Annotated in this window: 47 protein-coding genes and 1 tRNA gene (2 of these 48 cut by a window edge); 28 read left to right on the forward strand and 20 right to left on the reverse strand. The window is 34.9% G+C overall.

The window, feature by feature from the left end:
• Positions 1–720 carry the 5' portion of a hypothetical protein gene (locus CG11_RS10390; protein WP_156039735.1) on the reverse strand. 48 nt of this gene lie to the left of the window's left edge, so only the first 720 of its 768 coding nucleotides appear in the window; it begins with the start codon at positions 718–720; the stop codon falls past the left edge of the window.
• Between the two features lie 312 nt (positions 721–1032).
• Between CG11_RS10390 and CG11_RS10395 the strand changes: the two genes are divergently transcribed.
• The 3 genes from CG11_RS10395 to CG11_RS10405 all read left to right on the forward strand — a co-directional run bounded on the left by CG11_RS10395 (position 1033) and on the right by CG11_RS10405 (position 4686).
• Entirely contained in the window at positions 1033–2307 is a 1275-nt protein-coding gene (locus tag CG11_RS10395) for a sensor histidine kinase KdpD (RefSeq protein ID WP_052595855.1), read from the forward strand.
• A 6-nt stretch (positions 2308–2313) separates the two neighbouring features.
• Positions 2314–3009 (forward strand): response regulator transcription factor, encoded by a 696-nt coding sequence (locus CG11_RS10400; RefSeq protein WP_052595857.1) that lies wholly within the window; start codon positions 2314–2316, stop codon positions 3007–3009.
• An 84-nt stretch (positions 3010–3093) separates the two neighbouring features.
• The gene (locus CG11_RS10405) at positions 3094–4686 is read left to right on the forward strand and encodes a S8 family serine peptidase (RefSeq protein ID WP_052595859.1); all 1593 of its coding nucleotides are present in this window, start codon (positions 3094–3096) and stop codon (positions 4684–4686) included.
• Here the strand turns inward: CG11_RS10405 and CG11_RS10410 are convergent.
• A complete protein-coding gene (locus CG11_RS10410; RefSeq protein WP_052595861.1) occupies positions 4683–5387 on the reverse strand; it encodes a hypothetical protein in 705 nt (234 codons plus the stop codon). The genes CG11_RS10405 and CG11_RS10410 overlap by 4 nt on opposite strands.
• Before the next feature lie 159 nt (positions 5388–5546).
• On the opposite strand from CG11_RS10410, the gene CG11_RS10415 reads away from it, so the two are divergent.
• The 13 genes from CG11_RS10415 (at position 5547) to CG11_RS10475 (ending at position 22389) form a co-directional block, all read left to right on the forward strand.
• The gene (locus CG11_RS10415; RefSeq protein WP_052595863.1) at positions 5547–6488 is read left to right on the forward strand and encodes a TerC/Alx family metal homeostasis membrane protein; all 942 of its coding nucleotides are present in this window, start codon (positions 5547–5549) and stop codon (positions 6486–6488) included.
• Positions 6489–7342: 854 nt separating this feature from the next.
• Positions 7343–9685, forward strand: a complete 2343-nt coding sequence (locus CG11_RS10420; RefSeq protein ID WP_052595865.1) for an ATP-binding protein — start codon at positions 7343–7345, stop codon at positions 9683–9685.
• Between the two features lie 2 nt (positions 9686–9687).
• A complete protein-coding gene (locus CG11_RS10425; RefSeq protein ID WP_052595867.1) occupies positions 9688–10413 on the forward strand; it encodes a hypothetical protein in 726 nt (241 codons plus the stop codon).
• Between the two features lie 65 nt (positions 10414–10478).
• Complete coding sequence (locus CG11_RS10430; RefSeq protein WP_052595869.1) at positions 10479–11759, forward strand: cation:proton antiporter; 1281 nt, start codon at positions 10479–10481, stop codon at positions 11757–11759.
• Between the two features lie 625 nt (positions 11760–12384).
• Entirely contained in the window at positions 12385–13560 is a 1176-nt protein-coding gene (locus CG11_RS10435) for a hypothetical protein (protein ID WP_052595871.1), read from the forward strand.
• A 91-nt stretch (positions 13561–13651) separates the two neighbouring features.
• Entirely contained in the window at positions 13652–16327 is a 2676-nt protein-coding gene (locus CG11_RS10440) for a DUF6089 family protein (protein ID WP_052595873.1), read from the forward strand.
• Between the two features lie 317 nt (positions 16328–16644).
• Positions 16645–18261, forward strand: coding sequence for a SulP family inorganic anion transporter (locus CG11_RS10445; protein ID WP_052595875.1), 1617 nt, complete (start codon positions 16645–16647; stop codon positions 18259–18261).
• Between the two features lie 172 nt (positions 18262–18433).
• The gene (locus CG11_RS10450) at positions 18434–19843 is read left to right on the forward strand and encodes a rhodanese-like domain-containing protein (RefSeq protein ID WP_052595877.1); all 1410 of its coding nucleotides are present in this window, start codon (positions 18434–18436) and stop codon (positions 19841–19843) included.
• A 60-nt stretch (positions 19844–19903) separates the two neighbouring features.
• Positions 19904–20206 carry a rhodanese-like domain-containing protein gene (locus CG11_RS10455; RefSeq protein ID WP_052595879.1) on the forward strand — a complete coding sequence of 101 codons (303 nt, stop codon included), beginning with the start codon at positions 19904–19906 and terminating at the stop codon, positions 20204–20206.
• A gap of 109 nt (positions 20207–20315) precedes the next feature.
• A complete protein-coding gene (locus CG11_RS10460) occupies positions 20316–20897 on the forward strand; it encodes a YeeE/YedE family protein (protein ID WP_052595881.1) in 582 nt (193 codons plus the stop codon).
• 5 nt (positions 20898–20902) lie between these two features.
• Positions 20903–21316: a DUF6691 family protein gene (locus CG11_RS10465; RefSeq protein WP_052595883.1), complete on the forward strand. Its 414-nt coding sequence runs from the start codon at positions 20903–20905 to the stop codon at positions 21314–21316.
• Positions 21317–21318: 2 nt separating this feature from the next.
• Positions 21319–21975, forward strand: coding sequence for a Crp/Fnr family transcriptional regulator (locus CG11_RS10470; protein ID WP_052595885.1), 657 nt, complete (start codon positions 21319–21321; stop codon positions 21973–21975).
• A gap of 33 nt (positions 21976–22008) precedes the next feature.
• Complete coding sequence (locus tag CG11_RS10475) at positions 22009–22389, forward strand: DUF983 domain-containing protein (RefSeq protein ID WP_052595886.1); 381 nt, start codon at positions 22009–22011, stop codon at positions 22387–22389.
• 240 nt (positions 22390–22629) lie between these two features.
• Here CG11_RS10475 and CG11_RS10480 read toward each other — a convergent pair whose 3' ends face one another.
• The gene (locus CG11_RS10480) at positions 22630–23499 is read right to left on the reverse strand and encodes a hypothetical protein (RefSeq protein ID WP_052595889.1); all 870 of its coding nucleotides are present in this window, start codon (positions 23497–23499) and stop codon (positions 22630–22632) included.
• Positions 23500–23749: 250 nt separating this feature from the next.
• On the opposite strand from CG11_RS10480, the gene CG11_RS10485 reads away from it, so the two are divergent.
• Positions 23750–24184 (forward strand): hypothetical protein, encoded by a 435-nt coding sequence (locus CG11_RS10485; protein WP_052595891.1) that lies wholly within the window; start codon positions 23750–23752, stop codon positions 24182–24184.
• A 203-nt stretch (positions 24185–24387) separates the two neighbouring features.
• A complete protein-coding gene (locus tag CG11_RS10490) occupies positions 24388–25104 on the forward strand; it encodes a 3-ketoacyl-ACP reductase (RefSeq protein WP_052595892.1) in 717 nt (238 codons plus the stop codon).
• Between the two features lie 98 nt (positions 25105–25202).
• Here the strand turns inward: CG11_RS10490 and CG11_RS10495 are convergent, their stop codons facing one another.
• The 3 genes from CG11_RS10495 to CG11_RS10505 form a co-directional block, all read right to left on the reverse strand.
• Positions 25203–26243, reverse strand: coding sequence for a VWA domain-containing protein (locus tag CG11_RS10495; RefSeq protein ID WP_052595894.1), 1041 nt, complete (start codon positions 26241–26243; stop codon positions 25203–25205).
• 304 nt (positions 26244–26547) lie between these two features.
• A complete protein-coding gene (locus CG11_RS30370; protein WP_052595896.1) occupies positions 26548–26991 on the reverse strand; it encodes a hypothetical protein in 444 nt (147 codons plus the stop codon).
• Positions 26988–27371, reverse strand: coding sequence for a hypothetical protein (locus CG11_RS10505; protein WP_156039736.1), 384 nt, complete (start codon positions 27369–27371; stop codon positions 26988–26990). Before CG11_RS10505 ends, CG11_RS30370 begins: the two co-directional genes overlap by 4 nt.
• Before the next feature lie 130 nt (positions 27372–27501).
• On the opposite strand from CG11_RS10505, the gene CG11_RS10510 reads away from it, so the two are divergent.
• From CG11_RS10510 to CG11_RS10520, 3 genes are all read left to right on the forward strand, one after another.
• A complete protein-coding gene (locus tag CG11_RS10510; protein ID WP_052595900.1) occupies positions 27502–27969 on the forward strand; it encodes a hypothetical protein in 468 nt (155 codons plus the stop codon).
• Positions 27970–28044: 75 nt separating this feature from the next.
• On the forward strand, positions 28045–29031 hold the full coding sequence (locus CG11_RS10515; protein WP_052595903.1) for a DUF3137 domain-containing protein: 987 nt from the start codon (positions 28045–28047) through the stop codon (positions 29029–29031).
• A gap of 152 nt (positions 29032–29183) precedes the next feature.
• Positions 29184–30044, forward strand: coding sequence for a YARHG domain-containing protein (locus CG11_RS10520; protein WP_052595905.1), 861 nt, complete (start codon positions 29184–29186; stop codon positions 30042–30044).
• Positions 30045–30221: 177 nt separating this feature from the next.
• On the opposite strand, the gene CG11_RS10525 is transcribed toward CG11_RS10520, so the two are convergent.
• On the reverse strand, positions 30222–31094 hold the full coding sequence (locus CG11_RS10525; protein WP_052595908.1) for a PD40 domain-containing protein: 873 nt from the start codon (positions 31092–31094) through the stop codon (positions 30222–30224).
• A gap of 512 nt (positions 31095–31606) precedes the next feature.
• On the reverse strand, positions 31607–32044 hold the full coding sequence (locus tag CG11_RS10530) for a hypothetical protein (protein WP_052595910.1): 438 nt from the start codon (positions 32042–32044) through the stop codon (positions 31607–31609).
• A 232-nt stretch (positions 32045–32276) separates the two neighbouring features.
• On the opposite strand from CG11_RS10530, the gene CG11_RS10535 reads away from it, so the two are divergent.
• Complete coding sequence (locus CG11_RS10535) at positions 32277–33335, forward strand: LamG-like jellyroll fold domain-containing protein (protein ID WP_052595912.1); 1059 nt, start codon at positions 32277–32279, stop codon at positions 33333–33335.
• Positions 33336–33561: 226 nt separating this feature from the next.
• Here CG11_RS10535 and CG11_RS10540 read toward each other — a convergent pair whose 3' ends face one another.
• The 5 genes from CG11_RS10540 to CG11_RS10560 form a co-directional block, all read right to left on the reverse strand.
• A complete protein-coding gene (locus CG11_RS10540; protein WP_052595914.1) occupies positions 33562–33789 on the reverse strand; it encodes an Arm DNA-binding domain-containing protein in 228 nt (75 codons plus the stop codon).
• 190 nt (positions 33790–33979) lie between these two features.
• A tRNA-Leu gene (locus tag CG11_RS10545) sits at positions 33980–34063 on the reverse strand.
• Positions 34064–34333: 270 nt separating this feature from the next.
• Entirely contained in the window at positions 34334–36652 is a 2319-nt protein-coding gene (locus CG11_RS10550) for a type IA DNA topoisomerase (RefSeq protein ID WP_052595916.1), read from the reverse strand.
• Positions 36653–36776: 124 nt separating this feature from the next.
• Entirely contained in the window at positions 36777–38054 is a 1278-nt protein-coding gene (locus CG11_RS10555; protein WP_156039737.1) for a PIN-like domain-containing protein, read from the reverse strand.
• A gap of 79 nt (positions 38055–38133) precedes the next feature.
• A complete protein-coding gene (locus CG11_RS10560) occupies positions 38134–40323 on the reverse strand; it encodes a PAS domain S-box protein (protein ID WP_052595920.1) in 2190 nt (729 codons plus the stop codon).
• Positions 40324–41318: 995 nt separating this feature from the next.
• Between CG11_RS10560 and CG11_RS10565 the strand changes: the two genes are divergently transcribed.
• Entirely contained in the window at positions 41319–41900 is a 582-nt protein-coding gene (locus tag CG11_RS10565; protein WP_052595923.1) for a MarC family protein, read from the forward strand.
• A gap of 75 nt (positions 41901–41975) precedes the next feature.
• Here the strand turns inward: CG11_RS10565 and CG11_RS10570 are convergent, their stop codons facing one another.
• The 6 genes from CG11_RS10570 to CG11_RS10595 form a co-directional block, all read right to left on the reverse strand.
• Positions 41976–43577 carry a hypothetical protein gene (locus CG11_RS10570; RefSeq protein ID WP_156039738.1) on the reverse strand — a complete coding sequence of 534 codons (1602 nt, stop codon included), beginning with the start codon at positions 43575–43577 and terminating at the stop codon, positions 41976–41978.
• 237 nt (positions 43578–43814) lie between these two features.
• Complete coding sequence (locus CG11_RS10575) at positions 43815–44723, reverse strand: OmpA family protein (RefSeq protein ID WP_052595927.1); 909 nt, start codon at positions 44721–44723, stop codon at positions 43815–43817.
• Between the two features lie 477 nt (positions 44724–45200).
• Complete coding sequence (locus CG11_RS10580; RefSeq protein ID WP_052595929.1) at positions 45201–46100, reverse strand: flagellar motor protein MotB; 900 nt, start codon at positions 46098–46100, stop codon at positions 45201–45203.
• Positions 46101–46606: 506 nt separating this feature from the next.
• Entirely contained in the window at positions 46607–47110 is a 504-nt protein-coding gene (locus CG11_RS10585) for a metallophosphoesterase (RefSeq protein ID WP_052595931.1), read from the reverse strand.
• Between the two features lie 32 nt (positions 47111–47142).
• On the reverse strand, positions 47143–49968 hold the full coding sequence (gene ccsA / locus CG11_RS10590) for a cytochrome c biogenesis protein CcsA (protein ID WP_063833080.1): 2826 nt from the start codon (positions 49966–49968) through the stop codon (positions 47143–47145).
• Positions 49969–50149: 181 nt separating this feature from the next.
• Complete coding sequence (locus CG11_RS10595) at positions 50150–50557, reverse strand: cytochrome c maturation protein CcmE (RefSeq protein WP_052595934.1); 408 nt, start codon at positions 50555–50557, stop codon at positions 50150–50152.
• 240 nt (positions 50558–50797) lie between these two features.
• On the opposite strand from CG11_RS10595, the gene CG11_RS10600 reads away from it, so the two are divergent.
• The 4 genes from CG11_RS10600 (at position 50798) to CG11_RS10615 (ending at position 55891) form a co-directional block, all read left to right on the forward strand.
• Positions 50798–52387 carry a T9SS type A sorting domain-containing protein gene (locus CG11_RS10600; protein WP_052595936.1) on the forward strand — a complete coding sequence of 530 codons (1590 nt, stop codon included), beginning with the start codon at positions 50798–50800 and terminating at the stop codon, positions 52385–52387.
• A gap of 128 nt (positions 52388–52515) precedes the next feature.
• On the forward strand, positions 52516–52833 hold the full coding sequence (locus CG11_RS10605; RefSeq protein ID WP_052595939.1) for a hypothetical protein: 318 nt from the start codon (positions 52516–52518) through the stop codon (positions 52831–52833).
• Positions 52834–52939: 106 nt separating this feature from the next.
• Positions 52940–54718: an ABC transporter ATP-binding protein gene (locus CG11_RS10610; RefSeq protein WP_052595941.1), complete on the forward strand. Its 1779-nt coding sequence runs from the start codon at positions 52940–52942 to the stop codon at positions 54716–54718.
• Positions 54719–55162: 444 nt separating this feature from the next.
• Positions 55163–55891, forward strand: coding sequence for a hypothetical protein (locus CG11_RS10615; protein WP_052595944.1), 729 nt, complete (start codon positions 55163–55165; stop codon positions 55889–55891).
• Between the two features lie 89 nt (positions 55892–55980).
• Here CG11_RS10615 and CG11_RS10620 read toward each other — a convergent pair whose 3' ends face one another.
• On the reverse strand, positions 55981–56646 hold the full coding sequence (locus tag CG11_RS10620; protein ID WP_052595946.1) for a hypothetical protein: 666 nt from the start codon (positions 56644–56646) through the stop codon (positions 55981–55983).
• 629 nt (positions 56647–57275) lie between these two features.
• Between CG11_RS10620 and CG11_RS10625 the strand changes: the two genes are divergently transcribed.
• Positions 57276–57671: the 5' end (the start) of a DMT family transporter gene (locus CG11_RS10625; protein ID WP_063833081.1), read on the forward strand. 567 nt of this gene lie beyond the right edge of the window; only the first 396 of its 963 coding nucleotides appear in the window; the start codon lies at positions 57276–57278; the stop codon falls past the right edge of the window.

Consider the following 57671-nt stretch of genomic DNA (forward strand, 5'->3'; position numbering starts at 1 on the left):
AAGTCCTGCTGCATTTCTAGCGGCTTGCCATTGTGGCATATTCTTAATTACGTTTAATAACATTTGATCAACTTTTGAATTGCCAGTGCTCTCTTTCAACTGTACCAGTTCTATCTTTCCGTGGTTGTTGACCGTGAACCCTACCCTACCTACTTTTAAATGAACTAAGTCTGTATCTGAAATGTTATCCAACACATTTTCGATCAAATATTCTTGCAAGGCAACTGCTCCTCCTGGATAGTTCGCTTCCTCGTCAGGTTGTACGACGATGTAAAAACTCAATGTCTTGACTTCAATTTTTTGAGTAGCTGAATTGGTTTGCTTGTATTTGACTTTAATCGATATGGAGGTATTCAAATCGACCATTTTTAATAGATTTCTTTGCGAGTCTGTCAGTTGAGCATTTACACCATATGCTTTCTGTCTTTTTCCTTTGTTAATCGCCTCAATTTCGGTAGAAACATAATCTGTAATCCAAGAATTAGGGTATTCTTTTATAAGATCAAGCATAGTTTGAGCTTGACTCAATAACATTTTAGACATTGGATGTGCTGGAGTATGTAAGGGATATATTTGGCAACGATAATTATCCCTTAACAACTTTGTTTGCTTTTTTGAGTTTTCTAAATAATCCGTCCTAAAAAAGGTATCGCTAAAATTTTGTCCCAAACTAATGGTTGTCATAAAAATAAAGCCTCCTATAAAATAATATCGTTTCATGTGATTTGTTTTTTTTAATAATGCATAACGTTTACCTTTCAAAGATAGTTTTGAATCCACAAAAGAGCTGTTAGTCAGCCGTTATTGACTTGTTATTGAGTTGTTAATGCAACACTCTATCCAGTATATCATTCATTATTTTTTAGTTTTTTGTTAGTATTATTGGTAGTTAGCTTTGTTACTCCCTACGGTCGTGAGCTCGCATAGCTCGGTTCGCTGCTACTTCGTGGTCGTTGATTACTTCGTGAGCGCTGCGCTTTTAGTTAGCTATGCTACTACTCTTTCTATCATAAATTTTACAAACAACCATTTATGAAACGAACCTACTCTTTTATTGCTTTTTCTTCCCTTGCCTTGTTGACCATTCTAATCATACAAATCAACTGGGTTTTTCAAATGGCAACTATCAAGGAAAAACTTTTTAGTGAAAAAGCTGATATTGTTCTTGCAAAAACGGTTGCCGCATTGTACAATGACCAAGAAACCTGTCAAAAAATTGAAGCTTCCGCCGCCGAAAATACTACTGGAACAATCACTCAATTAGGAGTTGTTGAGTCCCAAGTAATCGACTCGCTTTTTGCGCACTATATGGCCTTTTATGATTTTAATATTGATTATTCCTTTGTTATTTCCAAACCGCCCAACAAAGCTCCTGACTACCTAAACTACATTTATAACAAAAATTTAGAAGGCTTCACCCCTAAAAACCAACTAGAGTTAAAACTCATTTTTGTGGATAAAAAACAATTTATTTGGGCAGAAATGAGTCCCTTGTTCATTACTTCTATCTTGCTAATTTTACTTGTATTGATATTATTTTGGCGCACAACCTTATCGCTTCTCAAAGAGAAAAGAATATCAGAGCATACAACAGACTTTCTCAATAATATGACCCATGAATTCAAAACACCGATTACGAATATCGCTTTAGCCAGTAAAATGTTGGGAAAAAGCAGCAAGCTATCTAAAAAGGAAAAAATACAGCATTATGCTGAAATTATTTCAGAAGAAAATCAAAAACTAGCCCTCCAAGTAGAACAAATGTTAGGAATGAGTGCCTTAGAACGTGGAGAGATTCCGTTGCAAAAAACAATCTTAGACATGCACTCGATTATCCAACAAATTATCAAGTCGGCACAGCTGCAAGTTGAAGCTAAACAAGGAAATTTGAATCTACAATTAACAGCTAAACAAGCGGTTATTTTAGGGGATAAAATACACCTTAGCAATATGCTTTGTAGCCTTATTGATAATGCTATTAAGTATTCTGCTCAAAAAATAGATTTGTCGATCCAAACAACTTCTACTGCCCAACACCTATCTATTATAGTTGCTGATAAAGGAATTGGAATTGACCCCAAATATCAAAAAAAGGTCTTTGACAAGTTCTTCAGGGTTCCTACAGGCAACGTACACAATGTCAAGGGGTTTGGACTTGGCTTAACATACATACAAAGTATTGTTAAACGCCACAACGGACGCATTACCTTGAAAAGCCAAAAAGGACAAGGAACAGTCTTTTGTATCATCTTGCCACTCCATCCAATACAAGTAAATCAACTTCAATCACCAGTTATTGTAAACTAATCAAGCATGCACAAAATACTATTAGTAGAAGATGACCTCAACTTGGGACTCCTCTTAATGGACTACTTAGAAGAAGAAGGCTTTGAGGTCAAGCTTTGTAGAGATGGGCGCAAAGCTTTAACGGCATTTCAACAACAACGTTACGATATATGCTTACTAGATATTATGATGCCATATCTCGATGGATTTTCTGTTGCCCAAGAAATCAGGTTGCAAAACGCCAATATTCCTATTGTATTCATTAGCGCCAAGTCCTTAAAAGCTGACAAACTAAAAGGGTATACATTGGGTGCTGACGACTATATTACCAAACCTTTTGACGAAGAAGAGCTACTTTGGAAAATCAAGGCCCTAATTCGTAGAGTTGCTCCCAATTCTATACCGCAACCTCCGATTTTATATGTTGGTAACTATCAATTTAATACTCGCAATCAATCTTTGACCATCAATGATAACACTCGAAGGATGACCGAAAAAGAATCCCTTATTTTAAAATATCTCTATCAACATCGAAACAATTTGATAAAAAGGGAAGATATGTTAATGGCTTTATGGGGAGAAAATGATTATTTCTTGGGGAGAAGTTTGGATGTTTTTATTACCAAAATAAGAAAATATCTAAAAAATGATCCTGAGTTAAGTATTGAAAATGTTTTTGGCGTAGGTTTTATCTTTAATGTCCCTACTAAGGAAGAATCCTAAGGATTATACAGAAAAAGGCATTAACTTTGTGGATAAAGTTAGTTATTTAAACGTACCCTTAGTTTCTTAATTTCACTTCCTCTTATGCATAAAATTATCCGTTTACTATTGCTTTGTACGTTCCCCATTTTTCTATTTGCACAATCTTCTTCTACTTCGTATGAGGAATTGATTGTCATGCTATCTCCTAACTCAGACGTGGAATCTCTATTAGCTGATTATGGAGCCACTCTAACTTATAAAAAACGCTTATCTACCTCTTTAAATATTCACCTGTTATCTAGTCCTGTCGCATTGAACATGTCGGAAAAATTACAGTTACATCCTAGCGTTCAAACAGTTCAAAAGGATGCAATTATTACTTGGCGAAATACTCCCAATGATATTCTATACGATACACAATGGGCATTAGACACCATTCAAGTTCAACAAGCGTGGCAATACACAACAGGCGGACAAACGGCATTGGGAGATACCATCGTTTGCGCTGTCATTGATGGTTCTTTTTATGTCTCTCACGAAGATTTGAAAGACAATATTTGGCACAATCATGCCGAAATTCCTAACAACCAGATTGATGATGACAACAATGGTCTCATAGATGATTATACGGGTTGGCAATTGGTCTACAACACCGATCGCCACGATTACGGAAGCATCAGCAACCATGGCACTTCTGTTTTGGGTATCATTGGGGCAAAAGGCAATAATAGTGTCGGAACAAGTGGCATCAACTGGGATATAAAGCTCATGCTACTAAGTGCTCATACGGCAACTGAAATTACTAAAATCTCTAATATAATTAAGGGCTACTCTTATGCCCTAGATATGCGTCGAGCTTACAACCTATCTAATGGTCAAAAAGGAGCACTAGTCGTTAGTACCAATTCTTCTTGGGGAATTGATTTTGCTTGGGCTGAAAACCATCCTATCTGGTGCGCACTGTATGACTCGCTTGGTAGTGTGGGCATTTTGAGCGTTGCCGCTACTACCAATAGTGATACCAATATTGATCGTTATGGTGATATGCCTTGTTCTTGCACCTCAGCGTATTTAATCGGCGTAAGCGAAAGCTCTAAAGAAGATCGACAAGTAGCTGGGTATGGACATCAATTCATCGACTTGTTTGCCCCTGCTGCTAGCAAAAGTACACGATGGAACGATTATTATGGTGATTTTGGAGGCACTTCTGGTGCTGCTCCTCACGTAACGGGCGCGATTGCACTACTCTATAGTTATCCTAATGATCGTTGGGCTGCCATGGTAAAAAACACTCCTCAACAAGCCGCTTTATTAGTCAAATCTATTTTAATCAATAGTGTAGATAAAAAATCAAGCTTTGAAGCTTCTGTTTCTGGTGGTCGCCTTAATTTGGGTAGAGCAATGCAAGAGCTCGCAGACTATTTTTCTACACCACAAGAAAACAACCTTTTAGTTGTTTATCCCTCTCCTACTTCTAGCTATCTCCATCTCAAAGCATCGTTAACAGAACAAGGTACTTACCCTGTTCGAATTTATGATACATCAGGAAAACTAGTTGCTTCTTGGACTATTCAAACAGAAGCTCCTACCATTCGTTATTGGGAATTTGAGGTTGGAGATTGGGCTAGAGGTATGTATATTGTAGAATTAGAAACTCCCACCTCCAAATTTGTACAAAAGTTTGTAAAATATTAAAATCGTTGTGTCTCGACTTTTTGATCAGCAGTAATCACTCTCACGGTTCCACCTTCTTGCAACAAACTAGGCAGCATCAACTCTGAATGCGATTGGTGCTCTATATAAGATTTTATTTTTGCTCCTAAATCATTGTACAGCTCAATTTCTACAGGAAATTGAGCCATTTCTAAGGCTAATTCTACACGCAATTTAGAAAACTGGCAGGTAGATTTAACGAACAACCATCCTTCAGAACTATTGTCTATGTCTACTTCTTTTGGAGGACTATTATAATAAGTTCCATCCTTATAGAGTTGCTTTAGACGGTAATAAATGCGTTGCTTCGCTGGAAAATGGTCAATATAACTGTAGTGTTTAGAAGCTCCTTGTAGCGCGTCCTCTATTCGCCCTATCGGTACAAAATTTATTTTATCATACGACTTCTCAACTACAAAAGCCTCTGTTTGCGTATTTTCTTTAATAGACCAAAACACCAGCACCCCTTCCTTATCTTTTGTTGCACCCAATTTTAGGTTTTCTTGAACATACTTCTTTTCTTTATCTGCCACCTTCTCTTGTTGATTTTCTTTGATACTACAATGAACAGGATAAATTTTATGCTGTTCCTCTTTTTGTAGCAACGAGTTAGATTTTGTTTTTACCTGTTGGCAAGCAACAGTAAATAGCAAAACAAGCATCAATATAACTGGCGTTTTCATCATTAGCTTATTTGGAGATAGAATGGGAAATTATTTATTGTTTAATAAAATTACAATAGATATATTACCTAATTATTAAGCTGATATAAACTTTTTCGACATTCTTTGTGTTCCTTATTTTTTGCAAATTATAACCACTAATATTTAAAAATACATCTTATGATATATATTGCCTTGTTAATACTAGTAGTTCTATTACTTTATATAGATTTGGCAGTACTTAACAAAAAGCAAGACCACCCTTCTAATAAAAAGACTGCATTAGAAACATTGTATTGGGTTCTTTTTGCTTTAAGTTTTTCGGGAGTATTGTATTGGGCTTATAGCCATCAACTAGTGGATAACCCTAGCCACCTTACCCCTTTAGACGCTACATTCAAATACTTAACAGGCTATTTGATTGAATTATCGCTTAGTGTTGATAATTTATTTGTGATGGCATTTATTTTTTCTTCTTTAAAAATTCCTGTCAAGTACCAACATAGAGTATTGTTTTGGGGAATTATGGGTGCTATGTTCTTTAGGGCTGCCTTGATTTTTCCAGGTACCTTATTGATTAACAAAATAAGTTGGATGACCTATGTTTTTGGAGCATTTTTAATTTATACAGCATTCAAGATGCTAACAGAAGAAGATGAAAATGAAGCAGCCCCTAGCAGTCAAATCAAGTTTATAGAACGCTTTGTTCCGCTTACAACTTCTTATAATGGAGAAAAATTTTGGCTAATCGAAGATGGTATTCGCAAAGCTACTCCTCTATTTAGTGCCTTGGTTGTTATTGAGATTACAGATATATTATTTGCCTTAGATAGCATTCCCGCCATTTTGGCTATTACAACAGATCCTTTCATTGTTTTTAGTTCTAATATTTTTGCTATTCTGGGATTAAGAGCCATGTATTTTTTCTTAGTAAATATGCTAGAACAGTTTTACTACATCAAATACAGTGTTTTTGCCATTTTACTTTTTGTTGGTATAAAACTGATTATCATACACTATATTCACCTACCCGAATGGTTTTCATTGGCTTTTATAGTCTTAGCACTTATCGTAGGTATCGCTTATTCCATGACTCATTCCAAACCATCTAAAAATAGTTAAGCCTATACCATTCATTCCATAAAACGATTTTACGAAGTGCCATATAATAACAGCGTACTAAGCTTATGTTTTTACTTTGTGAGCTGTTGTTACTTGCTATACTTGATTCGGATTCATAGAAGAACTCAAAAAGTGACAGGGTGTTAAAACGTATAACAAAACGTTTAAATACATCTATTCAAGGATCTATTTTTCATCGTGAAGCTATAATGAATTCTTTTTTGCTTATGAACAAGTTAGAATCTAAGTTTGTTTATCTATGCAGAAATTCCAATTGGCATATACCACATTACTGCTATTATTAGTCCTTAGTTGTGTTGTAATGAGTAATACTTGAGGTTGCTATCAATTAATTGTTTAATTTTCTATAACGAAGGGAACTAACAAACTCCAAAACATCTTTATATAAATTTAATCATTAGAACTTTGAAGTTCCAAACAAAAACATACAACACTAACAATCAAACACTTAAAACCACAAAAACACTATATCTTTCTACAATTTAGTGTTTATATAAAGATTATTATTATTATTAGACATTGATTGAAAAAAGAAAATCTATCTTTAGAATAAGAATGAGTATAAAATTTCCTTTTCCATAAAAATTGATAATTTTGTGCTTATGCATTCAATCGTTTACTAAAACTATATAGGGCAAGCATTCATTCATTTCACCCAACAACAGACAACACTACTTTCTAATGTATTAGACTTATACAAATAGTATAATTAATTGTTTTTGGAGCACTAAAACAATAAGTTCACATTATTTATAATTGGTCTTGTTCATAGCATGATTTGAATACCTTTAAACGTTAATAGTAAACAATTTCAATCGTTAAATACCAACTGAATGGAAGCAAGCACTATAGATAAAAATAGTATTGTCAAAATTATAGAAGATTGGGAATACTTAATCAACGAAACGCCTTCTTTTGAAGATCGTTTGGACTGGCTAGTAGGAAACATTGCCGTTATAGCAGGTCAAATGGTCGAAAAAGGAGACATTTGTTATAACGTCCTTTCCCAAAAAGAACTCGAATTGGATAACGAAGTAGCAGCTTCTTGTCATGCGGTTACTTTTGTATGGGCAGACCAAGCAAAAATGTTCTTGTTGTTCCTTAGAGATAGCCTATTTGAGCAGCAGAAAGCAGCTATTTTTTATAAAGATAGCATTCTGCAAAAAAATCAAATCAAAACCCTTTGGGAAGAAACACTTGTCTTGGCAAAAGAAGCCTTGCAAGCAATCAAAGAAATTGTATTAACTAATTCTGATAAAGAAAAAGCACTCAAGCAGCTCCAACATCAAGAAAATCCTTGGTTAATATACAAAGCTCAAATCATCTTACTGGTAGATCAAGCCAATCTATTGAATGATGATTACCAAAAACTAAAAACGATTCAAGAGGTATTGTATGCCACAGAATTAATTGTTAAAGACACCATTGATACCTGTCTATCTGACTTGGATACCAATAACAATAAGATTGATACGGTTATCAACTTAATTACTACTGTAGATACCAAGCCCTCATACAAACTAACTTCTATCCATGAAATCATGGACAAGATGAAAAATGTTGTTTACATTTCTGCTTTTAAACAACAACTAGAGAGTTTATTAAAGCCTTATGATATTAAACTCTCTCCTGTGGTTCGTATTCATGGCGGCATATTGGAGCGGCGTGTCTTTTTGCCTTATAAAAATATTTTGCAATGGTTTGAATCCGAGATTTACCCTCTACTTTATGAAGTTTGGGAAATTACCGAACAAGGAACGACAGGGTTAAGAATGATTTTATTGAACATGACCAATCGATTGGACATTCTTCAGAAAGAACGCCCAGAGGATTTATTTAAGGATCATATTAATATGGTCAAACCTTTGCATACTTTCCAAAAAGACTTGGTCATGTTGGGGGATAATATTACCAATTTGGTTCACCTGATCGATAACCGAGTACAAGAAGAGTTAAGAATATCAAACTTGTTTGATACCCAATCGCATTTTTTGTCGGTTTCTTTGCAATCGACCTTAAATCAAAAAATCTGGAACAATGAAAGTGGTTGGTTAGCGCAAGCCCAACGTTGGCTAAAAACAATCTTAGATAAATTTAATGCCTTAAAAGACAAATTTTATCAAGGGCAACAGCTAAGTGTTTCCGAAAAAATAACGCTTTGTATTCAAAGCAGAATGGCAGATCCTAACAATAAACATTATACCAACATCTTTTTGACCAAAGGGTATGTTGGGGAATCATTTATTGTGGGGCGAGAAGAAAACATCAAACGTTTTGGTGACTTGGTGACCAATTGGAAACAAGGATTCAGAGGCTCTGTTTTGTTGACAGGAGACCGTTTTTCAGGCAAATCGGTTTTTGGTGAGATCGTTGCTCGCAAATTCTTTATGCAAAACTACTATAGCCTCATTCCCAACTCTACGCTGACAATTGACGGTCGAAAAATGCAAACGAGCTATGATTTAAAAGAAGCCTTAGATTTTGTTTGCAAGCACAGCATCAACAAAAAGACCATGCTCTGGATTGATGATATTGAGGTTTGGTGGTCAAACAAAATTCCATTTTATCAAAATATTCATCACTTGATGAATTGCATTGATGCTTATTCTAATCGCATCTTTTTTGTCGTAGCGACCAATTCACAGGCAAGAAAACAAATTACCAATTATAGCAATGCAAAACGTATTTTCCAAGCAGAAATCGACTTGAATTATCTGTCTAAAGAAGCCATGCAACAAGCTATTATGGTCAGACATGGCGCAACACAAAAAAAACTGATTGATGCGAAAGGAGATATTTTAACGCCTCCCGCTTTTAATAAATTGGTGCTTAAAATCTACAAAGCATCGGCAGGAAATGTTGGGGAAGCATTATTGCATTGGGCAAATTCTACGTATTACATTGACGAAAATACCGTACAACATCGTCCTGATACTTACAAAGGCTTGCCTAGTTTCTTGAACGAAGATTCTACCTTAATATTGGATTTGCTCTTGTTGCACAAACGAGCCAACGAATATTTGATTCGCCAATTGCTCGGGGCTAGTGCTTTTGAAAAACGTTATGCGACTGTGATTAGACGTTTAATCAATGTCGGTATTTTGAAACGCCAATTAGATGGTTTCATAGAAATTGAAACAACCATTGTTAATGATTTAAAACAAATGCTAAAATAAACATGTCAGACTTGTTAAAACCTCATTTTACTTGGATGTTTTTCTTTGGAACAGTTGTTTTTTTGCTGCTGTTTTATGGATTTCTCCAATTTTTAAAAAATCAGATTCCACAGCTACCCGCTACCGTCAAATTTAAGGAACGCCTATCTCGTAGACTTCGCTATTTCTTGTTGCTGTACGAATTAATCTTTGTTGTTATTTCTGTAAGCATCTTCATGCTCATTCATCCTCTTTGGCATGGAATGATTGTTTTGTTCCTTATTTCTATTACCTTTCCTTTGATGAGAGACTATATGATTGGACGTTTTCTTTGCTTTGATCCTGAATTTCAACAAGGAAAGCGCATCACTGTCGGCGAAGATACTGGCGTTATCAATAAAATGAATCGCTTAGGGATTTATGTCATTACCAACAACGGCATGAAATACATCAACTACATGATTCTACAAGAAAATGGCTTTAGTTTGCTAACAGATAGTCTCATGCAAGAATATTGTGATTTAAACATTAGTGCGAATGATAAAGATACTTCTAACTTATCGGCTGAAATGCTGCTATATAAACTAATGGGAGTTCCATATCTAGACAGCGATTATCGCCCTACCTTGATCACTAATAATACCAACACAGACTTTCAAATACGAGTATTGATTCGAAAAGGAAACCACCAACAAGAATTGATCAATTTGATCAAAGATTGGGGCTACGATTGTCAACTTTCACACTAATTATCACAACGATTATACCTCGTTGCACATCTAAGTTTTAAACAACATTTAATATTATTTCTACAATGGAAATTTTTAATTCATATAATATTATCATCATAGCATCTTTGGTTATTATTCTCTCTTTTTTCTTCGGAGAATTATCAAAAAAAACCAATATCCCATCGGTGCTTATGCTTATCTTTTTGGGTATTGGTCTGAAATTAGGAATGGATGCCTTGCACTTAGACGAGATTGATTTCTTTCCTATTTTAGAAATTCTTGGAATAGTCGGTCTTATCATGATTGTGTTAGAAGCTGCCCTAGAGTTAGAACTCAAACGGGAAAAGCTTTGGCCAATTCTCAAAGCCTTTGGAGTTGCTTTGGTTGGACTATTGCTCTCAACATGGGTTGCAGCCATGATACTAGAACGTTATGTTGAAGGGATGTCTGTAGAAGCCTCTTGGATATATGCCACTCCTTTGTCTATTTTATCCAGTGCTATTATTATTCCTAGTGTAACTTCTTTGAATGAGAACAAGAAAGAATTCCACATCTATGAAAGTACATTTTCTGACATCATGGGAATCATGTTGTTCTACTTTTTGGCTGGACAAATAGAACACGAAGGGCATGGTTCGGGGTTTGTTGGTTTTTTGGGAAATGTAGGTCTGACGGTAGCTGTTTCTTTTCTTGCTAGTTATTTACTAATTTTCATTTTTCAAAAAATCAGCAGCCACGCCAAGTTATTCCTACTTATATCTGTCCTATTATTGCTCTATGCTTTAGGCAAAAAAATGCACCTTTCTTCTTTAATTATCATCCTCATTTTTGGTTTACTAATAGGCAATATGCAACTCTTCTTTAGAGGTCGATTAAGCAAATGGTTGCACATTGAAAAAGCCAACCATATTTACGAAGATTTGCACGTTATTACCATAGAAACCGCCTTTGTCGTTCGAACCTTCTTTTTTGTTATTTTTGGTTTAACCATTGCTTTAGATTCCTTGCTCAATGTAGACGTTGCTATTATCAGTGCTTTAATTTTGGCATCTATCTACGCCATTCGATTCGTTATCTTACGCATTACAATAGGAGGCGATATTATTCCGCAATTATTTGTTGCCCCACGTGGATTGATTACAGTATTGCTCTTTTATGCCATTCCAAAAGAAGTAGAAGTCGAGAGTTTTGAAGCAGGAATTTTACTATTTATCATCATGGCAACTAGTGTTATCATGACAATTGCTATGGTTTATGACAAACGTAGAAATCAACAAGCTTTAAATAAAGCCAATGGTGTTTCTATAGGTTACAGTACTTGGAAAGCCCCTAGTGCCGACGATAAAGAAAAAAGCGATTCATAAGATTTTATACAAAAAATAAAATAATTTACTAGAGGCAACCAATAAGATTATTGTTGTCTCTTTTTACTTTTAAGTCCCTATAAAAACGCTCTAGTTTCATTAGCGATCCAAACAAACAATGAGAAGTCGTGTACTACTATGTTTTTTTTAACCATGAGGAGCATTCAAAAAATAGTACTGTTTATTGCGAGAATGCCTGAACAAGTAATGTTCTAAGATTATTTTTTTCGATAAAATTATATCCATTTGACTATCAATAATATGCCGTTACAAATCAAAAAGATACAAAAGACTAATAATCAAAATACTATACACTTATCACACAGTTCAGACATAGATACTTTTTTATTTTTGTGATAGTAAAGCAAAAAATGACTACTAATATGTGACTTTTAGAAAAAAAAGCACTCTATTTAATTAAGTTATAGTCATCTAGTTATTTTTAGTTTCTAAATGCAACTTTTATTTTATTAAAGAGTTTATATTGACATATAACCCTTAATATTCATGTTACTTTTCTATCAAAAAGCAGCTATAAAGCAATAACAAAAAAAAAATTAAACATTATATTAATACAATACTACCTGACTTATACCAACTCACTAAAATTTGACAGCCAACAATTATGAAGAACACAATTACACTAATCATATGCTTTCTATCCATTTCAAACCTTATTTTTGCCCAATACAAAGGCGTTACTTTTGACTACGAGAAAGTAGTCTTTGGCGAAAATCAACCGCTTCCTGCCGAAGCCCATATTATGCTACAAGGCGTTGTTAAGCCAGAAATTGGCATTGTTGAATTGGATATTCTTGATCCCAAGGGCAAAAAAAATCGCCTCCCACTTTACTCCAACCAATGGAAACGATCCAAAGGCAATACCAAAAACATATTTTTATTGCCCATCAACTTTAAACTAAAAGGTAGCTCTGAATACGATTTTAACATTAAGTACTATGCAGCTATCAATCAAGAGGAACGAGATACGTTGACAAATATCCTCAACTCTTATTTGTTTACTTATTTAGAGCAAGTGATTATTGTCAATCGCAATACGCTTAGTTTGGAACAAAATGAGCGACAAATTATGAGAAGTCTCAACAAGATTGTTCACAAAGGGCTTTCTATGTTTAGAAATCGTACCCATACAGATTTTGAGGGATTCTCTGATCTAATCAAATTTAAACTCAAACAAATTTCTACAGCTAGTTTATCTAAAGGAAAAGTTCTTTTTCAAGAAGAAGATAAAAACGATGCTAAAGTTGCTTACCGTGAAAAGTTGTTGTCAGAATTGCGCACCATGATTCGTAGTGAACTAAAGCAATATATGAATCTAGAGTGGTTTAAGATGATTGATAACAAATATATTGATAATTATTCTACAGAAAAAAGTAAACGTACCATTGCCATTCAGGCAGGCTTTGGCGGAGCTTATCTTAGTGGCTCGACCAACAACTTAGCTATTGGAGCATCTCCTTTTGTTGGTTTTGCATTTCCATTGAGCAAGCGTTCTTCTCAGTCCAAAGTTTTAAATAATTTATCCATTACATTTGGTGTCTTTTTACTAGATTTTCAAGGAGCGAATAACACCACCGTCAGCGGCCCCATCTTCAAACGCCCTACTTATGTTGGTTTGAGCTACAAATTATTTCGATTTATTCATTTTAATGCTGGAGCAACTTTCTTGGAAGATGCAACGACCGCAGGTCAGCTCTCTGGTATAGAAAAACGGGTTTACATACGTCCTTTTATTGGTGTAAGTGCCCAAGTAGATTTATGGTTGGACTTTAGTAAGTAATTCATACTGCTTGTCGCTATTATTTCTTTCTTTTAGAGGCATCATCTAACCAATCTTAGCCACATTTTTTGAGCCATTAAACGCACCACCAATGAATAAATTTATCTATTCTTGTCTTTTTTTACTCTTAGCCATTCCTACTTTTGCACAGCAACACCGCTATGCTGTCAAGATTGGTTTGCACGCTGGTCTGAGTAATTACTATGGTGATTTAAGTCACCAAGTTTGGGATTTACCCCATCAATTTAAGCAACCCATACAAGATTTCAATTTTCTATCTTATGGGCTTTCGGTTGAGTACCACCTTTCCAAAACATTTGGCTTGCGTTTGTGGGGTATGAAAAGCCAATTCAAAGCGAGTGATCGAACCTATGAAAATAGTGGTACTTATACTCGTGCTTTAAACGTTCAGACAGATTTGTTTGATGCTAGTCTACTGGGAATCGTTTATTTAGATAACGATTTGGTTTTTAATAGTAACAGTATCATCGCACCGTACTTCATGTTGGGTGGTGGAATGACTTACTTTGAAACAAAAGGCGATTTACTTTCTAATAATAATCGTTATTACTATTGGTCTGACAATACAATCCGTACCGAAGATCAAAATGGGATCAATGCCGCCAATGCCCAAATAATAGAACAAGATTATCAATACGAAACCTCTTTGCGTTCTTTGAATACAGAAGAAAATGCTTATAATCCAATTACTTGGAATGTTGCCTTAGGGTTGGGAATAAAATTCCGTCTATCCAAGCGTTTTCACTTGCACCTAGAAGCCTTGGTTCGGTATACAGGAAGCGATTATTTGGATGATGTTAGTGGGAACTATAGAACTACTTATAATGATAATTTTCAAGCTTATGCTGCTAACCCAAGTGGCATTAATCGCTCTAGAAGAGGCAATTCTCCTGAGATGAATGATTGGTATAGCTTTGTAGGGCTTTCTGCACATTATAGCTTTGGTCAAAAAACTTATAAAATTCGTCCTGCTATTATCTATACAGAGGGTTTGTTAACAACAATGCCTCCAGTTTCTAATACAACTGGCAATACCACAAAAGAATGGTCTTCTAGCACAGGTCAATCTGCCGATACTATTGTGCAGAAAATTATTACTACCACCACGACCATCAAAACGGTCACAAGTGATACCATCAATTCTACGTCTTTATCTTCTGAAGAAAACACCAATATACCATCTTCAAACGTAGCTCCTATCCGTCCTGATGAAATATCTAAACCAACAGTGAATCGGATATTAGATGATTCTATTCGTTCTATTGCTCCTCCTGTTGTGCCCCAAAATTACACGCTAGATTCTACTCGTTTGGAGCTTGACTCGATAGAGCAAACTAGACTCCCTCAGCGTAATGTAGATAGTCTTTTAAATGATTCTATTCCTAATATAGTCCTTCCTCCTGTCACAAATTATCAAGTAGATTCTACCTATATCTCTACTGATAGTTTGACACAAAATCGTATCTCAACGCCTACCATCAATACGATTATAAATGACTCTATAAAAAAATTACCTGCCGCCACTCCTTTATCTCCTAGCTCGGATAATTCTGAAACGATTCGAACATTAGAATTACAGCAACAAGAGCAAAAGTATCAATATGAATTGCTGTTACAAAAAGCAAAATATGAACGACAGTTAGCAGAATTAGCCTTGCAAAAAGAACTAGAGCAAGAACGGAAAAAAAGTGCTCCTAACAGCAAAGAACAAGAATTGCAATACCAACTAAAGTTGGAGGAACAAAAACATATCAATGAGCTAGAAAAATTGAAACTGCTCCATCAATTAGAGTTGCTCAAAAATCGTCCTAGCCTAGATACAACGCCAAAAGAATTACAATTACAACAACAAAAATACGAGGCTGATTTGAAGTTGCAACAACAAGAGTACGAGTACAAACTAAAAATACAAGAACTCCAAAACCAATTGAATATTGAACAGTTGAAAAAAACGGATGGAAGTACAGGAGCTGTTAATCCGTCTAACTCGTCTACCCTATCTGCCCAAGAACTTGAACGGTTAACCAGTGCCTTGAACCGCCAAAGTGGGGCAAAAGATACCCTTGTCATTAACAACAATTATAGCCCCGCTGCACAAGAAGAATTGATGCGCATGCAAGCTAATCAAAGAGCTTTATTATTACAAATAGAACGCTTAAAAGCAACTCAACCAACCTCTAAAGATACCCTTAAAATTGTGCAAAGAGATTCTATTTTTATAGATAATGGCAATAACGCTGCTTTAACAAAACAATTAAATCAACAACAGGATTTTAATAATTCTCTAGTTGCAAAATTGGCTATTGCTACTCAAAAAAGTGTTGAGCAACAACGTAAAATCGACAGCCTTCAACGTACCATTCAAAAAGTAGAATCTGAAAAAAAAAGTGTTGCTAGTGAATTAGAAGTTTTTTTAGCACAAAAGAAAGGAACCTATGTAACTAAAATCTATTTTGATGTGGGTAAATCTAGCTTGACGGTACAAGCCCAAGAAACATTAACTACTTTGGTGCATTACTTAGAAAAATATCCAACCGTTCAGTTTTGGGTCAAAGGCTTTGCAAGCAAAACAGGTCGCAAGGAACTAAACGAACGGCTATCTGCTGAAAGAGCTCAAGAGGTTGCCAATTTCCTAAAACAGTCTGGCATTCAAGGAGAACGAGTTCGATCCACTCCATTAGGAGAACTTGATAGTTCGGCAAGAGACGAATTGGCTCGACGAGCAGAAGTTCACTTATCCTTCTAAACAACCGTAGAATAAGACCATTCTATTCTCGCCAACAGAGAAATGACAAAATCCCCAATTGTATCTAAACAGTATGATTGGGGTTCTTTTATTCCACCTAAGTAAGTGGTCAGAAAAAATAATAACAAAAAATGGGATTCTTTTTGCGCTAATCAAAGAAGGCTATTTTACCTGTTATTTTTTTGAATGATTACTTACTGTTCCCAAAACTAGTTACAGCTACTTCAATCGTTCATTTTTTCAAACTATGTGACCCACATCACCAAATAAGCCCTTTTACTTATTTATCTTTGTGTCAACAAAAACAAAAATCAGAGATGAATATAAAATCAAAACTCCCTATCCTAGATTGGCTACCTAATTATCAAAAAAAACATTTAAAAGGAGATATCAATGCAGGCCTCACAGTAGGTATTATGCTCATTCCCCAAGGAATGGCTTACGCTATGCTGGCTGGGTTACCTCCTATTTATGGCTTGTATGCTGCTATTATCCCGCAATTAGTTTATGCTATTTTAGGCACCTCAAGACAATTGGGAGTAGGTCCTGTAGCGATGGATTCCTTACTAGTTGCCGTTAGTGTTAGTCAATTTGCACAAGCAGAAAGTAGTGAATACATTAGTTTGGCGATTCTTTTAGCTCTAATAGTTGGCGTTATTCAGTTATTAATGGGCTTTTTACGGCTAGGAGTTTTGGTTAATTTCTTATCCCATCCTGTCATTAGTGGTTTTACCTCTGCGGCAGCCATTATTATTAGCATCAGTCAACTCAAGCACCTGATAGGGGTTGATTTAGAGCAGGGGCAATTTTTGCATACTATTCTGTTAGACGCGATACAAAAAGTGGATCAAATCAATCCTTATACCCTTGTCATTGGTTTATCAGGGATACTTATTATCATTCTTGCGAAAAAATATACGCCAACAATCCCTGCCCCGTTGATTATAGTCGTAGCAGGAATACTCGGTGTTTGGGGATTGGGTTTAAACCAATACAATGTAGCTATCGTTCAAGACATTCCTCAAGGATTGCCGAGTCCTCAACTTCCTGATCAACTGTTCAACCTAGAGGTTATTCAAAAACTCTTACCTAGTGCGATCACACTTGCCTTAGTTGCATTTATGGAAGCGATTGCCGTATCGAAAGCGATACAAGCTCGCCACAACGATTATAAAATAGATCCGAATCAAGAATTAATAGCATTAGGAATGGCCAATCTATTTGGTTCCTTCTTTCAGAGTTTTCCAGGTACAGGAGGATTTTCTAGAAGTGCCGTTAACGACCAAGCTGGTGCCAAAACCAATCTAGCAGCTATCATTAGTGCCACCTTTGTTATTCTAACGTTACTGTTTCTAACACCTTTGTTTTATTACCTTCCCAAAGCAGTATTGGCTTCTATCATCATGGTCGCTGTTTTTAAACTCATTTCTGTTGAAGATGCCGTTCAACTTTGGAAAGGTGGTCACAAGCGTGATTTCTTTATTTTATTAGCTACCTTCTTAGCGACTCTGATAATTGGCATACAAAAGGGAATATTAGTTGGGGTGTTGCTTTCCATTATTGGAATTTTATACGACACTTTGTATCCCAATATTGTTCTTAATGATACGCTTGTAGAAATCCCCAACAATGCGCTTATCATTCGCTTTGAAGAACAACTTTATTTTGCCAATAGCAATCACTTCAAAGAAAAGATGGAAGCCATATTACAAGAAAAAATAACGGTAAAAAATACGCAAGCGATTGATTATGCCATCCTAGATGGTACACACATACACCAAATCGACAGCACTGGTGAAAAAGCGTTGGAAAGTATTGTACAACTTTATCAGCAAGAGGGTGTCTCTATTGCCTTGGTAGATATGCCTTGCAATTACTCTAAAAGCTCCTTCCCCACCATTAATGCTGCTATTAAGAGTTTCTCTACAAATTAAATTTCATAAAAAAACAATAAAAATACTTCAACGTGGACCACTGTCACTTAATAAATGATAAAAATTTTGCTTTATGTGATTTGCGTCACATTTGGTCTGCAGATTAAACTTTATCTTTGTATCAGATATTATTCATACTAATTGTTGATATCAATTTAAAAACTATTATAACATGAAAATAGAACAAATATATACGGGTTGTTTGGCACAAGGTGCTTACTACATAGAATCTCAAGGAGAAGCAGTTATTATTGATCCATTGAGAGAAACAAAACCTTACATAGAACGTGCCCAAAAAGATGGGGCAACTATCAAATACATTCTTGAAACACATTTTCATGCTGATTTTGTTTCTGGACATGTAGACTTAGCCCAAAAAACAGGAGCCACCATTGTATATGGACCAAATGCAGAAACAGCTTTTGAGGCTTACATTGCACAAGATGAAGAAATTTTGCGTGTTGGAGAAATTGGCATTAAGGTACTCCATACTCCTGGGCATACCATGGAATCGACTTCTTATCTGCTACTAGATGCCAATGGAAAAGAAACAGCTTTGTTCTCTGGAGACACCCTATTTATTGGGGATGTTGGTCGACCTGATTTGGCTGTAAAAACTCATTTGACTAGAGAGGATTTGGCAGGGCATCTTTTTGATTCTTTGCGCCATAAAATAATGCCATTACCTGACGATGTCATTGTATATCCTGCCCATGGTGCTGGTTCTGCTTGTGGCAAAAATATGAGTAAAGAAACCTTTGATACCTTGGGCAATCAGAAAGCGACGAACTATGCGCTTCGTGCTAATATGAGCAAGGATGAGTTTATCGAAGAAGTTACTTCTGGACTAACCCAAGCACCTCAATATTTTCCTAAAAATGCATTGCTCAACAAAAACGGCTATGAAAGTATAGATACTGTTTTTGAAAGAGGAGTAGTTGCACTTTCACCAAATGATTTTGAAGGAATTGCCAACGAAACAGGTGCGTTGATTTTAGATACTAGAGCTCCTCAAACATTCAAAGATGCTTTTGTCCCCAATTCTATCAACATCGGTATTGATGGCGGGTTTGCTCCTTGGGTTGGTGCTCTTATTATTGATTTAAAACAGCCTATTGTTTTGGTAACAGACGAAGGTAGAGCTAAAGAAGTAGTTACTCGTTTGGCTCGTGTAGGCTATGACAATGTCTTGGGGTACCTAGAAGGTGGTATCGAAGCTTGGACAAAGGCAGGCAAAGAAATTGATCAAATCACATCTATTTCGGCTCAAGATTTAGAACAAGAGCTTGCCAATAACGAATTGAATGTTTTGGATGTAAGAAAACCTAATGAGTTTAAGTCAGAGCATATTGTAGGAGCAAGCAATTTCCCTCTAGATTATATTAATGATAATATAGACGAACTAAATAGAGACACCACTTATCACATTCATTGTGCAGGGGGGTACCGCTCTATGATTACCAGCTCTATCTTAAAAGCAAGAGGTTTTCATAACTTGGTAGAAATTGCTGGAGGATTCAAAGCTATTGCTGCAACAGAAATCCCTAAAACTGAATTTGTTTGCCCTACGACACTATCTTAAACGATGCGTTATCTATCAAAATTAATAAAAATTATTCGACTAATAAGACCAATAAAAATAATGAATTATAAAGATTTGAATCCCGAAGCATTCAAAAAAGCAATGGCGGAAAATGATAATGTGGTACTACTTGATGTAAGAACTCCTGGTGAGGTCGCACAAGGCAAAATTGAAGGGGCTGTTGCTATTGATTTTTTTGCCGATGACTTCCAAACTCAAGTTAGTGCATTGGACAAAGATAAAAACTACTTTGTATACTGTAGAAGTGGGCAAAGAAGTGGGCAAGCTTGCCAATTGATGCATCAACTAGGATTTCAAAGTTTGGTTAACCTAGAAGGTGGCATCTTGGCTTGGAATGCTTAAAACTATCATTAAATAGTATTGTAGCCTACTTAAACGTTCAAAAACGGTCGTAGACTACGATACTATTTAATATACTCTCCGTTTTTTTTAAAACACATTACATTAAAAAATGTTAGAATTAATACAACAACCTTGGCATTGGGCATTTAGTGGTTTCATGATTGCCTTTACCATGTTTATTTTACTTTTCTGGGGCAAAAGCTTTGGTATGTCGGCTACGATGCGTGCCATGTGTGCTGCGGGTGGTGCAGGCAAAAAAATTAGCTTTTTTGATTTTGAGTGGAAAAAACAAGGTTGGAACTTATTATTTGCCCTAGGAGCTGTTATTGGTGGTTATATAGCATCTAATTACCTAACAAGCCCAGAGCCTGTTCAGATTTCTTCAGCAACTATTGCTCATTTGCAAGGATGGGGTATCAACTACCCTAGTACAATAGCTGAGGGAACTGGGTATTTGCCCTTGGATTTGTTCAACTTCGAAACCTTGCTAACCCTCAAAGGCTTGTTGCTTTTTGTCGGAGGTGGTTTCTTTGTTGGGTTTGGCGCTCGATACGCGGGAGGATGTACTTCTGGACATGCCATTAGTGGTTTGTCTAATTTACAAGTGCCTTCTTTAATTGCTGTCATCGGATTTTTTATCGGAGGTTTATTAATGACACATATCTTACTTCCTTTAATCTTAAAACTTTAAAAACCATGAAAGGTTTAAAATATATTTTGGCAGGAATACTCTTTGGTATTGTTATGACAAAATCGGAGGCAATCTCTTGGTTTCGAATTCAAGAAATGTTTTTATTCCAATCTATCCATATGTACGGAATTATTGGTGTAGCAGTTGTGTTAGGAATTATACAGGTTGCTATTATAAAACGCAAACAATTAAAAGATATAAAAGGAGAGATCATTCAATTCTCTCCTAAACAAATGAGTATTCCTAGGTACCTTTTTGGAGGGATCATCTTTGGATTAGGTTGGGCAATGACTGGAGCTTGTCCTGGTCCCATGTATACACTTTTGGGGCATGGTTTTCCAATTATGATTGTTGTCATTGCCAGTGCTATTTTGGGTACCTTGACTTATGGTGCGCTGCGTTCTAAACTGCCACATTAACTATGGAACAACAAATATTACAAAATAGACTAAGGGCGGAACTTCCCATGATTCAAGACCGAAAATTATTGGATAAAATTGTGGAAGTTGGTCAAGTCATGCAACTCAAACCTGGTACTGTCATCTTAGATTATGGGCAACATATCCGACTTGTTCCCATTGTCTTAGATGGCATTATTAAGGTTACGCAAGAAGGGAAAGAAGGAGACATTCTGTTGTATTATTTAGCACATGGAAATACTTGTCCTACTGCTTTTACTTGCTGTATGATGGACAAAAAAAGCGACATAAAAGCTGTCGCAGAAGAAGATACTGAAATTCTAGCAATCCCTATTAAATACATTGACGAATGGTCTAGAGAACACATCGAATGGAAAAATTTTATTATGTATTCTTATAATATTCGTTTTAAAGAATTACTTTCGACTATTGATGCCATTGCATTCGGGCAATTGGATCAACGTTTGATGGATTATCTATCTAAAAAAATCGAATTAACACAAAAAAAAGAATTTCAGATTACCCACAAGCAAATTGCGCTCGATTTGAATACTACTAGAGAAGCAATTTCTAGATTATTAAAAAAGATGGAACAAATGGGTTTTGTAAGTTTGGGTCGCAATCGAATTACCGTCCATCACCTCAATCTTAAAAAATAATTTATTTAAAATATATCTAACATATTATCAATTATGTTTAAAAAAGGATCAAAATTATATAGTATCACCAATTTCAAATGCCCTAGTTGTCATGAAGGGGACTTATACAAAAGTTCGTTGGCATCTATGCAAGGAATTTATAATATGCATGACAGCTGTCCTAAATGCAACCAAGATTTTCAAAAAGAACCTGGATTTTATTGGGGAGCAATGTATATCGGTTATGGTTTAAGCTCTGGCTATATGTTAACAGCTATGGTACTTTGCCTTTTTGTATTTAACCTAACAGTTAACCAAAGCTTTGCAGCGGCGATTGCAGGAGGTGTATTGTTTGTACCTTTGATTGCTCGTTTAGCTAGAGCTATATGGATCAATATTTATGTAAAATACAAACCTTCTTCGGTAGAATCTTAGAGATCTCCTAAGGTACACACAGCGCATTTATTAATTCTACTATTTTAGTTTTCAACTAAAATACACAAGTATTTTGCCCTTTGTGATCATACCCAATACAACATTGAACAATATTTTTAACAGGGAATTTAGGCTGCGCCTAAATTCCCTGTTACTTATTTATTCTTACCTCTCTCCAATAAAATTGCCAGTCAATTCAGTAACTACCCCAAAAGGTCTCTTCTCCAAGAGACCAGCCATTTATTGCGTTTTTATTTGCTTATATCCAATAGAATCTTCTATCTTAAGTAACTCGGGTGAACTATATTTCTCTACAATAGTACTCCAAGACCCAGCGTCTCCTTGGTTCTGTATTTCAAAACACCTGCTAAAAGATAGTGGTGATAATGGAATATCTACAGTGCTATCTACTAAACTAATTTTAGTATGGTAATAAAATAGCCAAAAAATAGGGGTTAATTGAGGCGTATCAGATTGTGCTATATCGAGGGATAAGCCTCCTGCCCCACCATGAAATGACATATAAGTCAGAGAAAGCATAAAATATCGAACAATTGGTGTATCATGGCGCCATGTAGATAATGCAGTATGATTCAACTGAATACTTTCAAGACAATGATCATCCATTAGTTTTCGAAGTACACGTCTATACCAACCATTATAAGGTCCTTGCTTAGAACTTTCGTCTAACGCAGTATAGATTTCATCCATTAAAAGCCCTATTGTTTCCATAGAAGATTCATAGAAGCCATCTTCAGTCCATTGATGCATCGTTTCTAATATATCGTTGATATCGGTTACAGATGCCAGCGCCGCTCCTAACACTTGTACAAGTAAATCACTTTCTTCAGTATTCAAAGATTCTAAGCTAAAAAATTGGTTGCCTAATTTGCTAATAATAAAATCTACTTCTTGAGAAGATAATACTGCTTTTTCTAAATCCCAGATACTTGCCGTGGCGTCATTAAGACGAGCACGGATGAGCGGCAAATAACGCTTTTGAGCTGCCTCCAATAACTTAGGTTCGTTTTTTAGTAACTCTAATCCTTCTTTAAGGTTATTAACATCTTCTGACTCTAATAATTCAAATAATTGCTGCTGATTAGCCATTTTATTATGTTGTTTTTAAGAAAAAAATACATTACGCTTACCCTACATCCAATAAGTATCATAAATGAACAAAACTACATACACTTAGGGGACAAAATCATCAAGATAAATTAAATTGTTATGACAAATTTATTTTAGTACTCTGTAAAGTGAAGCATTTAACGTCCAAAGCATTCCTGCGGTTATTGGGGCAATAATCTCTAAATATACTACAAAAAATACAGCATTTAATATCAAAAATAAATTATCTATGAACAACAACCTCTCCGATGATAACGGAAATAGAATATCCAGATCAACAGGACAAAAAGCTAGAACTACAGACTTAATAATTTCAGAACATATTATACTTATTGGTAGCCTTATAGCACTCGCCATATTATATACTCAATATGGGATTCTTGCCATTTGGGAAGGAATTCAATTGATGATCACTCCCCTTTTATATACTATTCTTTGGAGAAGAAAATCCACTAAATTTGAATGGTCTACACAAACGATAACACTCCAATCTGGTGAAATGCTCATCCTTGCCCTCCTAGGGATTTTACAAAGCTTTTGCTTGGTATTAATGGCATTGGGCGAATGTAACCTTATCGGAGCAATAACAATTATTTATGGCGTAACTTGCTTATTTTATATTCTAAAAACTTTTTGGGTGTCCTATACTATAGACTGCCAATAAAATAAGCTTATGATTAAAAATATTTAATACCAAGTCCCCAAACCATGACGTTGTTGAGAACATACTATTTTTCCATGACCTAAAATTTTACATTGAATTATTAGATGGTTTGCCACTGTTCTAATTCCTGAATGATATCTTTGCACTCAAAGGGACTTGCTGCACCAAACAGCACATCATTATTAAAAATAAAATCAATCAAAATGGAAAAATTAACAGGGAAAAAAGCCATTATAACAGGAGGTAGTAGAGGTTTAGGAAAAGCAACAGCATTGGCATTAGCCAAAGAAGGAGTAGATGTTGCTGTCACAGGTAGAAATGAGGAAAAGCTAAAAGCAACCGTTGCAGAATTGAAAAAATTAGGCATCAATGCAACCTATGCGGTATTTGATGTTGGAAATTATGAGGCTGTCAAAAAAGGAATTGATCATTTAATCCAAAGTCTTGGTTCTATAGATATTCTAATTAATAATGCAGGAATAGCTGCTTTTGGTTCATTAAATGAAATGGCGGTCAGCGAGTGGACACAAATTATACAAACGAATTTAATGGGGATGTACTACGTAACCAAAGAAGTCTTGCCCCACTTAATTGACCAAAATGAAGGCGATATTATCAATGTTTCTTCAACCGCTGGACTAAATGGAAATGCAACGACCTCTGCATATTCTGCATCCAAATTTGCCGTTATAGGAATGTCTGAATCACTAATGAAAGAGGTGCGTAAAAATAACATTAGAGTTTGCACTTTAACTCCAAGTACAATTGCTTCCGATATGTCTCTAAATCTAGGTATAACAGATGGCAATGAAGAAAAAGTGTTGCAGCCAGAAGATTTTGCAGCATTAATTGTTGCGAGCTTACAACTTCCTAGACGAGCAATGCTTAAAGGAGCATCTTTGTGGTCTACGAATCCTTAAAAAATTCCTAGTTTATCATTATCTGTATTACTTTAGAGACCATTCAAAAATTTATCATTGACATTGTTTTTGAATGGTCTCTTTTTATCTTTGTTCACTTATTCGCTAACTATAGTTGTATTAAATAAAAACCTATATTCAACAGGATTTTCTAACAAGGCATCATTTGTATTATAATACAAATCATATACCGCTGCAACTGAATTAGAAAACCTCGTAAATACCTCTTCTAATTCTGTCAAGTCTTTGGGGAAAGAAAAATTTCCATTAACAGCAAGTCGTTCCAATACCGACTCATCTACACTATTTTGATTGCCCTCAAAACCAATTGTATAATGAGAAATTCCAGATGCATTTAAGGAATCAATAATCTCTAACTCATCTTGAAACTGCGGATCAAACTGAAAATTGCTCACTCCATCTGTAAATGTTAGGATTCCTGTTCCATCTGCCCCCGAATTATTTAACAATACAATAGCATCATTGATTGACTCATAAAGTGCTGTTTCACTTCTACCCTCTAATTGATAAGATCCAATGGAAGGGTCATTAAAAATTGAGTTATTATCAATGAACTGATTCAAGGTTGAAGCAATAGAAGTAAAACCTTGTACCACACTTCCTCTTGAAAATTTCACGATGGCAATTCTTGCATCTGGGTTAGAATTCAGTATGTCTGTAACCATCTTTTTGGCATTCGATTTTACGGCACTAATATTATTCCCTAACGAACTACTCACATCCAAGACTAGTACAATATCTAAGCTCTTAGACAAAGAAAATCGCATTTCATTTTCAACATCAACAATCCAACAATCTGCCTTTCTTTGACTAACCACATTATCAACAACATAAACTGTCTTTCCTTCTTTAAATGTAACGCCAGAATAGAGTAAATCAATTCGTCCATTCCCTAAAGGAACTATAGTCGGAACATTCGCAATATTTATTTTTGAAGAAGAAGCTGTCGGATCAATTGTCAGTGTTGGTCCCGCAGATGAAGTATTTAGGTATTTTGCAGAAAGCTTTGTGTCATGATCGGGCGTATCATTTTCACAAGGGTCAGTAGGTTCTGGGTCACATCCAGAAAAGGCCATCATAGTCAAAAAAAGACAAGAAACAATCATTGGATACTTCATAGGAGTTAATTTTATATAAGTTCATTTATATGAAATACAATTCTAATATACGAATTATTATTTCTACAAACAAAAAACGCACCACTTAACTCACTGACAATTAAAAGTTTCTAGATTTCTATATTTTAATGTGATTTGACACAATTCTCTCTCATTTTTCGAAGTTTGTTTTGGTAATTTTTAGCTACTAAAAATTGAAGTATGCGTTTCTATTTTTTACGGACATTATATAAAAATATTTTTCAGGTGTACCTAAGAATAAGTAACAGTTAGTACAAGTATGCCCCAGCAGCTATGATTTATCTTATAATGTCAGATGCTTTTTTGATTTATAATTATTCTCTACCAATTTTAAGCGCAACCTTGAAATACCTTTTAAAATTTCATTACGATTCTTTTTACTTTTTATCCATTGTGGAAGTCGACTAGCTAAGCTCCTATTTATATTGGGCATTCGTTCTCTTAGATCAGATTCAACATATCTTTCAATAAAGGCTAAATGCTCCAAGTTCATAGCCCAAAACGTATGACCACAACAAGGTGTTGTTAGGAAATCTTCTATTTCTACTGTTATTGGCGTAAGACTATACCAAGAGTCCATTGGTTTAAATTTTTTATTAAATCCACAATGAATACAAGCAATTTTTAAGTCTAAAAAATCGACAGGTTTGGAACATTTCAGGCAACTAACTATCCGATAGTCATAGAAGTGACTTAAAAGTTCTCCTTTATCTTCAAACTTTTTCATTGTTCCTTTACGATTAATTTATAGGTCATTTTATTCCATTTTGAACTCATGCCTTGCAAAAACATCAAATTTCCAAATTCATCCATATTATCTTCTCTACCTGAAATTTCTATCCATTTTTTATAGAATGATTCAAATTCTTCTTGATTATATTCGGGCAAATGAAATTCTGATAAATTCCAATACTTTTCAAACTCAACGCTTTTGAGTTCCAAAGAGTCTAGTTTTTCTATTCCGATATGCTTTAAAAGCAAATACAATTCTTTTTCATTATTCAAAATAATAGTCTGAAAATCAGAATAAAAACTAACAAAGCTTTCTATATTCTTAAAATTATTTAGGTCAAAATCGTTACTTGCTATAAAATTAAAATTCATCATATGTTCTAATTGCGGTTAGCAGTTCGTGTATATAATATAATACTGAGGTGCACCTCAATTTTGTATTTAGTTGGAATTTAAATTAATCTTTTTTTGTTAAAAAAGTACACTTTCTCTAAAACGAATTACGATGCATCAACCCATAAGAAAATTTAGATCTGATATAAGTATTTTTGTCCGTCCTTTGTTTATTTTTTTTATCCCCTTAGGACTATTTATGTTTGTGATGGGAATGGCTGGTGCTTATAAACATGGTTTTTCTAATCTTCCCGATTTATTATTTGTTTTATTTTTTCCGTGGATATGTTTCTTGATACTATGCTTACTTTTAGCCTTCATGAGAATGCTTTTTACTATAACAGTATTTCATAATGGTATAAAGTGTTACGATGCGGTTGGTTTTTATCATTTTGTAAAGTGGAATGAAATCACCAAAGTTTATCGTCAATCAGTAGAAGGCATACCTTACGTTTTTGTAGAAGCTAGAGAACTAAAGAGACCTTTAACAATCCCACTCTATTTAGAAGATATGGAAGACTTCGTAAACTTGATAAAGAAAAAGGATGTAATTGGCTTTTTAGCAGATGAACTTTACTAACATTACTTCCTTAAAACCACGCAGTAGCAACGAAGTTAAATTGTATTAGTTTGATTATTTGACACTTTATCTGAAATGAATATAAATCAGTTTAAAAAAAAACTTTATCCTCAATTAATAAAACTTGAAAAGTCACGAAGATATAGAAATATTCTTTATTCAACTTCTTATCTAATATATTTAATTCCAATATCTATTTTATTAGGAACTTTTCCTTTTGAAGAAGAGAAGAAAAGCTTTGTACCATTAATTGGAATGATATCATCGCTCATTCTTTTCTTTTTAATTGAACCATTCCTTTTATCTCCCCAAAAGAAAAGCTATAAGAAGAACTTTAATCAATTAATATTAGCAAAGTTTGTAACAACTTTATTTCCTGAATTAAGTTATTTTCCAGATAAATATTTTGATAAAAATACCTTTAAGTATAGTAAGTTATATAGAAATCGACATTGGATTCAATCAATAGGCTCTTTTGAAGGGCTAACTAAATCAAATCTAAAATTTAAATTTACTAAACTACGAAGTTCAGAGGCACTAGATAGAAAATTAAACTTACCTCCATTTAATGGTTTGTTTTATGTGTTAGAAATTCCCAATATATCTTTCCCATACATTTTAATTTTAGGCGCTAATAAGTCAGAGTTTTTAGATGATGAGCATTTTAAATTAAAACAAATTCCAATTGCTAGGATGAACGCATCTCTTAATAAGATGTGTACTATTTATAGTGAGGTAGAAAAAGATGCATATACAATTATTCAGATGAATTTTATCAAAGAATTAGAGCGGATTTATAAGGAATTGACTTCCTCATTTACAATCTGTTTTTATGATAATAAAATGTATATTGCCTTAGAAAAGCTTGATTTTTTTGAAGTCAAACTTAGAGCACCTTTAGTTAGTAATAGCTTAATTTCTAAGTTGTATAAAGACATATCTCAGTCTATAGACTTAATTAACAGTATTAGTAGACATTTCTTGAATTTTGATAATATCAATTTTAAGGGACTTTCAAAAAATAATGATGACGATTTACTTTATGATCATTTAATACTTTAATTAGAATACTAAAAAATTGATTTTAGAATATAGATGGGCGTCTTAACCGCTAAATTCATCTAAAAAATATGTCGCCCCACATAGCTAGTAATTCTTAAAAAGAATCCATCAAATTACCCAAAACTGCTAAATTAGAAAAACTCAAAAAATAAATGAAACTACTTTTCTGTCTTTCAATCCTATTGCTTCTATCTAGCTGTACACAACCGCAAGAAACAAATCCTCTGGCTAAAAAAGTAGAGTCCTTGACATTTTTTCAAGACCTCAACCAATATTTTACCTTAAAACCTTTACCCAATAATTTATTGGACTCTCTAAGAACTAGAAAAAAGTGGCAACAGTTTGGAGGCACTACAACTTACCCTATTTTGCCTAAAACAGGTAATCAATCAGGCTTTTTGTCCAGTGAATATGGAAATTGTAGCAATTTATTTTTAGTTCGTCAAAAACATGCTTCTGGTGGAGGTGGACATTATGATATCTTGTTTACACTCCACCCAGAAACAGGAGAGCTAATTGATCAAATCATTGTCGGGGAAGAAAGTTACCTAACCTCTTTAAGACACCAAACTATTTGGGTAGCTCCCTTAGACAATTATGTTTTTCATGTTTACGGAATGGACAAAATTGATAGTCTCACCGTAGATCAATGTTTGGAAATAAATAATGAGTTAGCTTGTCAGCATCCTATTTCTAGATATTTTTTTGTGGATGACAATTGGAATTTCCAGCCTATAAAAACACATAAAATTTCCAATGGAAGACGTTTCCCTTTCTTATCCAATCAATTCTTAGAAGCTTATGCGTTCAATAACTATGATAAAGAAACACTTCAGCTCATGTCTGCGGAAATTTATGCACAATATGGCTATACTTTCAAAGACTCTGAACTGCAAGCCTATTTCAATCAACAAAAATGGTATCATGCTCAAACGTTAGAAAATATCGAGGAATTGTTTTCTAGTTTTGAGCGACATAATTTGGAGCTGATTCAGTCTAGAATTTCTAACTAAAATTCAACACCTAAAAAAGAAGTTGTATTGACGTTGGGAATGACTTCATCCCTTCTTAAAAATCATTATTCAATTAAACAAAAAAACTCTAATCTATCCCTAGATTAAAGCTTTGTATCTTGAAAAAAATGCTAACATATAAAAATCAGGACTTAGGCAAACAGCTTTCATTCCTATTTATTTTAAATGCCAAGCATAAATATCATAACCACCTTTGCCTTCTTTTCGATCAGAAGCTAAATAACCATATTTTCCTCTTATTATAAATCCTTCTTCATTAGCTTCTGTGTTAAGCCCATCTAAAGCCATTACATTTTCCCATTTACCGTTCTTCTCTTTAGAAAAGTAAATATCATATCCCCCTTTACCAGTTTTTCTATCTGAAGAAAAATAGAGCATATTATCATCCGCTATAAATGGTGAAATTTCATTTTCTTCTGAATTAACATCTGGTCCAAGGTTAACAGGTGGCGACCATCTACCCTTCTCAAAAAAGGAAACATATAAATCCCATCCACCAAATCCTCCTGGCATATCAGAAGCAAAAAACATCATAGAACCATCTGATGTCAAATTAGGGTAAGCAACATTATAATAATCTTTCTTAGGAGCATTTTTATCATACATAATTACCCATGGCAATCTAGTCATCTCTTCCCACCCTTTTTCACCTCTTTTTGCTCTTAGTATAATAGACCCTCCATTTTTGCTCGGGCGTGCTGCTATAGCCATATCTGACTCTTTAGAAATAAAAAACTGTTTATTACCCAAATTATTTTTTAATCCATTGTCATAAGATTCAGGTATAGAATATAAATATTGATTCAAAGCCTTGTTTTTAACTGTTAATTTACTGATATAAATATCCTCTATATTTCTTTTTTGATTTGATGCAAAAATCAGATAAGCTCTTCCTTCCTGATCATAAAAGGCAGGAGCTTTTTCGTTTTTTTCCGTATTGACGGCTTTTAAGTTGGTAATTTCGTAGTTTTTTTGTGCATTCAAAGACTCCAATAATAATATTGCACTTAGTAAGATGAGTAGTTTCATGATAATAGATTAAAAGTTAATAAATAAGTCCATCAATTAGTGTTCATTGTTTGCAGCCAAAAGTTAAGCCCTAAGAACAGGAGCAAAATAGAACAAATAGTTTGAGGTTCTACACCAACTAACTTGCTTAAACTAACATTTCATATCTAGTAGCTTCGATAAAAAAGATTTACCCTTATTCTACATTCGTTTTTCACCAAATAGCAAGTAAAATATTCCTAATATACGCAAACAGATATATTATACATAATTCAAATTAGTTTTTAACCTATAAATTCATAATATACAACTGCATATATCCATTTAAAATACAAGTCGATTAGAGCAACCAAACGCGCCCCTCCTAACACTCAACAACAAACTGATTAACAACACGATAACTTAAACCAACCATAATATTACACATCAAAAAACATAAATTTTATTTCTTCTTCTAGTTTGAAAATATAATTCTCTTAAAAGTATCCCAGTGCGATTCTAGTTAAAAAAAAATTTAAACTTTAATAGAGCTTTCAATCTTTACACAGAGCACTTTTAAGATTTACACTTCCATTTTTATTATTTCTTACTATTTTAAAGACAGCAGAAGAAGAAGTGTAACAAATTTCACTATATTTTAAAGGTTGTGGACAATTACACATTTCACTGTACCAAATTTTAGGAGACCTAGAACTTAAATTTATTTCAACAACTTTTTGATCTTTATTGTAGAAAAACCATAGATTTCCTATTGATGCACCAGCAAAACCATAACTATCAGAGTAAGCCCAATACAATTCATCCCATTCAAAGGGCGTTAGCTCTTTTATAACTATAGTTTGATTTTCTTTTAAAGCAACCTCTAAATTTGAAATAAATTGCTTTTTCAATATTTCGAAATAGACTATTCTACCAATAAAAACGATGACAGGTAATAAAATGATTATGGCAGTAAACTTTTTAGGTTTCATTTGACTTAGGTTTTCTCATAAATTATTTGGATTTTATTTGTAGAACCAATTTAGTATTAGGTTTTTAAATTTACTGTTCTATTTTCTTTTTTCTCCTAAGAATAAGGGTTTTATGGAAATCCTATTTAGTGCTTTAGTTTATGAGGTTGTAAAGATTTTGTTTACACTTCATAAATTTGACTTGCACTGAAGTATTTAATATGTTATATTAGGACAATTAAAACAATACTTTATGAAACAATTATTCTATACTACCCTTATCCTTTTTCAGTTTCTAGGATACCAATATACACAAGCTCAAGTCACGAATGGTTTAATCGCTCATTATCCATTTGATGGAAATGCGGATGATATAATAAGTACTATTAATGGAACTGTTAATAATGCTACATTAACAACTGATCGTTGGGGGAATCCTAATAGTGCTTATCATTTTGTAAATGGGAGTACAAACTCTTTCATTGGTCTAGGAGATAATTTTAATTCTGTCATTGTCGGAAATAATAAACAGTTTAGTATCTCTCTTTGGTTTAAAAAAGATTTTATAAATCAAGGAATGACATTTATTAGTAAGGTAGGATCTAATTGGTGTAATGAAAATAAACATCAACTAGATTTTAGTATACAAAATTCTGGACTTATAAGCTTTAACTATTATGACGCTAGTTCTGGGGTTTTGGCAAGTGTCGCTGCTACATACGAACGACCCGATACCTTAGTAACAGATACCGCTTGGCATCATCTTGTTGCTACCTATGATGGGACTATTTCTTCTGGACAAAAAAGAGTAGTCTTTTACCTAGATAATCAAATACTTAGTTCTCAAATAAGTAATAATGGTCTCTTTACACCTTACATAACAACGAATAATGCTCATATGGGAATTGGGCATTCTTTAAATAGTCAAGGTGTGCCTTGTGGGAGTGACACCTATGGAACTGATGGAAAAATAGATGATATTCGGATTTATAATAGGGTTCTAAATCCTACAGAAGTAGATAGCTTATGCCCTAGCCAATTAACCGCTATCTTTTCTCCTCAATTAACACAAAACTCAATACAAGTATATCCTAATCCTGTAGAAAAAAACCTCAACATTAAAATTGATTATAATATAACGACAGCTTCTTTAATCAAAATCATTAATCCTCAAGGTCAAACATTAGCTTCTTATAACAATATAAATGATAGTTTTTTATTAGATTTTGAATCATTCTCTCAGGGGATTTATTTCGTGCAATTATGGGATGGAAAAGCTCTAATAGGTACACAAAAAATCCTTAAACAATAACATTAAACCACTTGATAATGATTTAGTTTTCATAAACAATCAAAGTACACAAAAAATCATAATGAAAGCTAACTGCATTATATAAACAATACATATACAATTATACACATTTAAACCAAAAATGAGCAAACCTCAAAAAAGGAAGCTCACTCCATCATAAATCATTTACAGTTTGCCATTCTTAGTCTACCAACAGACATTATCATCCAAAGCATTGTTCATGATCTTATTCGAGAGATGCAAAATAAACCGTCACCGTTTCGATTTCCAACTGTTGAAGAATTGACTTCAAAATTACCTGGTTTAATTTTTTACTCCACTGAAAGGGAGTAACGTAAATATTTGTTGAGAAATAGTTGCATTTGCCTTTAGAGTAGGCTCTAATTTGAATTAATCCTGTTCCGTTTTTACGGAGTTTGTTTTTGTAGTTATAAACTACTGAAAATTGAATCATGAGTTTCCCTTTTTTTAGAAAGTTACATAAAAAACAATCTAAACGGGGAACAAACGGAGAACAAAAAGCCGTGTAGAAGAATGTAGAAGAAGCAAATACCCCAAAAGTAAAAAAGTAGCAAAAAGTGGTTCAAACAGCGATGAAACCTAACTTTTTACTACTTTCTGGTAGCAATGTAAAGCACCTTGAGTGCCCCGAGGGGGAATCGAACCCCCACTCCCTTGCGGGAACTGGATTTTGAATCCAGCGCGTCTACCAGTTCCGCCATCAGGGCTTTTTGGTGTTGTGCTCCTTCGTAGAAGCGATTGCAAATATACGGCACTTTTTTAATTCTGCAAACTTTTGAGCTTATTTTTCAATATTTTTTTAAAGTTTTTTAATACCCCTTTCCAAGTAAACCACCATAACAACTGACTATCAAAGCCTTATTAAAAAAATATTTTTTATGTTTTTTTTATAAAAAGTTTAATCAGCAATAATACTTTGATAAAACAATTGATACAGCACAAGCAACTTATTTTAAGTTGTCCTTTCAAGTAATTGTTTACCCTTTTAATATTTCCAACACCAATTCCTTGGTCATCTTCCTACCTGCTGCCTGCTTTCGAATTTCCTCAAACTCGAAACGAAAGTCACAACCAGCTTTCCAGTCACTACAACCATAAGCTTTTTGTCCCTTTAAAACCGTTCCTTTTCCGCACTTTGGACATAGAATTGCATCAGATTGAGAAGTATTTTTGTTAGGTTTTGGAACAGCTGCTTCCAACTTCAAATTGAAATTATCATCAAAAACAAGCACCCCATCAACTTTCTCTGTATCCTTCTTAAAACCTTTCAATTTGACAGTTGAACCTTTTGAAACTAAGCGAACCAGTTGTTTTTCTGATAACTTCTTTTTTAAGAACTCAAAAGGAAGTCGAAAGGTACAACCCGTTTTCCAGTCACTACAACCATAACTCGTTTTTCCTTTCAGCAAAGTTCCCTTTTTGCATTTAGGACAAGTTTGTTCTAAAATGCCTACCGATTTAGTAGCTTTTTTAGTGGTAGATGTAGGCTTGGGTACGCTTACTTTGCTAGTTTTGGAAGGCGCCGATAAACGACGAACGTAGCGAGCAGCCTTCACTTCGGCTACCAATTGATGCACCATACGCTTCATGTCATAAATAAACTTCGCTGCATTATATTCACCATCCTCAATTTCTTTCAATTGCTTTTCCCATTGTCCTGTCAATTCTGCTGATTTAAGCAATTCATTTTGGATAATTTCAATCAATTGCAATCCAACTTCTGTAGGAACCAACAATTTTTTTTTGCGTTGAATGTATTTTCGCTTGAATAAGGTCTCTATAATTGCTGCCCTTGTCGAAGGACGACCAATCCCATTTGCCTTTAGTACTTCTCGAAGTTTATCATCGTCCACTTGCTTGCCTGCTGTTTCCATCGCACGCAACAGGCTTGCTTCCGTATACATTTTAGGAGGTTGTGTTTGCTTCTCAACAAAAGAAGGCACATGAGGTCCTGTCTCTCCTTTTACAAAAGTAGGCAAAGTTTTATCCTCATCCGATTTCTTTTTACTTCGTACAGCCTTTAAAACAACTCGCCACCCTTCTTCTAAGATTTCTTTTCCAGTAGCTTTAAACTTCACTTGTTCTACTTCTCCCAAAACAGTAGTATTGGCTACCAAACAATCTGGGTAGAATGCTGCAATAAAATGACGAGTAATAATATCATAAACTTGCTGTTCTCCCTGTCCCAAACCTTTTTGATAACCTGTTGGAATAATAGCATGGTGATCGGTCACTTTATTGTCATTGAACACTTTTTTTGATTTACGAATTTTTTTGCCTAGCAATGGTTGAGTATAAGTGTTATAATGACTTAACTTCTGCAAAATACCTGCAACTTTAGGATAAACATCATTCGGCAGAAAAGTTGTATCAACCCTTGGGTAGGTCACCAACTTCTGTTCATAAAGTTTTTGTACAATTTTGAGTGTATGGTCAGCCGAAAATCCAAATTTATTATTACAATAAACCTGTAAGCTGGTTAAATCAAACAATTTTGGGGGTAACTCTTTTCCATTTTTCTTGGTCACTTTGGTGACCTCAAAAGGCTTCCCTTCCACCTTTTTAAACAAAGCTTCTCCATCTTCTTTTTTAAAGAACTTTCCCTCTGTACAGCTAAATGTTGTTTCTCTATACAGCGTTTGCAATTCCCAGTAAGGCTCAGGCTTAAAATTTTGGATTTCTAAATGCCGTTTAACCAGCATAGCCAGTGTTGGTGTCTGTACTCGTCCAATCGACAAGACTTGTTTGTACCCACCATAACGCAGTGTAAACAAACGCGTCGCATTCATACCCAACAGCCAATCTCCTATTGCACGTGAACTGCCCGCATAATATAAATTATCATAATTGGATGCATCTTTTAGGTCTTTAAAACCATCTCTAATTGCCTCTGGGGTTAAGGAAGAAATCCATAAACGGAGCACCTTGCCTTGGTATTGGGCTTCTTTGATAACCCAACGTTGAATCAACTCCCCTTCTTGTCCAGCATCACCACAATTAATTACCACAGAAGCTTTTTTAAATAAGTCTTTGATAATCTTAAATTGCTTTTGTACCCCTCCATTGTCCATTAATCGAGTTTCAAATCGTTCAGGCAACATTGGAAGGTTTTCCAAGTTCCACTGTTTCCATTTAGCATCATAATCATCTGGCGCATACAGCGTACAAAAATGCCCAAAGGTCCAAGTTACTGCATATCCATTTCCTTCATAATAGCCCTCTTTTTTATCTTTAGCACCTATAATAGCTGCGATCTCTCTAGCAACACTCGGTTTTTCAGCAATACAAACTTTCATTTATTAATTTTCTATTTATTAGTAGTTAGCTCGGCTTCTATAGTGTCCTTTCAACAAACTATTCTTGACAAAACTACCTACTTCTAATACTTCTTCAAGTGGTCAAAATTACAAAAAACTACTACTATTCATAAATCAAATCCAACGTCATTTCCAAAGCTTCCAATTGGTTATAAATCCGATACCTAGACAACTCTAAATCAATCAATAGATGATAATGTTCTAATAACTCTATTTTTAACTCCCAATAAGTTTCTAAACTATACTCCTCTGCCAAGTCCTCTATCAAGGTCTCCCAAAATGCTAAAGGTTCATCTACTTTTTTTCTATTAGGATACAACTCTTCCAATAATCCCTGCAATTGCGTCACCGTTAGCCAGTTGGTGTCGGTTGCCAACACATCTGCCTCTACATCCTCCCATATTTCGTTGGGTGTGACCAAATGTTCGCATGGCATTTCTAATACACTAGAAAAAATAGCCTCAGCATGCAATACGTAGAAGACATTGCCTGTATTGTGGTAAAAGTTCTCTAAGTAATGAATGTAAGCCCGCTTGTCCCAGTCTACCCAATCTCGTTTAGTAACATCATTGGTCAAGAATATAATTGGCAATTGAGGTTGGTTGATTGCCGTCCATTTTAGCATTTCATGATAAATACAATAATCACCATAAGGGGATTCAGGTTTTTGAATAAGATCTCCTATTCCTGGAAAGACTTTATTAGGATTTTGATATAAATAAGCATCCACTTTGTGCTCAAAATTCTTTTGATCAACTTGATCAATTACTTGCTTTAAAACGTCAAATTCAGCTTTCAGAAACTTAAACTCTTGTTTTTGTAGAGGCTCTAAATGGTTGAATTTTGGTAGCAAATTTTCTAAATCGTACCGACGTAATTGTTTTTTGCAACGTGCCGTACGTTCTTTGGAGAATACGTTCAGTAGATTCAATATATTACTACTATTTGCATAAGCCCTCTCCAAATCCTTCTTAAACTCAGGATAAGCTTCTAATACATCTTCATTCTCCTCCAAATAATCTCTTAATTGTTGTTCAACCTTTTGTTGATGCTTGCTCGGTTGATTTAAGTAGAGTTGTCGACTATAGTTTTGACGCACTTTTTTGAGGTGCTTTTTGTGTTCTCGCGCAACTTGGTTGGGGATGTAAATTTGTCCTTGATGGTCTTCTAAAAAGGCGTACAATGCCTTTCGAGCAGCTAGGGGCATTTGATAATAACCTAACAAGACGTTGGTATCCAAAAAAACTGCAAACTCCTTTTTTAATTGTTGTGCCTTCTCAAAATGTGTCCGATATAAGTCAATAGCTTTCTCTTGGACTATTTTATCTTCTTTGTTTAATTGAGTTCCATAACTAAACTCATTTCCAATCTTCTTCTCCATTTTATTTTTTAACATGCGCTCAAGAATCACAACTGGTTATTTTTGAGTAATAACGGCTTAGTTGGGCAAAGGAAAAGCATTAAACCTGAAAAACTTCCTGAAACAATAATTCGTAATGCGTTCCTTTTTCGGTTTTTAAATGTCGAATGGATCCTTTTAACTGAATGGCTAATCTTCTTACCAACATAAGCCCTAAAGATTTTGTTGTTTCTAAAATATCTTTACTAAAACAACCAATTCCATCATCACCAATTTCTAATCTAAAATTTGGATACTCTAAGCAGCTTAGTTTTACGCAAATACTTCCTTTTTGTTCGTTTGGAAAAGCATATTTTAAAGCATTTGTAACTAATTCATTCACTATCAAACCTAAAGGAATCGCAGTATCTACATTTAAAGAAATATTAGGTGTTTCCAGTTCGAGTCCAATAGGGCTTTCAGTTCCTTTCATTGCCAAAATTAACCCTTCTACCAATCGTTTCAAATAAGAACCATAATTAATCTTAGAAATATCATCGGATTGATACAACATTTCGTGAACCATTCCCATAGCATTAATTCGGTATTGACTGTTCCTAAAAATCTCCTTGACAGCTTCATTCTCGATAAAACTTGACTGCAAACTCAACAAGCTAGTGATAACTTGCATATTATTTTTGACTCGATGGTGAATTTCTTTTAGCAACACCTCTTTTTCTAGTAAAGATTCTTTGAGTCTTTCAGCAGCATTTTTGCGTTTTGTAATGTCACTAATAAAACCAATAAAATATTGAGCCCCTTTTAAGGTCATTTCCGACAATGCCATTGTAATAGAAAATTCTTTTCCATTTTTATGAACAGCACAAACCTCCAAGGCTTGATTTAAAGTAATTCCACTGCCGTTTCTTTTATAACTATTCACAAATGCTTTATATTTCGAATAATTCCTTTCTGGACCAATCAATTTATACAGCAATTGCCCTATGGCTTCTTCTTTTGTCCATCCAAAGATATCAACTGCTTTGGGATTCCACTCTACGATGGTTCCATCTATTTTTAAAATAACAATAGCATCGGGTGCATATTTAAAGATGGTACGCACCTGTTCTTCCTTGTCCTTTAAAGCAGCACTAGCAACTTTATCTTTTGTAATATCAGCAACATAGCCATACCACAATGTAGATCCATCTGGCATTTGAACAGGGGTAGAAGTTCCTCGCATCCATCGCACGCCTTTGCCTGGTATAATCAACCGATAATCTAAGTTCCAATTTTTCAACGTTTCGCGTGACCGAACCCCTTCTTCTCGAAACAATTCAATGTCTTCTTCGGGCATGTGTTCAAAATATTTCGTTCCATCTTCCATCAATTCTTGAGCAGTAATACCATGTGTTTTGTACACACTACTACTCACAAAAGGAAAACAATACGTGCCATCTGGAAATAGTTGAAACTGATAAATCACACCTGGAACCTGTTCGGCATGTCGCAAGAACATTTCACTTTGTTCTTTAGCAGCCAAGTAAGCTTGAATGCTTTTTTTATTAACTAATTGTTGTAATATAATTTGAGAATACCAAGTTCCCTCCCAATACATAGATACAATCCTAAAATCACATTTTAGGTAGGTTCCATCTTTTTTTAATACTCGAATATCTGGAATGATGACAACCGACTCAGAAGTTCGCTCTCCTTCTGTTAAATTTAACAACGTAATATCTTTGGGATGAATTAATGTTACCAAAGGTTCCTTTCCGATTAACTCATCTTCGTCCCAATACCCTAACTGAAATAAAAAAGCAGAATTGACTTGCTTTATAGCTTTAAAATCGTGAATTAAAATTGCTTCTGGGCTGTTGTAAAACAACGCAGCGTATTCTATTTCTTTTCGCTCTAATTCTAGCTTAGTGGCTGCGTGTTGAGCAGCTAGGATCATTTGCCGTTCTACTAAGATGGGCAATAATTCTAATTCATCCGCAAGGATGCAATCACGGGCTCCTGCCTTTATCCACTCCAATTTAGCTTGCTTTGTAATTGCACCAACAACAAGACAAGGTATCCCTGTCAATTGCCTTTTTAAAACCTCCCCAATAACAGACGCATAACATTCAGACAATGGTAACTGAACGATTACAACATCAAACTTTTCATTCTCTACAGCGTCCTTAAAAGTTGATACTGTCTTGGCGAAAGTTGAGATTACGTTGTATTCACTTTCCAGCAATGCCATCCCCTTTGCTGTAGTAGAATCCGCTTCCTTGACCCATAAAATTTTTAAAGGGAGTTTCATTCTTAATTATTTAGAATTGTCTAGTATCTTATTTTAGTCACTATTCGAGATAGTTAAGTAATTCACGAAATTAAACCATACAATAAAGTGAGCTACTTATTACCAATTATCATCTATTGATTGAGTTTTTTCCTGCTACACAATACCATTCAACGCTTCCATATATTCCTTAGAGTATGGAATTAAAGTGGGGGCTACTTTTTATCTTTTTGTTCATACGCTTGCCAAATTAGCTTGAACCAATAACACAAAGGTACTGTTCATAAACATAACAGGCTATCGTAAAGTCGTACCATAAACAATTAACAGGCTATTATTTTCAATACCATCCCCATTTTAAAACAACTTTTTAGAAAAAGGGTTATAGACCTTCTTCAATCGATTTATAAATACATACCTTTGTACTTTGACTATAAGTTTAAACTTCGTTGATTATTATTCGCTACGTTCATGAGAGCGCAAGCTGGGTTTGTTACTCCTTACGGTCGTGAGCTCGCTATGCTCGGTTCGCTGCTACTATGTGGTTTCAACGCAGTAATATAAGTTTATACACGCTAGTAATTAAAGTCAATGTGTAATAGTTCGCTAAAACCATATGCTTAGTACTAACGTTAAACCATATTAGAGATTGACCTTGCTCCTATTGAGATAACATTAATGCCTTACGAGTTTTTTATGTTTTTTGTAATAGAACAAGGAATAAGATAATTAGCAGATTACTCTATACATTGCCTTATTTAGAAGGAATATCTAGAATAAATAGTAAGTAATCTTGCCATAAATTTTAGTACTAACAACACAAAAGCAAAGTAATAGCGAGCTATCAAGAAGCTTTTAAAGTAGTTCATCGCAAAATTTAGCTGTCAACAGATTATTATTTGTTTAAATCAGGCACTTAATACTAATTCTTAATGTTAAAGGTGATCTATCATCTTTTCGTTATACTATTCGTTAATAATACACTTTTTAAACCATTTTACAAAATAAAAAAAAGCATGGATTTCAGCTTAAACCAAATTGTATCTGTTTCCTTAATTCTGTTCTCAGTGATTGATATTTTTGGTTCTATTCCAATCATTATAGATCTTAAAAAAAAGGCTGGAGGGCATATTCAATCTGGAAAAGCAACCATTGTTGCAGGCATCTTGATGATTCTATTCTTATTTCTTGGTGAATCTATTCTTGGTTTATTCCACTTAGATGTTCAATCGTTTGCTGTAGCAGGTGCAATTGTCATCTTTTTACTAGGTTTAGAAATGGTTCTCGGCATTTCTATTTTCAAAGAAGACGAAACTTTAGCACGCTCTGCATCGGTCGTTCCTATTGCCTTTCCATTAATTGCGGGAGCTGGTACCATGACCACCATTTTGACATTAAAAGCCGCTTATGATACTTCTAATATCTTTGTTGGAATTATTTTAAACCTTATTTTAGTATTTATTGTCTTAAAACTTTCTAACTGGATTGAGCGAAAGATTGGTCGAGGTGGAGAGGCTATTCTGCGAAAAGTTTTTGGAATTATTTTGTTGGCAATCTCTGTTAAAATTTTTAGAGAGAACTTGTTTACAGGTATTTAATCCATGAACGCAAGTTGCTAATTGAATGCCCAATGCTCAACAAGTATTGGGCATTCAGTTTTTTTTCTACCAACGTTACTCCCAAGTCCAATGACCAAATCGAATGTAAGCAGGTTCTTTCAAATTATATGCTGGTTTTTCTCCTAATAATAATAAATTGCCATCTTCTAATAACTTTGTTGCCTTGGGATAAATGGCAATCCCATCCTCTTTTAGCCCCAAGATCGATTTTTTTGATTCCAATGTTCCTGTCTTCAAATTTATCTTACAATGTACCAAATGGCAGTTTTTAGGCTTGTTATAATACCCCTTTTTTAATTGAAATTCATCAATAACATCCAAGTTTTCTTTCAACTCATTGTACAACAAGTGCAAGTACCCTCCCCGCTCACAAGCATAAAATGAGTATAGTTTTTCTGGAACATTGGTATATCCTTCTCCACCTGCTTTTTGGCGTTTTGGTAGTACTGTCGCCCATTCTACCTGATCACCAATGACTTTGGCTATTAACAAATTATTAAGCTCATGCAATTCTTGTCGTCCCTCTGATTTGTCCCAATAAGCATTTACATAATGTTGCTCTGCAACCAGAATTCGCCCCGCTTTACTTTGTTCAAAGACAGACTTTATTTTATAGTTTTTGAGGCTCAGATGCTTTCTCTTCTTTATTTTTCTAGGAATTTTTGCCTCCATTTCAAGAATTTCACTAGGATAATCAATCACAACAGGCTGTTCAGAGAAATTAGAATTTAAGTTTAAACTAAATAGACCTGCTTTTTTTCTTGGCAATTTATAAGTTCCTATGCAAATAACTTTTCCTGTAGATGGATCGACAGATAATTTAGCCGATACCACAATAGCACTATCTTTAGGGGACAATACCTTTAACGTATCTATCGCTTTAGGACTTCCTTGCTTGCCCATATATACTACGCTGTACACAAATCGAGTTCCAATCTTTTTTTCCTCCTTCTTGTCTTTTCCTTTGTATAATTTACACAGCAAATAAGCATCACCTGCATCACTTACAACAGCATCCACAACATCATCGGTCGTAAATATTCCCGCCTTTTGCGGTAAAGATATTTCCTTCTTCCACACCTGTTTCATTTCTACGTCTACCAACAAAGCTCCAAGATTTGCAGTTGCTCTTTTCCTATGTGGTTGTTCTCCATAAAAGAGAATTTTTGATTGATCCAATGAGCGACAGGAACGAAATGGTTCTTTAGGATTGATCAGTTCCTCGTAACCTACTGAATCTATAAAATACGTGGCTTTGTTTAAATCCAATGTTCCTGTATCAATACCATTCAACCACAGATACTTCATTGGCTTATTTTCATCATTCACAACACCCCAGACATATGGTTTTTCTTCTATCGAAATTCCTTGCGGAGGGCTTCCTTTTGTACCATGATAAGAGAAATCAATGGTATTAGCACCTTCTTTTTTATTAAAATTCCAATCGTAAAAACTTACTTTTCTTTGGTAATAATAATTGGCATCCTTATACTGTTCTAGAACATAAAAACCATCTCTAGTAACCTGAATAATTTCATTTTTATTAAAAATAGAGCTCATTTCATAATTCGCACTCCATTTTATTTTTTGACAGCAAGCAGTTGCTACTGTTCCCACTATAATCATCCAAATAAGAGGGCACCTCTCCCAATTCATCCTGTTCAGTTTCATAAACCATTTATTATTTAAACCTTTTGATACATCAAACAATAGTTAACTCCGCTGCTACGAATCAAAACTACATCAATAATCACTTAATTAAGATACTCTCTTCCATAGTCTTGCTATTGTCACTTACAAACCATTATCCGCCCAATTTATTTATTCCCTAAATAAAAAAGTTGCTTGAATCATTCGCAAAGACTCAAGCAACCCTTTTATATAAAAATTATCTTATTTAGGCATACTACTCGGACTCAACAAATCATAAAATTGATCCAATTTAGGAAGAATTATAATTCTTGTACGTCTGTTGATTGCTTTGTTTTCAGGACTATCATTAGGAACTAAAGTATTGTGCTCCCCTCTACCTGCAGCAATCAAACGATCAGGATTGATGTTGTACTTCATTTGCAGTTCTCTTACTACAGAAGTAGAACGTTTAACACTCAAATCCCAATTATCTTCTATACATTCCTTGCTAATAGGATCGTTATCCGTATATCCTTCTACCATTACCTCAAAGTTAGGTTTAGACTCTACTATTTTAGCAATTTTGCCCAATACTTCCGATGCTTTGGGAGTCAGTTTGTAACTTCCTGAGTTGTATAACATCTTATCTGACAAATTAATAAAAACTACTGTTTTGTCAACTTTAACCTCAATATCTTGGTCTTCAATCCCTTCTCTCAAAACACTTTTTAAATTAACAGCCAATACCAAATTCATAGAATCTGCCTTGGTACGAGCAGCTTGTACATACTTGATGTACTTATCTTTTTTCTCCAATTGACTCAACGTCTCTTTCATATTTTCGTTAGCCGACTTTGACAAGACAGTCAAATCGCCAACGGTATTGTACTGCTGATCACGTTGTTTCTTCAAATCCTCAATTTGTCCTTTTAGATCTTCGATTTGTTCTTGGCGCAAATTCAACTCTTTGGCATCTACTTTTGCAGCCGTCAATTTTGCATTACAAGATTCTAAATCTTTCATCAACTTACTCATTTCCTTTGTCAAGCGATTCACATCTTTATTAGATGCTTCCAAGGTATTCTGTAAGCTGGTATATTTTTTCTTGCCTACACAGGAACTCAATCCTACAACGATAGCTAAAAATAAAACTAAATACTTAATGTTCATGTCTAAATTTGTTTAGTAATAAGGTAATATGAATACATTTCAACAGCCATTTTGTCTACTAAAACCACAGATAAAGGCAGTAAGTTCATACAATACTCCAAAGTCATAAAACTTATCGTCTTACCTATTTTATAAGTAAAATAGGTACTCTGTGCACAATACTTGATGGTATTACTACACTGATTCAAGGTGCTACGTGGTTTCCACAAAGTAATGATATAACAAAAAAGCTATCAAGGTTCTAGGTATGCTCTTTTGAGCCTACTATATAACAAATGTAGTTAGATTTCTACAGATAATGCTAAATTTAGAACGATCTTTCTATAACAGCAAAATGTTTTTAAATCCCTTATTACAACAAAAAAGGTCACTCAAAGTTTCTACAAAACTTCAAGTAACCTTCTCTTTTTTATGGCGTGACTTCTCATCAAGCCTATATACCCTCTAACAAGGAATAATCATGCTAAAAAAAACTTATTAGTTAGGCATTTCCTTTGGGTTCAATAATTCATAAAATTGGTCCAACTTAGGTAGAATTATAATTCTCGTACGTCTGTTGGTTGCTCTACCTTCTGATGTATCGTTCGAAACTAAAGCATTGTACTCTCCTCTACCTGCGGCAATCAAACGATTGGGATCTACATTATGTTCTTCTTGTAACGCTCTAACAACAGAAGTTGAACGTTTGACACTCAAATCCCAATTGTCTGTCACACACTTTCCATTCATTGGCACATTGTCCGTATACCCTTCAACCATTACTTCAAAATTAGGTTTTGCTTTAACAATTTTAGCAATTTTTCCTAATACCGTTGAAGCTCTATCCGTCAATTCATAACTTCCTGAGTTGTACAACATTTTATCTGATAAATTGACAAATACAACTGTTTTGTCAACCTGAACATCAATATCCTCATCTTCAATACCATCTTTCAATACACTTTTCAAGTTAACAGCCAATGCTAAATTTAAAGAGTCTGCTTTGGTCCTAGCAGCTTGTATATATTTGATGTATTCATCTTTTTCTTCTAATTGGCGCAATGTTTCTTTCATATTTTCATTAGCCGACTTTGACAAGACAGTCAAATCGCCAACAGTGCTATATTGTTGTTGTCTTTGTTTTTTCAAATCTGCAATTTGATTTCTCAAATCTTTAATTTGTTCTTGGCGCAACATTAACTCCTGAGCATCTGCCGATGCCATTGCTTTACACTCATCCAGATTTCTCATCATTTTGCTCAACTCTTTTGTTAAGCGATCTACATCTTTATTAGAAGCTTCTAAAGTAGTTTGTAAGCTTGTATATTTTTTCTTACCTACACAAGAAGTCAAACCGAACCCTAGTGCCAAAAAGACTATTAAATACTTAAAATTCATGTTTCCGTTTGTTTTAAAAGTGAAAAAAAATTAAAACCAATTAATACATGTAATTATTAATACCAGACAAAAAGACATACAGATTGACTGTAATCATTTGTCTAACAAAACAAATACTACGATTAAATTCCTACACACTCTACCCAAGCAATAGGATTAGATTTTAAATATGTATTTATTCTTTTTTCCCTTTTGTTGTGTATTGTACTTTGCACAAAGCCACATACACCAAAAATTTTTAGCTAAAATTTCTGACAATCCTCAAAGGTGGATTGCATCTTCATTTACAAAAGGTTAAGGTCTTATTAAGCTATAACCACCAAGTGGCAAAGACCTAATTTAGAATATTTGACGACAGGCGACAGTAATTTATATTAATTGTTAATTGGGTATTATTTTATTGCCTGCTCATCTATAACAACAGGAAAGAGGAGTTTTTGTTTATGAAAAATACTTTTTTTCTCAAAACTCCTATTACTTATTTTTCTATGTACAAATGAAAAAAATCACTTAATGGCACCACGCAAACCCAATTCTATGGCTTCTAGATTTTTGATTTGTTGGTTGATAATTGAAAAACGCAATAATGTTTTTACTCGGTGAAATCCATAAACTCCGCAAGCACCGGGATTCATGTGTAGCGTCCCCAATTCTTTATCACGCATTACTTTTAAAATATGAGAATGCCCACAAATAAACAGTGTAGGGCGATACCATTTTAGACGACCATGAATATATTTGGGATATTTGCCAGGATAGCCACCTATATGCGTCATCCAAACAGTTATACCTCCACACTCAAAATGCAATTCCTTAGGATAACGTGCCCTCAATTCATGCCCGTCAATATTCCCATAAACAGCTCTAAAAGGCTTGAAGGCTTCCAAACGATCAGCAGTTTCTACATTTCCAATATCACCTGCATGCCATATTTGGTCACAATCTTTGAAGAATTTAAATACATCTTCGTCAATGTGACTATGCGTATCAGACATTAAGCCTATTTTCATTCAATTCTATTTTTTCTAATCATACAAATCAACTAAGCCTCTTGCTTCAATTCTACCAAAGGCTCTGTATCTGTAGCATTTGCTTGTCTTTTGGTTCCTTTCATCTTAATTCGTTGCAAACCACTGAACAATAGCCCAAACATCATCATAATGCAACCAATCCATACCAACTGTATGCCAGGGAAAATCAAGGCTTGCACAACAACATATTCTCGTTTTGGCGTCTTATCTTTTACTTGCAACAATACTTTGCCTTCTTCTGGCAATATATTGGTCAATTTAAATTCTAAACCTAAACGATCTAGTTTGGTTGGCAAGTTAAATTGCTGGCGTCCACGAATGTAATACAACGCTCTTGCTTCATGGACTTCTTTGGTATTAATATCATGAATGTCCAAAATAGCGGTGACAGGAATATCTCCTGCTTCGTATTTATAATCTGGATGGTCGTATGTTTCTGTATCGTTTGATCTGTAGATAACATAGTAGCGGTTGGTATAAAAAGTATCCCCCACTGCAATATATTTAGGTTGCCAAGAGGTGGTATCTGCTTTAGCCTCTGCTTCAGGATCTACAAATGCCCAATGTGGTACAGCTAATGTAAACACATCTTGGTGAATATAATGTTTGGTATTAGGATTAGCCGCTCGGAATTTCAAGCTTCGATTGGGCAAAGTATCGTGCAAGACATTCGGTGTCGTAATAAACCTATCCACAATATTTCCATCTACATCCTTTTTCAAGAAATTGAGTTCAAAATATTGTGCATTTCCTTCTGTCCAATTTTTAGTATAACTAACCGAAAAGCCATTGGTCAACTGCACTGTTTGTCCATAAGGAACCAAAATATTTTTATTCGTTTGCTTGTTCAAATCGCCTAGCAAGCCGTCCAGCTCTTGAGAAGCAAAAGGGTCAGCAAGTGCATGTTTTAAAGCCCCTGAAAAGACAACTCCTACTAACATTAATCCAAAACCTACATGAGATAAAGCAGATCCCGCCAGTTTCATGTTGCCTTTCAACACCCCCAACAAATAACTAGTGTTGGTTATCACAGCAAAAATACCACAACCAACCAATAACCAATATTGCCATGCTACAATGCCACTTGCCCACATAATTGGAACCGTTAACGCAATACTACCAAGTGTAGCACCTAATATATATAAGCTAAATCGCTCTCCATACTGTCCTGTCATCGTTTCTTTTCGGTAAGCCAAAAATTGAACGACACCAGAAAGTAATGCCACCAATATTCCTATCCACAATTGGAAATTATTATGATGCGCGACCACATCTTCTGGAGGAGCAATATTTCCACCGTCTAATGTTACAAAGAAGTTATAAAAACTATCTAAAACAACAACACCTTCCACCGAGCTCAACAAACTTACCCCCCAGTCTACTAGAGTATCAAAAGGTTCAATGACAACAAGAGCATTGATAACAGGAATTGACGTTGTTACCGTAATCAATCCCGAAGAAAATAGCAAGACCAAAGCACCAACAAACATCCAAAATTCACGAGAATAAGCACTTTCTTCCTTTTTAGGGGCAGGAATTTCTTTTCGACGATAAGCATAAAATCCTGTTCCAAAAAATGCCAGAGCCCCCATAAAAATAATCATTTGCCACTCTAAGCCCATTTCGGTAAAGGCATGAACCGATGTTTCGCCTAAAATTCCACTACGAGTTAGGAACGTAGAATAAACAATTAGAAAGAATGTGCTTAGATAGAAAAAGTATGTGCTCTTTGTCGAATAGCCTGTTGCTCTAGCAACTAAGGTGGTATGAATACCTGCTACTAAAGTAATCCAAGGCACCAAAGAGGCATTTTCTACAGGATCCCAAGCCCAATAACCGCCAAAACTCAACGCTTCGTACGCCCAAACACCTCCCATAAAAATTCCTGTTCCTAAAACCGCTCCACTAAACAAAGCCCACTTCAAAGCGGGCGCCATCCAACTTTTATGATCTCCTTTCCATAAGCCTGCAACTGCATAAGCACAAGGCACGATAGTAGTGGCAAAGCCCAAAAACAAGGTAGGCGGATGTATGGTCATCCAATAGTTTTGCAACAATGGATTCAAGCCAGTTCCTTCTATAGATTCTAGATAATTAGCTGTATTAAAAATTGGAGCAAAATGAACATCTCTCAACAACATAAATGGGCTTCCTCCTATACGAATTTCGCCCAAATGATAACAGCCCATTAAAACTAAACTCAACAAAACCAATGTTGGTAATAGTGCTGCTATCTTAAAAACACCTTGCAAATGCTTGGGACCTCTAAATATCAAAACACTAAATAGGGTTGTTAATACAAGCCATACAAAACCGCTGCGACCGTATAAGTTGCCCAAAAACGCATAGCTTGTACTTTCTGGATCTCCGCCATAGAAATAGAGTCCTAAAATAAAAAATACAAAGAAAATTTGTGCAAACGACAAGACAGCCATAACAGGTTGTTCCCATTCTTTGGCTGTTTTTATTAATACAAATCCCAATATAGAGTGCCAAAACAACCACAACAAAAAACTTCCTTCTTGTCCTTCCCAAAAAGCAGCAAACGTATATCGAAACGGCAATGTATCGGAGACATGACTCCACACATAATCGTATTCATAATACTTGTTAATCATCATAAAAAAGATGAGAACAATCACGCTAATAATAGAAATACCATGTGTTATAAATGCTGCACGACCAATTGTTTTCCAGCTCTTTTTCTGGTTTTCATTTTGCTCATTGGTTCCCAAAGCATAACTAATTGTAGCCAATACAGCAGTGGCAAAAGCCAAAAAAATCAAAAACTGCCCTAATTGCCCTACCCAGAGGTGCTCCCCTATATACTCTATCATTCTAGTTTATTTATTATATTGTTGTTTGTAGCAACTTACTGATTGCTACCCTATTCTACTATAACCATTTGCTCTTTCATTATTTCGAAAATGGCCATCAAAAAATTCCCCCAACACAGCTAGACTGTAATTGATACCTTATGCACAACGCCCAATTACAGGGCTACAAGACGCTACTGAATTAAGCATCTCCGTAGATAATATTTTCGTTCTGGAGCTTTTCATCTTGATACTTGGACGGACACTTTAGCAAGATATCATGAGCGACAAATAAGTCGCCTTTCATTTGTCCTTTTAGAACAATTTGTTCAGAGCGTTCAAATTCTGCTGGTTTTTCTTTTTGGCAAAGTACCTTCATTTCTTTACCTTTCTCATCTTTCATAAAAAAAGTAAACGAATTAGCGTCTGCTTCGGGGTTGTATACAACTTCTTTATCTATTGATAAATGTCCAACAACCTGGTGTACTGCATTCGGATTTTCTAGTGCAGTAGCAAAATCAGTATAAGTACTTGCGTCTCCTGCAATCGCAATTAATGAAGCGATTGCAATTGCGATTGCAATTAATCCTATAATATGCGTTTTTTTCATGATTTTTGTACAGATTATATTTTTGAATTAGAATATCTTTCATTTATAAATTGCTATATCATGCTTGCTTTTAGCACAAGCAAACGAGCGTAGCGAACTAAAAAGAAAAAAGAACAACTTACTCCGTAATTTTGTTTTAAAAAAAACGAAAGAGGTCTTCTTTTTCTTTTTTAATTTTTCACAAAAATACGAATTTTTAAGCAGACCTTCTTTATCTCATCCTTAAACCTTTTATTTAGATTGATTTTTAATAAGGAAATAACATTTTTTTTTATTCTGCTAACACTTGGCAACTACAAGACCTTTGCCCAAGCTGCCTTTCCCATAGGAGGATCAGGGGGTGATGAGGTAATTGATGTAGCCACATATCATCATCACGTCATCCTTGGTGGCACCTTCCAACAAAATTTAAACAACACTTGGAGTAGAGGTGGCAGTGATATTTTTTTACAACAATATGACTTGCAAGGACAGTTAATTTGGGAATATGCTTTAGGTAGCTCTAACAATGACCACCTAAAAGCTATTGACTGCTCCCCTACAGGATCTATTTTTAGTACGGGCACCTTCAGCGATAGTCTTTTTTTAGGTAGACAAGATACGTTTATATACAGCAATCGTCCTGCTGTCTTTATAACCCAACATCAAATTTCTGGTCAATTGAATTGGGTCAAAACGCTTCAAGGACAAAGTTTAGTCATAACAGAAGATATTATTAGCGATGTACAAGACAATAGTTATGTAACAGGAGCTTTTCAGGATAGTTTTTGGGTCGATAGTACCCACTTATTAGTTGGAAATGCCAAAAACACTCCTTTTGTCATCAAATTAGATCCAACAGGGAATGTTCTCTGGGCAAAAACCCCTGAGACTGCTGATGAAGGTAGTGGTATCGCCTTGGCACTAAGCCCTCAAAACGAATTGTATTGGGCGGGGCAATTTAAAGGTTTTTTTGCTTGTTCTACGGATAGCATTAGAGCGCATTGGATTTACAATGACTTATTTTTAGTCCAGCTAGATAGTAATGGAACAACGTTAATGCAGCAACATTATGGAGGGGCTTATAACAATACTTGTACAAGCCTCAAATGGGCTAACCAACATTTGTATCTAGGTGGAAGCTTTATGGGAGTCTTGGACATTGGATCGGTTCGACTGGTGACTGCTTTTAGGCATTTTGATGCTTTTGTTGTCCAACTTAACGCAGATGGCAGCCCCAATTGGGCTGTACAAAGCAACACCGACTCAGATTGTTTTTTGGAGGACATTACTCTTTATCAAGACAAGGTACTACTTTGCGGGCATTACTTAGATTCGCTCCATTGGCAACAAAAACAACATCTAGCAATTGAAGGGAGTGAAACCTTTCAAATTATGATGGATACCTTGGGACAAACCTTGTCTTCTAGTTCTTGGACAGGAAGTGGTTTTGATTTAATCAAAGCACAAGCAATACATCCTAGTGGGCAATTAATTTCTGTCGGTGGTTTTCAAGCGTCAATGTCAATAGACAGTTTATCCATTCAGGCAAGTGGATTTTCATCTGGTTTCTTAGTCATTGCTCCTCTGCCAGCTTTAGTAAATACAGTAGTATCTCCAACTTTTCAACTGGTTGACATAACAATTACTCCCAACCCAGCCAAAGATTCAGCTTTGTTAACCTGTGATAATGGTGACATTAGGCTTTGGAACCTGTACAACCTAAATGGTCAAATTATACTATCAGGTAATACCCCCCACATCCCTTTAAGTAAGGTAGCTGCCGGCACCTATAGTCTTCAAGTCGTTACAAGTGGTGGCATTGGCATTGAAAAAATAGTTGTTTATTGATTTTTGTACTCTAAATCATATCTATTTCCTATGGGCTTATGGATAAAAATTATAAAAAATAAACAAAGCCATAACTTATTCTAAAAGGATTCCCTTACTTTTGCAATCCAACTAAAACGATCTAAAAAATGGCTAAAAAGAATAAAAAAACACTAAATACCTACAAAATCCGAGTGGTTTATGGCTTTAAAGAGAAGCTAAAAATTGTTCTTTTAGGAGAATTAAAATCGGGAAAAGTAGAAGATGGAATGTCTATTAAAGTATCCCTAGAAAGTGGTATGGAGATTGGCAAATGGGAAATATTGGAGGTTCTACACACTAGTTTTATCAACCAACATGAGAATCCTAATTTCAAAGGATTGATTGTAAAATGTAAAAACTTGGCAGATTTTGAACTTCTCAAAACTTTACGTGTTTACGAAGAAGTTATCGAAATTGTAGATTAGTGATCAAGCAGCATCTACTTTAATTATGAGTAATGGTTTAGAAAAAATGACTGCCTAATAGAGCATTTTTTCTGTCTTCTTACTTAAGTATAAAAATAGTAAATAATTGAGCGAACCAAATCAAAAATATGCCGACTGGCCCCTTGCTAAACGAATCATAGGGCTAGCAATGCCTTATCGTGGGATATTTTTTCTCGCAGCAACATTGTCAATCATATTGGCTCCCATCTCTATTTTGCGCCCTTATTTGGTACAACGTACGGTAGATGATTGTATTATTAATAGCAATGGCGAAGGGCTATTGTTTATGATTAGTTTGCTATTTGGAGTTTTAGTACTTCAAGGAATTTTGTATTATATCTTCTCATACTCGACTAGTTGGTTGGGACAATCGGTTATTAGAGATTTGAGAACACGAGTTTTTGATCACATCAATAGCTTGCGTTTATCTTATTTTGACAAAACGCCAATCGGAACTTCTACAACTAGAACCATCAACGATGTAGAGACAATTAACACCGTTTTTTCACAAGGGTTTATTACAATCATTGCTGATATTCTTACCTTATTGTTTGTCTTAGGTATTATGCTTTGGACTAGTTGGAAAGTTACCTTGGTTTGTTTGATCACGATTCCACTACTTGTTTTAGCAACATACTGGTTTAAGGAGGCTGTCAAAAAAGCCTACGAAGTAGTTCGAACACAAGTATCTATGATGAATGCGTTCTTACAAGAACGCATTACAGGAATGCGAATCGTTCAAATTTTTAATGCTGAAGAGAAAGAGCTTGAAAACTTCAAAGTTATCAATAAAAAGTACGCAAAAGCCAATATTAATTCTATCTTTTACTATGCGATCTTCTTCCCTACTGTAGAAATTTTGTCTGCAACGTCTTTGGGATTGATGGTTTGGTATGGTGCCAAAGGGGTCATTGGTGGCGAAGTTACCTTAGGTGTATTGGTTGCCTTTCCTTTGTATATTGGAATGCTATTTCGTCCTATCCGCATTTTGGCTGATAAATTTAATACCTTGCAAATGGGGTTGATTGTTGCCAAACGAATTTTCAAAGTTTTGGACAATACCAATGTAATTGAAAATTCAGGAAGTATTGTTCCGACACATCTAAAAGGAGATGTCTGTTTTGATAACGTGCATTTTTCTTATCAACAAGATTTGGCTGCTTCTGAAATTAAGGAGTGGATTTTAAATGGTGTTAGTTTTAAAATCAAAGCAGGAGAAACCATGGCTATTGTCGGCAGTACTGGGGCAGGGAAATCGACTATTATTAATATATTGAATCGTTTTTACGAAACTCATCAAGGTGAAATTACGATTGATGGGCTCAACATCAAAGATTATGAACTGTTTGGTTTGCGTGGGCGAATTGCTGTTGTTCTGCAAGATGTGTTTTTATTTTCAGGTTCGGTTCTAGATAACATCACGTTAAAAGCACCACATATTACTAGAGAAGAAGTTGTCGAGGCAGCTAAGATGATTGGGGCACATCCTTTTATTGAAAAACTGCCCAATGGTTATGACTATCAAGTTATGGAACGAGGGGCTACGCTTTCGATGGGACAACGCCAACTGATCTCTTTTGTTCGAGCATTGGTTTTTAATCCCGATATTTTGATTTTGGACGAAGCAACCTCCTCTATTGATCCTGAAACAGAAAGTATTATTCAATATGCTATCGAAAAATTAATCGCCAAACGTACGTCGATTATTATTGCGCACCGCCTATCTACCATTCAACATGCCGATAAAATTATGGTATTGGAAAAAGGAAAGGTAAAAGAAATTGGATCACACCAAGAGTTGTTACAAATAGAAAATGGTCATTATAAAGAAATGGTTGAAACTGCCTATGCTTTGAATGGTTAAGTTTTGTTTGAATACTTATCTATTTCTACGTTATTTGCCTTATAACATTACTCCACTGAAACCACGCAGTAGCAGCACAGCTAACTAAAAGCAAAGCGCTCACGCAGTAAATCATATTAATTTACCATGTGAGGGCTTCGCCGTTGATCATCAACAAGACGCTCTACTGACTCTTACACTAAAACACTAATAATCAAATTAATGTAAGATGCTTTTTTATGTTTTTTTTGTAGAAAAAAAAGCAACGAAGTATTATTATAATATCTCTAAGTATTAATATCGTTTTTCATAAAACACGTATATATACTCTAATAATACGTTAAATTTATGTTGATCTTTGACCTGTAATCAAACAACAAGTAGCTACTTAACCTCAAATTGATTGCAAAGAGGAACCTGAAAATCTTAGAAATAGAGTAAGGATAATCAACCTAAATTTATAACATGGCATTCAATCAAAATCAAATCGAATGGAATAATGGCCAATTAATCACCCTAGGTCAAGGAGATACGGCAATATGTAAAGGAAATTTAAACAATGGTCAGCTTTACTGTTTATTTTTCTACAATTCTGCTGGCAATGACGCTAGCACTATCGTCAATGTTGTGTGGTCAAACTCTGAACCACCAATACAAGTAAATGTCCCTGGAACAACGCAACAACAAGGCTTAGCCTCTCTGTGTTTTGTTGATGGTAGCCAAACCAACACGGTTTCCGCTTCTGTTACACATGGCAACCAAGGTGCAAAAATTCAAGCATTCATCTGTAGTGTTAAAATGCCAATGGGGAATAGTGGCATCAACAACCAGCAACTTCCTCTTGATGGCAATCAACATGATTTTAATAAATTTACTCGTTACTATGCAGTACCTGCGTCTCATTGGTATTCAGGGCAAATTCAAAGTGATATCAATCAGTTTATTTGTGTTCAATTTAAAGAGTACCAAGCAGTCGTTTATATCGTCAATCAATTGGTAGATCCTAGTACTGTTATTAAGTACGCTGGCAATAGCAAAGACCTAGTTACGGTACAGTCTTCTACTACACAAAGTATTTCTTTTAATTTCCAAGGGAATGCTGGTCAGCAATATGTTTGGATGAATGCCGATAGTGTTCAAAACAGTGGCGATGCTTCCATTGTTGTTCAATCTTTGAGTGGATTGACCGTATAAACACGGACATTTTGTAAAAAATAAAGCGATTTGGGCAGTAATTTCCAAATCGCTTCTTTATTTATATAGACCAATGTTGCCCTTTCGACTTAGAAAGGCTGGTTTATTCCTTGCGAATAAAAATTGAAGGTCACTGTAGCTCTCAAATAATGTGTTTGACCACTAGGGCAAGTGCACAATAGGGCATCTCCTTCAAACTCCACGTTAACAATCTTACCACTAAGATTTGGACGAGAAGGCTGTGTGCTCAAAATTTCACAAGCAAAATGTTCTTTTAGCGCATCGGCTTCTATTGGACTAATAGAATTATCCAAATAGTACGCTGTTACAAATCCCAGATTAGGATCAAAAACCTCGTGTCCACTGTCCAATAATTCATAAACAACAATTTCTTGCTCTACTAAAGGTCCTGGAGGTCGATAAGTACAACCACTAAACACAGGATCACAATGAAATACCTGTTCCAAATCGTAATCAATGTACCCTGCTTGAGTTTGATTGCCTACTGTCCAGCTAGAAGCGTTGGTCATCGTTGGCAAATATAAATTATTACAAGTCGTCAGATTACTTATATCATAAGTGTACGTCGTCCCTGAAGTTACAGGTGTCCCCCCCTTTCGAAAGCTTGCCTGATTATCGCTAACTTGCACTTGTGCAACGGCATCCAATTCATCTGTTGGTGTGATTTCTAAGTTCTCTTTTTCGCAAGCACTCAAAATACAAGCGGCTACAATTAGCAAAAGATAAATTTTCATAATAGTTTTTGTTTGTTTTAACCCACTAATTACATCGAAAGGTATTAGTTACGCTTTCCTACTGCAATAATTAGCTGCGCTGCTACTGTAAACCTCGCAGGGCTTAATTCAGTATTGTAATGTCAATTGAGTGGCTCATTCTGTTTAATAAAAGTGATGATTTTTCTCAGCTATAAAATGCTAAAAATTATTATTAATCTCAAATTAATACAAAGAGCAGACATATTAGAAATATATAACATAAAAAACATTAGTACTTCGTAGATTTTTTGTTTTTCGATCGTAAAAACCCAAAAGCACCTTTGCATCAATTTTCTCACAAAGCCTTGAAAGATGTAAAATTTTTAAAATTGACACTTAAAGAGCAACCTAATTGCATTGGCTCACGTTCTATCTGAATCTCTTATTGGTATTGCTCGTTACTTCATGTAATGAAGTTCTTGTAATGAAAAAAAACTACAAAACCATCTATTAGAGCTTCTAACTTTAACCCTTTTTTTTGCTAAAGAATTCTAACAAAAAGAGGGCAGATAATTAAATATTTTGCCTAATCTTGCAACTACTCGCTACAGGTTGGCGAACCAATAAAAAAAGATATTTTAATAACTATTTCAACTAGTATTGTTCGCATGAATAAGAAGTTAATTTTAGCACACATTGCGATGTTTTGTGTTGCCCTAATTTATGCCTCTAATTTTACGATTGCTAAACCAGTAATGGCAGGATCAACGCCTTATGTACAACCATTTGGATTTATTATGATGCGTGTTTTAGCAGCCACTAGTTTGTTTTGGTTAACACATTTCTTTTTTATTCGAGAACGAATTGATAGAAAAGATATTTGGAGGCTAGCAATTTGTGGAGCTTGTGGTGTTGCAGGAAATCAGCTATCTTTTTTTTATGGACTTAACCTCACCACCCCCATCAATGGAGCTTTAATTATGCTAACCACTCCCATCCTTGTTTTGCTGCTCTCAATGCTTGTTTTTAAAGAAAAACTAACTGGTATGAAAGGCGGAGGAATC

It is taken from the genome of Aureispira sp. CCB-QB1, assembly GCF_000724545.1.
Lineage (GTDB): Bacteria > Bacteroidota > Bacteroidia > Chitinophagales > Saprospiraceae > Aureispira.

Bases quoted from the DNA above. Each gene is read 5' to 3' on its own strand.
- CG11_RS10395 (WP_052595855.1), top strand. From the start codon at position 1,033: ATGAAACGAACCTACTCTTTTATTGCTTTTTCTTCCCTTGCCTTGTTG.
- CG11_RS10400 (WP_052595857.1), top strand. From the start codon at position 2,314: ATGCACAAAATACTATTAGTAGAAGATGACCTCAACTTGGGACTCCTC.
- CG11_RS10405 (WP_052595859.1), top strand. From the start codon at position 3,094: ATGCATAAAATTATCCGTTTACTATTGCTTTGTACGTTCCCCATTTTT.
- CG11_RS10410 (WP_052595861.1), bottom strand. From the start codon at position 5,387: ATGAAAACGCCAGTTATATTGATGCTTGTTTTGCTATTTACTGTTGCT.
- CG11_RS10415 (WP_052595863.1), top strand. From the start codon at position 5,547: ATGATATATATTGCCTTGTTAATACTAGTAGTTCTATTACTTTATATA.
- CG11_RS10420 (WP_052595865.1), top strand. From the start codon at position 7,343: ATGGAAGCAAGCACTATAGATAAAAATAGTATTGTCAAAATTATAGAA.
- CG11_RS10425 (WP_052595867.1), top strand. From the start codon at position 9,688: ATGTCAGACTTGTTAAAACCTCATTTTACTTGGATGTTTTTCTTTGGA.
- CG11_RS10430 (WP_052595869.1), top strand. From the start codon at position 10,479: ATGGAAATTTTTAATTCATATAATATTATCATCATAGCATCTTTGGTT.
- CG11_RS10435 (WP_052595871.1), top strand. From the start codon at position 12,385: ATGAAGAACACAATTACACTAATCATATGCTTTCTATCCATTTCAAAC.
- CG11_RS10440 (WP_052595873.1), top strand. From the start codon at position 13,652: ATGAATAAATTTATCTATTCTTGTCTTTTTTTACTCTTAGCCATTCCT.
- CG11_RS10445 (WP_052595875.1), top strand. From the start codon at position 16,645: ATGAATATAAAATCAAAACTCCCTATCCTAGATTGGCTACCTAATTAT.
- CG11_RS10450 (WP_052595877.1), top strand. From the start codon at position 18,434: ATGAAAATAGAACAAATATATACGGGTTGTTTGGCACAAGGTGCTTAC.
- CG11_RS10455 (WP_052595879.1), top strand. From the start codon at position 19,904: ATGAATTATAAAGATTTGAATCCCGAAGCATTCAAAAAAGCAATGGCG.
- CG11_RS10460 (WP_052595881.1), top strand. From the start codon at position 20,316: ATGTTAGAATTAATACAACAACCTTGGCATTGGGCATTTAGTGGTTTC.
- CG11_RS10465 (WP_052595883.1), top strand. From the start codon at position 20,903: ATGAAAGGTTTAAAATATATTTTGGCAGGAATACTCTTTGGTATTGTT.
- CG11_RS10470 (WP_052595885.1), top strand. From the start codon at position 21,319: ATGGAACAACAAATATTACAAAATAGACTAAGGGCGGAACTTCCCATG.
- CG11_RS10475 (WP_052595886.1), top strand. From the start codon at position 22,009: ATGTTTAAAAAAGGATCAAAATTATATAGTATCACCAATTTCAAATGC.
- CG11_RS10480 (WP_052595889.1), bottom strand. From the start codon at position 23,499: ATGGCTAATCAGCAGCAATTATTTGAATTATTAGAGTCAGAAGATGTT.
- CG11_RS10485 (WP_052595891.1), top strand. From the start codon at position 23,750: ATGAACAACAACCTCTCCGATGATAACGGAAATAGAATATCCAGATCA.
- CG11_RS10490 (WP_052595892.1), top strand. From the start codon at position 24,388: ATGGAAAAATTAACAGGGAAAAAAGCCATTATAACAGGAGGTAGTAGA.
- CG11_RS10495 (WP_052595894.1), bottom strand. From the start codon at position 26,243: ATGAAGTATCCAATGATTGTTTCTTGTCTTTTTTTGACTATGATGGCC.
- CG11_RS30370 (WP_052595896.1), bottom strand. From the start codon at position 26,991: ATGAAAAAGTTTGAAGATAAAGGAGAACTTTTAAGTCACTTCTATGAC.
- CG11_RS10505 (WP_156039736.1), bottom strand. From the start codon at position 27,371: ATGATGAATTTTAATTTTATAGCAAGTAACGATTTTGACCTAAATAAT.
- CG11_RS10510 (WP_052595900.1), top strand. From the start codon at position 27,502: ATGCATCAACCCATAAGAAAATTTAGATCTGATATAAGTATTTTTGTC.
- CG11_RS10515 (WP_052595903.1), top strand. From the start codon at position 28,045: ATGAATATAAATCAGTTTAAAAAAAAACTTTATCCTCAATTAATAAAA.
- CG11_RS10520 (WP_052595905.1), top strand. From the start codon at position 29,184: ATGAAACTACTTTTCTGTCTTTCAATCCTATTGCTTCTATCTAGCTGT.
- CG11_RS10525 (WP_052595908.1), bottom strand. From the start codon at position 31,094: ATGAAACTACTCATCTTACTAAGTGCAATATTATTATTGGAGTCTTTG.
- CG11_RS10530 (WP_052595910.1), bottom strand. From the start codon at position 32,044: ATGAAACCTAAAAAGTTTACTGCCATAATCATTTTATTACCTGTCATC.
- CG11_RS10535 (WP_052595912.1), top strand. From the start codon at position 32,277: ATGAAACAATTATTCTATACTACCCTTATCCTTTTTCAGTTTCTAGGA.
- CG11_RS10540 (WP_052595914.1), bottom strand. From the start codon at position 33,789: ATGATTCAATTTTCAGTAGTTTATAACTACAAAAACAAACTCCGTAAA.
- CG11_RS10550 (WP_052595916.1), bottom strand. From the start codon at position 36,652: ATGAAAGTTTGTATTGCTGAAAAACCGAGTGTTGCTAGAGAGATCGCA.
- CG11_RS10555 (WP_156039737.1), bottom strand. From the start codon at position 38,054: ATGGAGAAGAAGATTGGAAATGAGTTTAGTTATGGAACTCAATTAAAC.
- CG11_RS10560 (WP_052595920.1), bottom strand. From the start codon at position 40,323: ATGAAACTCCCTTTAAAAATTTTATGGGTCAAGGAAGCGGATTCTACT.
- CG11_RS10565 (WP_052595923.1), top strand. From the start codon at position 41,319: ATGGATTTCAGCTTAAACCAAATTGTATCTGTTTCCTTAATTCTGTTC.
- CG11_RS10570 (WP_156039738.1), bottom strand. From the start codon at position 43,577: ATGAATTGGGAGAGGTGCCCTCTTATTTGGATGATTATAGTGGGAACA.
- CG11_RS10575 (WP_052595927.1), bottom strand. From the start codon at position 44,723: ATGAACATTAAGTATTTAGTTTTATTTTTAGCTATCGTTGTAGGATTG.
- CG11_RS10580 (WP_052595929.1), bottom strand. From the start codon at position 46,100: ATGAATTTTAAGTATTTAATAGTCTTTTTGGCACTAGGGTTCGGTTTG.
- CG11_RS10585 (WP_052595931.1), bottom strand. From the start codon at position 47,110: ATGAAAATAGGCTTAATGTCTGATACGCATAGTCACATTGACGAAGAT.
- ccsA (WP_063833080.1), bottom strand. From the start codon at position 49,968: ATGATAGAGTATATAGGGGAGCACCTCTGGGTAGGGCAATTAGGGCAG.
- CG11_RS10595 (WP_052595934.1), bottom strand. From the start codon at position 50,557: ATGAAAAAAACGCATATTATAGGATTAATTGCAATCGCAATTGCAATC.
- CG11_RS10605 (WP_052595939.1), top strand. From the start codon at position 52,516: ATGGCTAAAAAGAATAAAAAAACACTAAATACCTACAAAATCCGAGTG.
- CG11_RS10615 (WP_052595944.1), top strand. From the start codon at position 55,163: ATGGCATTCAATCAAAATCAAATCGAATGGAATAATGGCCAATTAATC.
- CG11_RS10620 (WP_052595946.1), bottom strand. From the start codon at position 56,646: ATGAAAATTTATCTTTTGCTAATTGTAGCCGCTTGTATTTTGAGTGCT.